Origin of the sequence: Phaeobacter sp. HS011 (assembly GCF_018101215.1) — a bacterium.
Classification (GTDB): Bacteria; Pseudomonadota; Alphaproteobacteria; order Rhodobacterales; family Rhodobacteraceae; genus Phaeobacter; species Phaeobacter inhibens.
In genome coordinates this window covers 342504-398815 of the sequence record NZ_JAGEUF010000004.1, presented here as the reverse complement: position 1 = coordinate 398815, position 56312 = coordinate 342504, and the positions used below count along the sequence as shown (strand labels likewise).

Below are 56312 nucleotides of genomic sequence, written 5' to 3'. Positions count from 1 at the left end.
ATCGCATGCACATCAACATGCGGGTTTGCAGCTGCCAGAAGATTGGCGGTGAAACCCTGCCCACACCCCAACTCACAATAGGTCAGGCCGCTGTCGTCCAACCCGTGCCGATGCCCCCGCGACAGCGCAGCAAACGCCAGGCGCGATGGCGTCATCTCATGAAAGAAATCATGCGTGTAGTTGAGCTCGGCAACATAGCCGGAGGTCCAATCGTTCATTCAGCACCTATTTATTCGTGATGGGGTCGACGGTGTCTTGCCCTTCTGGGGTGCGCAAAGTTTTCATAAAAACGCTGAGGATCCGGTTAACGCATCGGTATTTTACAAACCGCCATCGGCGCAGATGCACCCTGTGGTAGCGGGCGGAACGTCAAAGCTCTGTGAAGGGGCAGCACCAGCGCTTGCCCTTTCAATCTGTGCAAAAATCCTGTAATGGCGGCCTATCTGAGACGTGCTGCCAAGACCCCGGCAGTCGAAAGAAAGATAGAGAGGGGTCGGCGGCAATGGGGCCGCCACATCAAACGGGAGACCCGGGATACGCCCGGGAGTGCTCCCAGCTAGGATAAGCTGAATGTTTAACGTTACAAAGAAATCGATGCAGTGGGGCGAAGAGACGCTCACACTGGAGACCGGCAAGGTCGCCCGTCAGGCAGATGGCACCGTGATTGCCACCCTGGGCGAGACCTCGGTTATGGCAAACGTCACTTTTGCCCGCCAGCAAAAACCGGGTCAGGACTTCTTCCCCCTGACCGTGCACTATCAGGAAAAATACTACGCTGCGGGCAAGGTCCCCGGTGGTTTTTTCAAGCGTGAAGCACGCCCAACCGAAAAAGAAACACTGACTGCGCGCCTGATCGACCGTCCGATCCGCCCGCTGTTCGTTCCCGGTTTCAAGAACGAAGTTCTGGTGATGTGCACCGTGCTAAGCCACGATCTGGTCAACGATCCCGACATGGTTGCCATGATCGCAGCCTCCGCGGCGCTGACCCTGTCCGGCGCGCCCTTCATGGGTCCAATCGCTGCTGCGCGCGTTGGCTTTGAGGGCGGCGAGTACGTTCTGAACCCGACTGTTGATGACATGCAGGACCTGCGCCTGAACCCTGATCAGCGTCTGGATCTGGTTGTCGCCGGCACCAAAGATGCCGTGATGATGGTTGAATCCGAAGCCTATGAGCTGACCGAAGCAGAAATGCTGGGTGCGGTGAAATTCGCACACGAGCAGATCCAGCCGGTGATCGACCTGATCATCTCTTTGGCGGAAGAAGCGGCGAAAGAGCCGTTTGACTTCCAGCCCGCCGACTATTCCGAGCTGTTCGCCGCCGTGAAAGCCGCTGGTGAAGAGCAGATGCGTGCCGCATTCGCGATCACCGACAAGCAGGAGCGCACCGCCGCTGTTGCCGCTGCCCGCGAAGCGATCAAAACCTCGCTGAGTGAAGAACAGCTGGAAGATGCCAACCTCGGCTCCGCCCTGAAAAAGCTGGAAGCTGGCATTCTGCGTGGCGACGTCGTCAAGACCGGCAAGCGGATCGACGGGCGTTCGACCACTGACGTCCGCGCCATCGAGTCGGAAACCGGCATGCTGCCGCGGACCCACGGTTCGGCGCTGTTCACCCGTGGCGAAACCCAGGCGTTGGCCGTGACCACGCTGGGCACCGGTGACGACGAGCAGTTCATCGACGCGCTGCACGGCAATTTCAAATCCAACTTCCTGCTGCACTACAACTTCCCTCCCTACTCGGTTGGTGAAGTGGGTCGTGTCGGCTCCCCGGGCCGTCGTGAAATCGGTCATGGTAAGCTGGCATGGCGCGCCCTGCAGGCGGTTCTGCCTGCGCCGACCGACTTTCCCTACACCATTCGCGTGGTGTCTGAGATCACCGAATCCAATGGCTCTTCGTCGATGGCATCGGTCTGTGGTGGTTCACTGTCCATGATGGACGCAGGCGTCCCGCTGAAGGCACCGGTTGCCGGTGTTGCGATGGGTCTGATCCTGGAAGATGACGGCTCTTACGCGATCCTGTCGGACATTTTGGGCGACGAAGACCACCTCGGCGACATGGACTTCAAAGTGGCGGGTACCGACAAGGGTATCACCTCGCTGCAGATGGACATCAAGGTTGCAGGCATCACGCCTGAGATCATGGAAAAAGCACTGGATCAGGCCAAAGACGGGCGTCTGCACATCCTCGGCGAAATGGCCAAGGCTCTGTCGGAAACCAATGCGTTCTCCGTTCATGCGCCCCGCATTGAGACCATGCAGATCCCGACCGACAAGATCCGTGAAGTGATCGGCTCCGGTGGTAAGGTCATCCGCGAGATTGTGGAAACCTCCGGCGCGAAAGTCGACATCAACGATGACGGCGTGATCAAGATTGCATCGGCCGACGGCACCGCGATCCAGAAGGCCTATGACATGATCCACTCGATCGTGGCAGAGCCTGAAGAAGGCGCCGTTTACACCGGTAAGGTCGTGAAGATCGTCGACTTCGGCGCCTTCGTGAACTTCTTCGGCAAGCGCGACGGTCTGGTGCATGTGTCCCAGATCGAAAACCGCCGCCTGAATCACCCTTCGGACGTTCTGAAGGAAGGCCAGGAAGTGAAAGTGAAGCTGCTGGGCTTTGATGATCGCGGCAAGGTCCGCCTGTCCATGAAAATCGTGGATCAGGAAACCGGTGAAGAAATCAAAGCCGAGAAGAAAGAAGACGCAGAATAATCTGTTCTTCTCTCTTTGAGCATAGAAACCCCGCCAGAAATGGCGGGGTTTTTCTGTTTCATCAGCTGGAGGTTGCGCGCCCCCCTTTTCACCCTTCGCCAAGATCGCTACCTCTGGACGCATGCGATCCTATATCATTCATATGGCAGGCGATCAGAAACGCGCCCCCAACGTGGCGCGCCTATTGGCTGATTTGCCACATGCTCAGGTGGTTGAGGCGGTAGACGGCCGCGCCGTGATGGCCGCAAGCGATGTTGCAATACGTACCGGTGATCTTCATGCGCCGCATTACCCATTCCCGCTGAGCGGCGGGGAGGTCGGCTGTTTTCTGTCGCATCGCAAGTGTTGGCAGCTGATCGCCAATGGCATCGACGACTACGGCTTGATCGTTGAGGATGACATGGCAACTGATCCCGGGATCTGGCGGGATGTACTTGCCTTGATTGACAGCCATGCAGGCCCGGACAGCATGATCCGCCTGCCCGCCAAACAGCGCGAAACAGCCAGCACGGTGATTGCCGCGCATGGAGCGGCGCAGTTGTTCCTGCCTCGGCGCATAGGTCTGCAGACCGTCGCGCAGGTGGTTGGCAAGACCGCTGCCGCCCGGCTGCTAACCGCAACTAAGGTTCTGGACAGGCCGGTTGATACCTTCCTGCAAATGCACTGGGTTCACGACCAAACAATCCACACGGTATCGCCAAACGGCGTGTCGGAGGAAACAGCCGCTTTGGGGGGATCAACCATCCAATCCCGCCCTGTCGGGGGCAAGCTTGCGCGTGAGCTGAAACGTTTGCTTTATCGCGCCCAGGTCGCCTTGCGCCCGCAACGCAGCTGAACCATCAGTCCAGCCCACGAAAAAAGGGGCCGCCTGACCCCTTCCTTCACTTTGGTTCAATTCCTGGGCTGCCTGTGCAGCCGCAGATTCAGTCCGGCGCTTTGGTCTTGCGCAGGTAGGGGAAGATGGTTTCAAACTCACCAAATTTGGCCTTCGCATCCTCATTCGATACGCTCGGTGGAATGATTACATCCTCGCCCGGCACCCAATTTGCGGGCGTTGCAACGCCTTTGCCAGACATCTGCAGACCGTCCAACGCGCGCAGGATCTCGGCAAAATTGCGGCCCACAGTCATTGGGTAAGTCATCGACAGTTTCAGTTGCTTGTCCGGGCCGATTATAAAGACCGAGCGCACAGTGGCGCTGTCTGCGGGCGTCCGGCCATCGGGCAAATAGGCCTCGGCGGGCAACATGTCGAAAGCCTTGGATACCGCGAGACCTTCGTCGGCGATGATCGGGAAACCTGCCGCAGCTTTGCCGTAGCTTTCGATGTCCGTTTTCCATTTTTTGTGGTCTTCGACACCATCAACCGACACGCCGATTACTTTGGTGTTGCGGGCAGCCCATTCATCGGACAACTGCGCCACGGCCGAAAATTCCGTGGTGCAGACCGGAGTGAAATCCTTGGGGTGGGAGAACAGAATCGCCCAGCTGTCACCAATCCAATCGTGAAACGAAATGGTGCCCTGATCGGTTTCTGCGGTGAAATTCGGAACCACATCATTGATACGCAAACCCATGGGTCTCTCCTCTGCTGTCAAATGACTACTCTCTGATCGATAACCTAACCACTCGACGCGCAGGTTAAACCCTTGTTAGGCGGCAAGCAGTCGAAAAGATCAACTCACGCGTCAATCTGACCCGTTCGGGACGTGCGTGTGCGGCAATCGATGATATCGCGCAGCTGTCCCAGAACAGCGCAAAATAGTGGATTTTCGTCCACCTCAGTAATTTGATCAAATTATTCATTCACCCCTTGCCCATCCGAAACACCGGTGACAGAGTGGCGGCCAATTGCGGGGTTTTGCCCCGTCACACCCTGATATCCGGGAGATCGACAGATGATCGAGAAACGTGATTTTTACATCAACGGCCAATGGGTCGCCCCTGCTGCACCTAACGATTTTGAAGTGATCGACCCCTCGACTGAGGCGCCCTGTGCCGTCATTTCCCTCGGCGATGCAGCGGATACAAATGCCGCTGTCGCCGCAGCCAAGACCGCCCTGCCGGGTTGGATGGCTACGCCGGTTGAAGAGCGTATCGCGCTGGTCGAAAAACTGATCGAAGTATACGAGAGCCGCACCGAAGATCTGGCGCAGGCAATGAGCGTCGAGATGGGTGCGCCAATCGACATGGCCCGCACCCAGCAGGCAGGCGCAGGCAGTTGGCACCTGCGCAACTTTATCAAGGCGGCGAAGGCGTTTTCCTTCGATGCCCCTCTGGGCGACCATGCCCCCAATGATCGCATCATCCACGAGGCTGTAGGCGTGGCGGCGCTGATCACACCATGGAACTGGCCGATGAATCAGGTCACCCTGAAAGTAGGCGCCGCAGCCATCGCCGGCTGCACCATGGTTCTGAAACCGTCCGAGCAAAGCCCTCTGAACGCGATGATCTTTGCCGAGATGATGGACAAGGCCGGTTTCCCTGCCGGTGTCTTCAATCTGGTGAACGGTGACGGCACCGGCGTGGGGACCCAGCTGTCTAGCCATCCCGATGTGGACATGGTGTCCTTCACTGGCTCGACCCGCGCAGGCACTGCGATTTCCAAGGCTGCGGCGGATACGCTGAAGAAGGTTCATCTGGAACTCGGTGGCAAGGGTGCCAACGTGATCTTTGACGATGCCGATGAGAAAGCGGTCAAGCGCGGCGTGCTGCATATGATGAACAACACCGGTCAAAGCTGCAACGCGCCAAGCCGCATGCTGGTACAGAAAGGCATCTACGACAAAGCCGTCGAAGAAGCTGCCGCTGTTGCCAACAAGGTCGAGGTTGGCCCCGCCTTCAGCGAAGGTCGCCACATCGGTCCCGTGGTCAACGAACTGCAGTGGGGCAAGATCCAGGACCTGATCCAGAAGGGCATCGACGAAGGCGCCCGACTGGTTGCTGGCGGCACTGGTCGTCCGGATGGGCTAAACCAAGGTTTCTATGTCAAACCAACCGTCTTTGCCGATGTGAATAACCAGATGACCATCGCTCGTGAAGAGATTTTTGGCCCGGTGCTGTCAATCATCCCCTTCGAGAGCGAAGAGGACGCCATCGAGATTGCCAATGACACGCCCTATGGTCTGACCAACTATGTTCAGACACAAGATCCCGCTCGTGCCAACCGTATGGCCCGCAAGCTGCGTGCTGGCATGATCGAGATGAACGGCAAGTCGCGTTCCGCCGGGTCGCCGTTTGGTGGGATGAAACAATCCGGCAATGGCCGCGAGGGCGGCAGCTGGGGGATTGAGGATTTCCTGGAGGTGAAAGCCGTCGGTGGCTGGGCCGACGAATAACGCCCATACCAAACCGCAAACCTTAACGATAAGAGCCGCCCACAAGGGCGGCTCTTTGGTATTTTCGGGCTGGTTTCAGGTGAAACGGCTCCAGTCAGGCAATTCCAGCACCAGCTGGGGCACACCATCTGAGGTCCGCTCAGCCGAGCGACCGTCCCATCCGATGGTGCCGCTAATCCGCTGACGCATTGCGGAGAAACTGTCGAATTTCACGACATCCACCGGTTCTTCCAGATGCAGGGTCACACGTCGGCGTGCTCCCTCACCAAACACCTGCAGCCCGCGCAGCTCAGCAGTGAAGGCCTGACCAAGATAACTGCCCCGCAGCGTCTGCCCGACACGTAGTGTCTGTTGCGGGATATTGGGGCGCGGTCTGTCCGCCTTGGCGCTGATCGTATTCCAGTCTTTGTAGCCGTATTGCCGAGCCACCATCTCAAGCGCGGCGCTATGTGTCAGGGTGAGATTACGGGCCTGCAACTGTTGCCGCAGATTGCGGGCCTGTTGCTTCAGGCTCCCGATGGTCGGAAGATCTTCTGGGTTGGTCGTCATTCTTGCCTCTTGTCCAATCAACAAGATGCGCCGAAAACATGGAGCCCGCATTGCCATTGGCGCATCATATCGATGGGCGAAAGACAGGAAATCTACAGACGGAGGTTCACCATGGTCTTGTCAACCGCGAGCGGCAGGGCTCCGACCCTGTTTCAGCCTTAGGCGGTTCCACCCGTCGTGGTCAAGACCCTAGCAACCCGCGACTGCGATTGAATGGCTCTCTATCAGCCCCGCTGAGTAGAGAGAGGCCACGTCCAAGCGGCATCAAAAAAGCACCGACGGAGATCACATACTTCTTGATCTAAACCTGACTTGAGCTTGCAGGGTAGGGAAAATGACCATTCACAGGAGACGCAGAATGATCCATGAGACGCCTGTCCCCGTCGTCAAAACCGGTATCAGCACCACCTTGACCGGTATTTACGAAACCCACCTGCCCGTGAAAAACCTAGACGCTGCTATGGCGTTTTATGGTGAAACTATCGGGTTGGAGCTTGCGCGTTGCCTGCCCGAACGGCAGGTCGCATTTTACTGGGTCGGCGGGCAGTCACAGGGGATGCTGGGGCTGTGGTCGGGTGGCTCAGCCCCGATGGGTATGCGACTGCACATGGCGTTTCGAACCACGATACCGGCACTTGATGGCATTTGCGACCGGCTGTCTGATGCCGGGATCACACCACTTGATTTTCACGGAGCCCCGACGGAGGAACCGGTGGTGCTGGGCTGGATGCCTGCGCTGTCGATCTACTTCAAGGATCCGGACGGGCACTCGATCGAGTTTCTGGCGCCGATGACTGACGACCCGGATATGGATTTTGGCGTTGCAGCCTACAGCGACTGGCAGGCGCGATCCGGCGGATGAGACCGACCGGGTCTGGTCATGACAGCCCATGGCGCCTATCAACGCTGCATATCGCTCCGAGGGACCAACCATGATCATCACCCGCCTGCATGGCCGACTGGGCAATCAGATGTTCCAATACGCTGCCGGGCGTGCGCTGGCAGATCGGCTTGGCGTGTCACTTGCGCTTGACAGTCGCGGCGCCGAGCTGCGCGGTGAGGGTGTGCTGACGCGCGTCTTCGATCTTGACCTGGCCACACCGGACATCTGGCCACCGTTGCGCCAACGCGCTCCGCTGGGTTACGCGCTATGGCGTGGTTTGGGCCAGCACCTAGGCACCGGGCCGAAGTTACGCCGAGAGGTTGGCCTGGGCTACAATCCGGATTTCGTAGACTGGAGCGACAACAGCTACCTGCATGGCTACTGGCAAAGCGAGCGCTATTTCGCACAAAGTGCCGAGCGCATCCGGCGGGATTTCACCTTCCCTGAATATTCAAATCAGCAAAACGCGGAGATGGCGGCACGGATCGGCGAGACCAACGCGATTTCACTGCACGTGCGCCGGGGCGATTATCTGACCCTTGCGGCGCATGTGCTATGCGATCAAGCCTATTACGAGGCCGCACTGGCGCAGGTTCTGGACGGGCTGGAGGGACAGCCAACGGTTTATGTCTTCTCGGATGATCCACAGTGGGCAAAGGAAAACCTGCCCCTGCCCTGTGACAAGGTTGTGGTGGATTTCAACGGCGCTGATACCGACTATGAGGACATGCGCCTGATGAGCCTGTGCAAACACAACATCATCGGCAACAGCTCGTTTTCCTGGTGGGCAGCCTGGTTGAACCAGACACCGGACCGCCGCGTCGCCGGTCCGGCAAAATGGTTTGGCGATCCGAAACTGAACAATCCCGATATCCTGCCACCGGGCTGGCTGCGTATCAGCGTCTAAGTACGGTCGGCCTCAGAACGGGGCCTTGACGCGAAACTTCATCGATTCGCCACTGTCAGGATGTTTGATCCGTAGCTCCTCGGCATGCAGCATCATACGCGGGTGATCCAATGCGTGCCCCTCTGCATAAAGCGGATCGCCCAAAATGGCGTGGCCCAGAGACAGCATATGCACCCGCAGCTGATGCGACCGCCCGGTCTTGGGCGTCAGACGCACACGTGTTGCCGTGTCTTCGTATTTCATCACCCGCCAGTCAGTCACGGCCTCCTTGCCGGTGTCGTGGCAGACCATCTGGCGCGGGCGATTGGGCCAGTCCACGATGAGCGGCAGATCTACGGTTCCGCTGCGCGGTTCAAGCCGACCGTCAACCCGCGCCACATAGGCTTTCTTCGCACTCCGCTTTTCGAACTGCATGGACAGATGCCGCTGGGCATGTGGAGTGACGCCGAACACCATCACACCGGAGGTATCACGATCCAGCCGATGCACCAGAAGCGCCTCCGGAAAGACAGCCTGCAGCCTACTCAGAAGACAATCCGCAAGATGCTCCCCCCGGCCCGGTACGCTGAGCAGACCATGGGGCTTGTTCACCACCAGAAGCTGGGCGTCATGATGCAGGATGTCCAGGGGATCTGTCGGCGGAGTATAATCGCTAGAAACTGTCATGCTCGCGTCCCTAGCGGCCCGTTGCCCGCAGGGCAAGGTATCGCAACGTCGCGCTTGCCGGTGCTTGGGTGGATCGGCAGGGTGGTGACATCTTCACATTCGCATTCTTCGCGGGTTCCCTGGTCTGAAAGGTGACGCATGACTCATCCAACCATCAGCAGGCTGCATGAAGTCGTTGCCAAAGGTGATGACAGTCAGATTGCTAGCCTGCTGGCCGAAGATGTGCAGTTTCTGCCACCGACCTATTGGAAAATCTGGACCGGTCGCGCTCCGGTCGCAGCCATTCTGGGGCACGTCGGTCAAATTTTCGGCGATTTTCGTTACCGTCGCATCATGGGAAGTGGCGATGACTGGGCCTTGGAATTCCAGTGCAAGATCGGAGAGTTCGATGCGGTCGGCGTTGATCTGATCACCCTGAATTCAGACGGGCTGATTGCCCAGTTCGAAGTGGTGATGCGCCCTTACAAAAGCATTGGGGTCTTGCGGGAAGCAATCATGGCGCGGGTCACCTCGGATCCTCGGTTTCTGCACTATCAATCGGCGCTCAGCTGATCGGCCTGGACCATATCGCTCGGATCGTACTGCTGCCATTGCTGGTCGTGCAGGCAATCAACGTGCGGCGCAGGGCGCTACGTCTGCCTGAACCCTGGGGGCCACGGTTTGGGCAGTTGGGGCGTGGCGCACCTCTGCGTCTGCTGATTGTCGGCGATAGCTCTGCCGCAGGGGTTGGTGTCGGCCGACAGGATGACGCGCTCTGCGGCCAATTGACCAAGAAACTGACGACTGGGCGGCATCTGACCTGGCGACTGGAGGCGACAACCGGACATCGCAGCGCCGATGCACTGGCGCGGGTGCGCGCGCTTCCACCACAGACATTCGACGTCGCGATCTTGGCACTTGGCGTGAACGATGTGACGCGACTTGCACGACGGCGACGGTTTCACATGGAACAGTCAGCCCTGATCAGACTTCTGCGTGACCGTTTTGGGGTAACACTGGTGATCCTGTCCGGTGTGCCGCCCATGGCGGATTTTCCCGCCCTTCCCAACCCGCTGGCCTGGGTTCTAGGACGGCATGCAACGCGGCTGGACCGGGTGCTGGCCAAACTGGCCGCACAGGATCCAAATGTCGTACACCTGCCCTTCACAATACCGCCCGATCCAACGCTGGCCGCACCAGACGGGTATCACCCTTCAGCCATGGCATATACGCTTTGGGCTGACACTCTGGCACAGACAATCAACGCCGAACTCTCGGCGCCTTGCGATCCGTCAGGCGCGACGCATCTGGCGCAGCAGCGAAACGGAATAGATCACCAGCGCGAGCCAGATCATCGGGAAAGCGATCATCCGCGCGCGACCGAACTCCTCGCCAAAGACAAAGACCGCAGCCAGAAAGATCATGGTGGGCGCGATATATTGCAGAATGCCGATCGTAGATAGGCGCAGCAGCTTGGCACCATTGGCATAGGTAATCAGCGGCACCGCCGTCACCACACCACACCCCAACAACAACGCCGTGTCACTGAAGTCGCCGCCAAAATGGGCACCGCCAGTGACCGTCAGATATGCCAAATACGCCAGTGCCGGGGGTGTTAGGATCAGCACCTCCAGCATGAATCCCTGGTTGGGACCAACCGGTAGAGATTTCTTGAAAAACGCGTAAAAGCCCCAGCTGAGCGTCAGCCCGATTGCCGCCCAGGGCAGCCGACCCGCATCTAGCGCGAGCACCAATACCGCCAGTGCTGCCAAACCGATCGCAACCAATTGGGCAGGCGACAGGCGCTCGCCCAGCAGCACAGCACCAAGCATGACGCTGAACAGCGGATTGATATAATAACCAAGAGCCGCATCCAACGCATGGCCGGTCGCGATAGACCAGACATAGATGCCCCAATTCACGGAAATCAGTGCTGCTGTTACCGCGCCCATCATCAACACTCTCGGGGAGGTAAGTGCCGCACGTAGGTCGCGGGTCCGGCGCAGGATAATGAGCAGAGCACCCGCAACGGGCACCGACCAGATCACCCGATGGGCGACCACTTCTGCTGCGGGCATATGTGCCAGCGCCTTCATATAGAGTGGCAGAAAGCCCCACATCAGATAGGCGGAAACGGCAAAGGCGAGGCCCTGTGGCGTGTCTTTGTTCTCAGGCTGCGGCATCTTCGTAAAATCTCCCTGAGCCGCGTTTATGACAGGTCGGTTGGCAATGAACAGGGGTGATACTGCCAAAGGTGTTGATGTCGTCTTTGTCCGCCAGCTTTACTTCGGGCTGTTGGGAGGGTGCGCGAATATCGCACGCACCCTCCCCTAGTAACACGTCATATCGGTCAAAAGATCGGGCGTTTCTATTGCTTAACCCGTTCTGATTTCGGGTCATACATGGGCTTAAGGGAGGCCTCGGCCTTCACCTTCACGCCGCAAACGTCAATCTCATAGCTGGAGTTCAGTACATCTGCTGCACTTTCACCGTCGCAGGGCACGTAACCCATGCCGATGGCAGCACCAAGGGTATGACCGTAGTTGCCGGAGCTAAGGTAGCCCACATACTCACCGTCTCGAATGATCGGCTCGTTGTGGAACAGCAGCGGCTCGGCATCCGTCAGTTTGAACTGAACCATGCGGTTTCTGGGGCCGGTTTCTTTACGCTCCAGCACTGCTGCCTTGCCGATGAAGTCGTCCTTGTCGGTCTTCACCGCAAAGCCGAGGCCGGCGTCGATCACATTGTCCTCGCAGGTGATGTCGTGGCCGAAGTGGCGGAAGCCCTTCTCGATCCGGCAGCTGTCCATCATGTGCATGCCGCAGAGCCTAAGCCCCATGTCCTGACCCGCCTCGTGCAGCGTTTCGAACGCGTGGCCCGCCATGTCGGCGCCGACATAGATTTCCCAGCCGAGTTCACCCACATAGGTCACGCGGTGGACGCGGGCGAGGCCCATGCCTAGTTCGATCTCCTGCGCGGTGCCAAAGGGGTTCACCTCGTTCGAGAAATCATTGGGCGAGACTTTCTGCAGCAGCTTGCGGGCGTTCGGGCCCATCACTGCCAGCACGCCTTCGCCTGCGGTCACATCGGTGATCACCACCCGGTGGTCGCCCACGTGGCGCATCATCCAGGTCTGGTCGGCCAGACGGGTCACTGCCGGGGTCACCACCAGATAGGCAGTCTCCGACAGGCGGGTGACGGTCACATCGGCCTCAATCCCGCCGCGGGTGTTCAGGAACTGGGTGTAGACGATCTTGCCCGCCGGAACCGACAGGTTGGCGCCGCAGATGTAGTTCAGAAATTTCTCCGCATCCGGGCCTTCGACCCGGATTTTGCCAAAGGAGGACATATCGTACATGCCAACGTTTTCACGGACTGCCTTGTGTTCAGCTGCAGAGTTCTCAAACCAGTTCTGGCGTTTCCAGCTGTACTGGTATTCGCGTTCCTGGCCCTCATTGGCAAACCAGTTGGCGCGTTCCCAGCCGCCGATTTCACCCATCACCGCGCCCTGCTCCAGCAGGTGGTGGTGGAACGGGGTGCGGCGCACGCCGCGAGCGGTGGCCTTTTGACGGTAGGGGAAGTGATCAGCATACAAGAGGCCCAGCGTCTCCTTGGAGCGCTCGAACAGGTAGTGCTTGTTACCCTGAAACGGCTGCATGCGGGAGATGTCCACGTCGCCAAGGTCGAACGGTTTCTGGCCATCTTCCATCCACTGCGCCAGCGCCATGCCAGCACCGCCCGCCGACTGAATACCGATTGAGTTGAAACCTGCAGCGACCCAGAAATTGTCCATCTCGGGCGCCAAGCCAAGGTGGTAGGCGTCATCCGGAGTGAAGCTCTCGGGACCGTTAAAGAAGGTGTGGATGCCTGCCTCAGCCAGCATCGGCATCCGATTGCAGGCGGCTTCCAGGATCGGCTCGAAGTGATCGAAGTCCTCAGGCAGCTGGTCGAATTCGAACGTGTCGGGGATGCCGTTCATCGCCCAGGGTTTGGCGTTCGGCTCAAACGCACCGAGCAGGATTTTCCCCGCATCTTCCTTGTAGTAGGCGCATTCGTCCGGAACGCGCAGCACCGGCATCTGGGTCAGGCCGGTAATGGCTTCGGTCACGATATAGAAGTGTTCACAGGCATGCAGCGGCACGTTGACGCCCGCCATGCGGCCAACCTCGTGGCCCCACATGCCGGCGCAGTTCACCACCATGTCCGCCTTGATGTGGCCCTGGGACTGGCCATCATCGCTGGCCCAATCGACGCCGGTAACTCGGCGGCCGTCCTTGGAGATGCCAGTAACCTTGATCCGTTCCTTGACCAGCGCGCCGCGCTGGCGGGCGCCTTTGGCCAAGGCTAGTGCAATATTAGCCGGATCGCCTTGCCCGTCCTTGGGCAGCCACACGCCGGCAGTCACGTCGCCGACGTTCAGGTGCTCATAGCGGGTTTTAACTTCCTCAGGCGAGATTTCTTCGACCTCAACGCCGAATGCCCGCGCCATCGCGGCCTGGCGGAAGATTTCTTCCTTGCGTTCTTCGGTCAGGGCAACGGTGATCGAACCGCACCGTTTGAAGCCGGTGGCAACGCCGGTTTCTTCTTCCAGCGCACCATAAAGCTCCTGGCTGTATTTGGCGAGCTTGGTCATGTTGGCAGTGGCGCGCAGCTGGGCGATCAGGCCCGCGGCGTGCCAGGTGGTGCCGGAGGTCAGCTGTTTGCGCTCCAGCAGCACCACATCCTTCCAACCCAGCTTGGTCAGGTGATAGGCGACCGAACAGCCGATCACGCCGCCGCCGATAATGACCACGCGGGCCTTGTTGGGAAGATCGCTCATCATGTGCCTCCTGAGCTTGACTGGACGAACTGCATGGTCGAATTCTGCCACATCAAGGCGACAATAAATGCATCAAAAACGCCAGCCTGCACGCTCTATTCTCCACCGCTATCGTACGGATTTCCCACGCTGCTGCCGTGACTGGGATACGCGCCGTGATTTGCGCAGAGCGAAAGGCGTAATGCCAAAAAATGCCTTATACAGGGTCGAAAACCCATTGGAAAACCCGCAAGCCAAACCGATCTCGCGCACGCTCATCGTGGTGTTCAGCAAGAGGTTATTGGCTTTGTTCAAACGCATCTCCCGATAGAAACCATTGGGTGTCGTGCCGAGAAAGGTCTTGAACTTGCGTTCTAGCGACCGGGTAGAAATCCCGAGATGGTCAACAATCTCATTGATCGGCAGCGGATCCTCTATGTGCTCCTGCATAACGTGAATGGCCTGATCAAGGTCCGCATCGCCGGTGATCGTTGGCTTCACACCCGAAAACGGCTGCAACGACGCAAAGTCCCGCACCTTGTCGTGCAAGAGGATATTCGCAACCGTCACCTGCGCAGCTGCCGTTGTCAGCTGTCCGATCAGGGCCAGAACGATATCCACCGTCGCCCCCATTCCGGCACAGGTCACAACCTGCCCATCTTCACTCGCCAGCGCGAAATTGGTGTCGAACAACCCGATACGTTCACGCATCAAGTTGGCGTTTTCCCAATGCGTCGTGTGCTGGGCACCTTCCTTGCCACTGTCACGGATGTACCGGCTGGCGGCCTCTGCCAGCAGATAGACCTTCGCACCACGCGTGCGGTAGGTGCTGATCAGCGATCCCATCGACAGCGCCGGGCAGTCCGGGTCCGTATTGCCCAAAACAAACACGCAATCGGCATCTGCTTTCGCTGCGAAAGGCTCCGTCTCGACAAAGGCGCCGGCACGGGATCCGACCCGACCGCCCCCAGCAGAGCGCATTGTCCAGGAGAATGGTGGTTGTGCCAGCACCCGGTTGGCCAGTCGCAAAGGCTCCACCACGGCGGAGAATTCAGTGAGCACGAAGCCTTCCGTCAGGATGATATCAACCTGCCACTGACGTCCCCCCGGGGGTGTCCCCCCGGAGGTCATAACTGTCTCAGGCGCGGAGCCGGTCATTGCCTGGATCCCACAGCGGTTTGTCTTCCTGAACTACGGCGCGACATTTCTCGCCATAGATCTCAACCTCCAGCTCGGTGCCCGGCACCGCTGCATCACTGCGAACCATGCCCAGCGCGATTGAGGCGTTCACGCGATACCCCCAATCGCCGGAAGTGGTCTCTCCGACGATCTCGCCATCCTTCCAGATGCAGGACATATAAGGCGCATCCGCATCGCCAGCCTCAACAATCAGAGTGACAAAGGACTTCTTCACGCCCTGCTGCTTTTCGCTCTGGATCGCGGCCTTGCCCGGGAAGTCCTGTGGCTTGTCCAGCTTGACGAACCGCTCCAGCCCGCCTTCCAGCAGCGAGTAGTCGGTGCTGAGGTCGCCCTTCCAGGTGCGGTAGCCTTTTTCGATGCGCAGGGAGTTCAGCGCATACATGCCAAATGGCGTGCCCCCCCCTTCGATCAGAGCTGCGTAAATCTCGGCCTGATGTGCGTTGGCGCAGTGGACTTCCCAGCCCAGCTCACCCGCATAGGACACCCGCGCCACGAAAGCTGGCTTGCTCGCGACCGTGGCTTCCTGATGGGTGAGCCAACCCAGCGACAGATCGGCGTCGGAAATATCCGCCAGCAGCTCCCGCGATTGCGGGCCCGTCACGATCATGGTCGCAAATTCCGTGGTATGATCCGTCAAGCGCAGGCCTGCAGGCAGGGCCTTCTTCAAAATCTCAAAATCATGCCACTGGGCCGAGCCTGCGGTGATCATAGTGAAGTGATCCTCACCGTGACGTATACAGGACATCTCTGTCAGGATCCGGCCGCGGTCGTCCGAGACATAGACCAGGTTCATCCGACCCACTTTCGGCAGGCCGCCGGTGACCAGTCCGCGCAGGAATTCGGCGGCACCTTCGCCGCTCAGGTTGAAGCGAGAGAAGCCCGGCAGATCCAGCACGCCAACACCATCGCGGACCGCTTCGCATTCTTCCTTGATACGCTGCTGCCACGGGCCGGAGCGGCCCCAGGTATGGGTGGCTTCCTCTGACGTATCATCTCCTAGCTTGGCGAACCAATTGGCGCGTTCCCAACCGTTATAGGCGCCCATCACACCGCCTAACGCCTTGATCGTGGCGTGAACCTGGCTCACCTTCTTATCACGTGCAGCGGGCCATTCGTGGTGCGGGAAATGCATGGCATATTCGTTGCCGTAGACTTCCATACCTTTCTGGTCGCAGTAATCCTGATCGGTATAGTCGGTGTAGCGGCGCGGATCGACCGCCCACATGTCCCACTCGGTTTGACCATCAACGATCCATTCCGCCAGCACCTTGCCAGCACCACCGCCCTGGGCGATGCCGAAAGTAAAGACGCAGGCCTCAAACGCGTTGTCCACCCCCGGCATCGGGCCGATCAGAGGCAGGCCATCGGGCGCGTAGGGGATCGGACCGTTGATCACGCTGGACACACCGGAGGTGGCCATCAGCGGCACACGTTCCATGGCGTCGGTCACGATATCCTCGATCCGGTCCAGATCGTCCGACCACAGCTGGAACGAGAAGTCGTCCGGCATCTGGTCGTCTTCGGTCATCCAGTGGCCTCTGCAGTTCGGCTCATAGGGGCCAAGATTATAGCCGTTCTTCTCCTGCCGCAGGTAATAAGAAACATCCACGTCGCGGATCAGCGGCAATTTCTTTCCATGCGCCTTGGTCCAGGCTTCCACCTCCGGGATCTGTTCGGTTAGCAGGTACTGGTGGCTCATTACCATCATCGGCACAGTACGGCCGCCATAATCCTTGAACCATTCGCCGACACGCTGGGCATAATAACCTGCGGCGTTCACCACATAGTCACATTCGATATCGCCCTTCTCGGTCTGCACGATCCAGGTCTTATCTTCCTTCTGCATTACACCCGTTGCCGGGCAGAAGCGGATGATCTTGGCTCCCATGTCGCGCGCACCTTTAGCCAGCGCCTGCGTCACCTGTGCCGGGTCGATGTCTCCATCCGTGGGATCGTAAAGCACACCTTCCAGATCGTGCGTTTCCAGAAACGGGTAATGTTCCTTGGCTTGGTCAGGTGTCCACATCTCCATCTCGATGCCCTGATAACGGCCCATGGAACAGGCACGTTCGAACTCCTGCATCCGCTCCTTGGTGTGGGCCAGACGGATTGAGCCGGACTGGTGATAGTTCATCGGATAATCGACTTCTTCACCGAGCCGCGCATATAGCTCGGTCGAGTAGCGCTGCATGTTCATGATCGCCCAAGACGTCGAAAAGGTCGGGACGTTGCCCGCCGCGTGCCATGTGGAGCCTGCAGTCAGCTCATTCTTCTCGAGCAGTACGCAATCAGACCAGCCTTTCTTGGCCAGGTGATAGAGCGCTGAACAGCCGACGACACCGCCGCCGATGATGACCACACGGGCCTTTGTTGGAAAATCAGACATGATGCCTCCCTCGTCGTCAGTCCTCTTGCGGCACATTGTCCGCAATTTCGTAGTAGTCGCCCTTGGAGGCGGTGAAGATGTGCTTTTCGACGCTGAGACCAGTGTTCCCGTCGACAGCGCCGAGTGCAAAGCTGATGGTGTCTTCGGCCGTGCCTTTCCAAAACAGGAAAGAGCCGCATCGCGGGCAGACGCCGCGTTTGGCCAGCGATGTCGCTTCAAACCAGCGGACCGAACCGGTGATAACAAGGTCGACGTCACGCACCTGTGCAGAGGCCCAGATGCCACCCGATTGCTTGCGACATTGGGAGCAATGACACATCGACGCGCCGCTCGGTTCTGCGACGGTTTCAAAACAAACGTCACCGCAGAGGCAAGACCCCTTGATCATCGCATACCCTCCAGATCGGGAACGCTGGTCGACCCAAGGAGCACCCCATAAACAATGAAACAAACGGCCAGAAGGCGCCGGATCCACAGATTGAAGACCGCCTTCATCGCCGCCTGACCCATCGCAACACCAAGGAACGTGAACCCGGTATAGCTCAGTGTTGTCAGGATCAGCGCAGTGGGCATGATCACCAGCATCTGATCCCAGATGGGCACATTCGGCTCAACAAATTGCGAAAACGCTGCGAGATATCCGGCGACGCTCTTGGGGTTGATCACCGCCACAGCCAGTGCATGCAGATAGACATGGCGGGCAGGTCGCTCAACTGCCGGAGCTGGTCGTGTCGCATTGTGCCATCCGCGCAGACCCAGATAGATCAGGAATGCGGCCCCGATCAGCTTTGCCACCAGAAACACACTCGGCGATGCTGCAATCAGAGCCGTTACGCCGATGGCCGACAGCAACAGAAACAAGGTCGCCTGTGTCAGAATGGCCAGGACGCCGACTATCGCCCGCCAGAACCCCAAGCTCATTCCATTGGAAATGCAATTCACTGCATTTGGTCCGGGTGTGGTCACGAAGACCACCCAAAACAAAGCAAAGAGGGTCCAGGCCTCAAAGCTCATCAATACACCGGCGGCGCGATGACCCAGACAGCCACCGCTGGCACGTCATAGGGATTGGCCCATTGGTAGGCTTCTTCCTTGATCCGGAAGCTGTCACCCGGCCCAACGGTGAAACTGCGCCCCCCGATCACCAGATCCAACTGCCCGGCAATCATATAGCCGACCTCTTGGGTGGGACGGTCAGCCGGGACCTGCATTCGGGAATGGGGGCGAAAAGTCGAATGTACCATCTCGAAATCATCGGTCAGATCCGGTGACAGCAATTCCTCGATCAGGCCTTCCTCCCCAGACCCCATCGGACGACGCGCACCCGCACGGACGATATACCCCTGCTCTGCGGCCGGCGCCGCCGAATGAGCAAACAGCATCGACATTGGGACATTCAAAGCCTTTGCAATCTCGCGGAGGTCCGAAATCGACGGTTCCGACATATCCCGCTCGACCTGGCTCAGCCACCCGACCGATCGACCTAGACGCGCTGCGAGATCCGCGAGCGTTGCCCCTCGCGCCTTGCGCAAGGCGCGCAAATCGGCCCCTAGGCTTGCCGGTTGTGGAGATTGATCCGTCACATAGCACCTGTGAAAATTGCTGCTCTTTTTTCACGATGCATTGTATTCATGAAATTTCCAAGGATTTTTTCACGATCATCAATCTGCATACAAAAAGCCCAGCACACTATGGGCGCCAGGCTCTGTCATCTTTCCATAAATACTCTGGGGTGAGGCCCCTCATCCTGCGAATTAACTTGGAGCGAAAACCTGCTTCAGGATTGCAGCGATCTGCTCTGCATCATCCCTGGTAAATGCCTCGGGCTGGTCGCTGTCGATGTCAAAGACCCCGATCAACGCCCCGTCACCGTTCCGAATCGGCAACACCAGCTCAGATCGCGTCGAGGAGGCGCAAGCAATGTGGCCGGGGAACGCCTCCACATCAGCAACCAGCTGTACTTCGCCGGTACGGGCCGCTGCGCCGCAGACCCCGCGGGAGAACGGGATCTGCAGGCATCCATGACCGCCCTGATACGGGCCGATTTTAAGCAATTCCGGCGCGACGACCCGATAGAACCCGGTCCAGTCAAAACGCTCATCACTGTGGTGCACTTCGCAGGCCATCGTGGCCATCAGTGCAACCTCGTCGGTCTCCCCCTCTGTCAAAGCGGCGATGGTCTTGGCAAGTGTTTCGTAATCGACCTGCATGGGCAGCCCTCCTTCAACGTCGTTGAGGGGGCTGTCTGCCCCCTCTTGACCTGTCGGTCAATTCACCCCCGAGAGTATTTTTTGAAAGGTGACAATCACATGCGCTCAATAGCGATGGCCGTGCCCTCGCCGCCGCCGATGCAAATGGCTGCAATGCCGCGCTTCAGGCTGCGCTTTTCCAATGCGTTCAGCAATGTCACCATGATACGCGCGCCGGAGGCACCGATAGGATGGCCCAAAGCACAGGCGCCACCGTTGACGTTCACTTTGTCACGCGGCAGCCCCATTTCATGCATAAAGGCCATTGGCACAACGGCAAAGGCTTCGTTCACCTCCCAAAGGTCCACATCGCTGACCGTCCAGCCGAGCTGCGCCATCAGCTTTTTGGCTGCCGGAACCGGAGCCGTTGTGAATAACCCCGGCGCCTGGGCGTGACTGGCATGACCCATGATGCGGGCGCGTACAGTCAGACCCTGGGCTTCTGCGGCATCTTCAGAGGCCAGCACCAATGCGGCGGCGCCATCCGAGATCGACGAGGCATTGGCTGCGGTGACGGTACCATCCTTACGGAAGGCCGGTTTCAGTGTCGGAATCTTGTCAGGGCGTGCTGATTTGGGCTGCTCATCCGCGTCAGTGACTGTCTCGCCCTTGCGGGTTTTGACGGTGACGGGCGCGATCTCGGCATCAAAGGCACCGCTTTCCTGCGCTGCCAGCGCATTTGACAGCGATGTCAGCGCGTATTCATCCTGTGCTTCCCGCGTGAACTGATAGGTCTCCGCACAGTCCTCGGCAAAGGTGCCCATCAGGCGACCTTTGTCATAAGCATCCTCAAGCCCGTCCAAAAACATATGATCGACCACCTGCCCGTGACCGAGCCGTGCCCCATTGCGCATCTTTGGCAGCAGATATGGTGCATTTGTCATGCTCTCCATCCCGCCCGCGATCATGGTGTCCGCCTGACCCAACGCGATCTGATCATAGGCCATCATCGCCGCCTTCATGCCCGAGCCGCACATCTTGTTCAGCGTGGTTGCCGGCACCTCTTCGCCCAGGCCAGCTGCGAACCCTGCCTGCCGCGCTGGCGCCTGACCCTGACCAGCGGGTAGCACACAGCCCATCAGAACTTCATCGACAGTGGTGGCCCCTGCCCCCGCAAGCGCCGCGCGAATTGCAGAGCCGCCCAGCTCGGCGGCTGCGACGCCGTCGTACATGCCCTGAAATCCGCCCATTGGGGTGCGGGCCGCGCCTGCGATCACAACAGTTTTCATCTAATATTCCTCCTAATGTCGAAATAGTGCATACAAAATCGTAAGGATTGGCGTCTAGGCTGATCGTCAACACATATTGACGCGGGGACACTCATGAGCCTGACCAGCACAACAGCCGATGGCACCCAGATCGTGACCGTCAATGCCGAGCGCATTGATGCAGCCATGGCTATCCAATTCAAAGAAGATATGCGCGCGACCACCGAAAATGGCCCTGATCGTGTCATTCTTGACCTGTCAGAGGTGAAATTCATCGATTCCAGCGGTCTTGGCGCTATTGTAGCTGCCATGAAACAACTCGGCCAAGGACGAAAACTGGACCTCGCCGGGTTGACGCCGATGGTCGACAAAGTGTTTCGACTGACGCGAATGGATACTGTTTTTGATTTATATGCGTCGCTGGGCGATGCAACGACCGCAACCCGTATCGATTCTTGACCCCACGCGTGTTTGTAACGCGGAGCGAAAAGACCATGGTAGAAACCTTTTCCTGCACTTTCACGGCTACGGAACTGGATGCCAGATCTGGCGTACAGGACGTCGTCGCGCGGCTGCGCACCATGGGGATTCCGGATCCCCGCGTGGACGAGGTTCAGATCGCTCTTACCGAGGCGGTGAACAATGTCGTCGAACATGCCTACGCCGGTATGGATATCGGTGACGTGCGTATTCGCTGCAACCTGCACCCTGACCAACTGTGGATTTCCATTGGCGACGGTGGTGCCCCGTTTGAGAATGGCGAACTGCCTATGGGCACACCACATGATCTGACAGTTGATGCAGATCAGTTGCCCGAGGGGGGCTTCGGCTGGCTGCTCATCCGGGAGCTTACCTCCGACGTGCAATACAAGCGCGACGACACTGGCAACAATCTCTCGCTCTGCTTCGAAATCCAGATGCGCAACGCCAACAGCGCCTGAGCAGCCCATGCGGACAAAACGTGTCGGCCAAACGGGCAGACGACACGCGACTGGACATTCGCGTGATTAAATACTCGCGGCTCACAGATACGGGATTTTGCGAAGACTGCTAGCTTGCGACACGCCCTCGTGATGTCCCGACCGTCCCACCGACTTTGGCAGACGCTTTGTCGTTGCCTTTGCCTCCGCGCGATCTAATCTGCCTTACAATAACAGGAGGCACCATGCGCGATTTTCATTTCCCGGGGCGATCAGCCGTATTCGCTGAAAATGGTCTCTGCGCCACATCTCATCCGCTGGCAGCGGGCGTGGCGATTGACATCCTGAAGCGGGGCGGCAACGCCATGGATGCCGCAATTGCGGGCGCCGTCTTGCTTGGGATATGCGAACCACAGATGACCGGAATCGGCGGCGATTGCTTTGTCCTCTACTCACGCCCCGGTGCAGGGATCCAGGCGATGAACGGTTCAGGCCGCGCGGCGGCAGCCGCAGATGCGGCAGGGCTTCGGGCAAACGGGCTGGCGACGGTCCCCCTGACCAGCGCACATGCGGTTACAATCCCCGGTGCGGTTGATGCCTTCTGCACGCTATCTGATGCCGAAGGGCGGCTAGGGCTGGATACGATCCTCGCACCAGCCATCCATTATGCCGAGGTCGGTGTTCCGGTTGCCCCACGTGTTGCCTTTGACTGGCAGAGTGATGCCGAGACCCTGCAAGGCCGTGCGCGTGATCACTACCTCTTTAATGGCACGCCACCGAAAATCGGTCAGATGTTTCGCGCACCAGGGCAGGCCGAAGTGCTGCGTCGGATCGCCAAGGACGGCCGCGATGCCTTCTACACCGGTGAAATTGCTGAAGACCTAGTAACCACATTGCAAGCGCTCGGCGGCGTTCACAGCGCGGAGGACTTTGCCAAGACTCAAGCCGAGCTCACCCTTCCCGTTTCCGGAAGTTACCAAGATATCGATCTGGTCGAACATCCGCCAAACGGCCAGGGCGCCACTGCCATTTTGATGCTGAATATTCTCAAACATTTTGACATGGCGGGGATGAATCCTGTTGGTGCTGAGCGGATTCACATCGAGGCGGAAGCCGCGAAGCTGGCCTATGATGCCCGCAACCGGTTTATCGCCGATGCCGATCACACCAACCGGTTGGATCATATGCTGGCCCCGGATACGGCAGCCCGGCTAGCAGAGTTGATCAATCCGAAACGGGCAATGGCGGCCGCCGCGCAAGTGAGTGAGGCGGTGCACAAGGACACGATCTATATCACCGTGGTCGACAAGGACCGCATGGCCGTCTCACTGATCTATTCGATCTTCCACGGCTTCGGGTCGGGAATTGCCTCTGATAAATTCGGCATCCTTCTACAGAACCGGGGCGCCGGTTTCACCTTGGAGGAGGGCCATCCCAACATGTTGGCGGGAGGCAAACGCCCGATGCACACCATCATTCCCGGAATGCTGCGCAAAGAGGGCGACGTTACCATGCCCTTCGGCGTGATGGGCGGGGCGTATCAGCCCAATGGGCACGCGCGCTTTGTTTCTAACCTGACGGATTTCCGGATGGATCCACAAGCGGCAATCGATATGCCGCGTGCCTTTGCTGATGGTGGCCAGCTGAAAGTCGAACGGGGCTATAGCGATGCGGTGCGTCAAGAGCTCGCCGATATGGGCCATAACGTCACGATCCCGGAGACTGCCATTGGCGGCGCTCAGGCGGTCCAGATCCACAGTTCGGGTATTCTGGAAGGCGCCAGTGATGCACGCAAGGATGGTTGCGCCCTAGGGTATTGACCCGCCCTCGGCAGCCGATCATCAGAAATGGTAGTGGTCTTCGCAGCATGCACGTGCTGTTGCGGAGATCCAATCCGCCAACGGTGCCGACCCTAGTTCAGCTGATAGTGCAACGCGTAGCTGCCGTCGTCAAAACTGCCGAACATCTCGGGGATATCAGGGTGGCCCACCGGCTCGCCGGAATAATCCGCAATCAGGTTCTGTTCAGACACATAAGCCACGTAATATGTCTGATCGTTCTCTGCCAGCAGATGGTAATAAGGCTGATCCTTCACCGGACGGCTGTCCTCGGGGATCGCCTCATACCATTCTTCGGTATTGGCAAACTCAGGATCGACATCGAACACGACACCGCGAAAAGGGTGTTTGCGATGACGGACGACCTGCCCCAGATTATATTTCGCGCGCGTTCTAAGCATGAATGCTGTTCCTATCGCCTCATGATACTCTGCCACAAGGGAAAATGTCGAATCCGCGACAGGGTTTCGGCAGAAACACACTGTCCTTCACGATAGGATAATACCACCGTCCTCATTGCTCAGCTTTCAGCCCCCCGTGAAACGGCCATGATTGCGAAAAGGCGACAAGCTTTGCACAGATCGACCCTTGGTTTCTGGGCGGCCAGCTTTCATATAGGGGGCAAGTTCGAAATGGAGAGCAAGCGCATGATCGATATTCTTGGCGGCGCGGGAGATATGGCCCCCGCAGGTGATCTGGTCAAAGACGTGACCGAGGCGACATTCATGCAGGACGTCGTCGATGCGTCGATGCAGGCGCCGGTGATCGTGGATTTCTGGGCGCCCTGGTGCGGGCCGTGCAAGACCCTTGGCCCCGCATTGGAAGCTGCGGTGACCAAGGCCAAAGGCGCCGTCACAATGGCAAAGATCGACGTGGATCAGAACCAGCGTCTGGTGCAGGCGCTGTCGCAGCAGGGTCTGCCGCTGCAATCCATCCCCACGGTTGTCGCCTTCGTTCAGGGCCGTCCAATTGATATGTTCCAGGGCGCTGTGGCCCCATCCGAAATCGATTCATTCATCAAGCGTGCCATCGAAGCAGGCGGCGGCAGTGCAGATGGCGGTCTGGGCGATGCAATCGAAGCCGCAGAGCAGATGCTGACCGACGGCGATGTGGCAGATGCCGCACAGACCTTCGCCGCTGTTCTCGGCGAAGACGACAAAAACGCAGCTGCCTATGGCGGTCTGGCCCGTGCCCATGTTGCCATGGGCGACTTGGACCAGGCAGAGGCCGTGCTGAATGGCGCCCCGGCCGAGATTTCCGACGCTGCAGAGATAGAGGCAGCACATGCGCAAATCGCCTTGGCACGGCAGGCCGAGAATGCCGGTCCAGTAGCCGAACTGCGCGCAACCGTGGAGGCCTATCCCGAAGACCACCAGGCGCGGTTTGATCTGGCGCAGGCCTTGCATGCCGCCGGCGAGGCTGAGGCAGCTGTGGATGAGCTTCTGACGCTGTTCCGCAAGGATCAGGAATGGAATGACGGCGCCGCGAAGGCCCAGTTGTTCACGATCTTTGATGCGCTGAAGCCAAATGATCCAATTGTTCTGAATGGTCGACGCAAACTCAGCTCAATCATATTTGCCTAGGCCGATGTCAGCGCTACAGTCCCTAGAATGATACAGGCCGTTGATCTGCCCGATACCCTACCGGTGTTTCCTCTGCCCGGGGCGCTGTTGCTGCCCCGTGCCCGTTTACCGTTGCACATATTTGAGCCGCGCTACCTGCAAATGCTGGAAGATACGTTCAAGACATCGCACCGGTTGATCGGGATGGTACAGCCGTTCCCTTCGAAAACGGAAGACAGCACCCTTCACAGCATAGGCTGTGCGGGGCGCGTGACCCAGTTTTCAGAGACCGAGGATGGGCGTTACCTGATCACATTGTCCGGGGTATCTCGCTTCCGGATCAGGACCGAGGTCAACGGGTTCACCCCTTATCGCCGGTGCGAAGTCGACTGGGGCGATTTCACCCGCGATTTGGGTAAGGTGGAGGCCGACAAAAGCTTCAACCGGCCAGGATTTTTGGACTTGCTCGAGCGCTTTTTTGAATCGCGCAGCCTATCGACAGATTGGGAAGCACTGAAGGACGCTGAAGACGAGCTGTTGATCAACTCCCTGTCCATGATGCTCGACTTCGATCCCGAGGACAAACAGGCCTTGCTCGAAGCGCCCTGCCTTGCCACAAGGCGCGAAACCCTGGTCACATTGATCGAGTTTGCCCTGCGCGGCGGCTCGCATGAGGAAATTCTGCAATGAGCACTGAACCGTCTTCCACCGATAGCGTGGCGGTCTCCTTTGATCGCCGGATGCTGGAGGCATTGGTCTGCCCCCGCACCCAGACGGTTCTTGAGTATGACGCATCTGCACAGGAACTGATTTCGCGCGCAGGCAATCTGGCCTTCCCAATCCGCAACGGCATCCCGGTGATGCTGGAGGATGAAGCCCGCGTACTGGACTAACGCCAGCGCTCCTTATTGAAAAATCACGCAATGTGACGGAGGCCGGGCATGGTTTGCCCGGCCTCCGTCCGCAGGATCGTATGATATGCTGGGGGTTAGATCGCCCGCCCCTGCAGTAGGCGCGGCAAATCCCCGGTCAGCCCCGCGGCCTCTCGGATGAAGTTCTGCCGCAGACCTGGGATCGCGCCAACCACGCCCATACCGATGTCTCGCCCAAGACGAAGCAGCGGATTATCGCTGGAAAACAGCCTGTTGAACATATCAGTGGCTGCTGCGAGGCTGGCGGTATCAAAACGACGCCACTGCTGGTACCGCGCCAGCACCAAGGGTGAGGCGATATCCTCACCACGGCGTTTGGCCTCGGTCAATACCTCCGCCAGAGCGCCAACATCGCGAAGACCCGCATTGAGCCCCTGCCCTGCAATCGGATGAACCCCATGTGCCGCGTCGCCAACCAGCGCCAAACGGTCCGACACAAATGCATTCGCCAGTGTCAGGTTCAGCGGATAGGTAAACCGGTCCCCCGCCAGGCTGATCTCGCCCAGAAAATCACCAAACCGCGGACGCAGGGCGGTCAGGTAATCCGCCTCCCCAAGCGCCTGAATGGACTGGGCCGTGCTGCTGCGTTCGCTCCAGACGATTGAAGACCGGTTACCCGGCAGCGGCAGGATGGCCAGAGGGCCAGGTGGCATGAAGAATTGATGTGCGACCCCGTGGTGGGGCTTTTCATGTTGAATCGCACAGACCAAGGCGGTCTGCCCGTAGTCCCATCCTGTCCGTTTGATACCCGCCCGTGCGGCGGTCCCGCTACGCCGACCATCCGCGCCAACAATCATGCCAGCACGCAATGTGTCGCCAGACGCAAGCGTCACGGTCACGCCGCTGGTGTCGACCTGCTGTGCGACCACCGTCTGCTCATCCACCAACGTGATCGCGGCGTTATCTTCCATGGCGCTGCGCAAGGCACGGCGTAGATAGCGATCTTCTATCATGTAGCCCATCGGGCCATCTTCGATCTCAGCGTGGTCGAAATGCATGAAGAATGGCGACGGCCCCTGCCCAACCCTGCCATCGGTGACTTTGATATCCAGCATCGGCTGCGCTTTGTCAGCGACCTGCGACCAGACGCCGATCTGATCCACCAGCCGCTGCGAGGCCAGCGCCAGCGCATAGCTACGCCCATCAAAGGCGTCATCGTCGCGCAGATCTCGGGGAAGCGCATCGATCAGGGTCACGCTATGCCCAGTCTGTGCCAGCGCCAACGCAAGAGCCGGACCATTCAGGCCACCGCCCACAATCAGGATGTCAGATGTGTTTTTCATGCCCCGCAATATGCGCCTGCGATTGGGATTGTCCATGGGGCGCGGTGCCGCTACCGTCGCCCCATCCCGTGCAATTTGGAGAGGCGCATATGCAAGAGTGGCTGACGCAGACCGCGGCGAATTTGGGCCGTGGCATTGACGCGGGCGATATCTGCCCGGTTGCCCTGACCAAAACCTATCTCAACGCGATTGACGCCCATCCGCATCGTGATCGGATCTACACCGTTGTAACACATGATCGCGCCCTCGCCGAAGCTGAGGCCGCCAGACAACGCGCGGCAGATGGGCAGAGGTTGTCGCTGTTGGACGGTGTTCCCATCAGCTGGAAGGACCTGTTTGACAGCGCCAGCATAGCAACCGAATCCGGGTCTGATCTGCTGGCCAATCGCATACCTGATCGCGATGCGCTGGTGCTGCAATCAGCAACCGCGATGGGCGCTGTCTGCCTTGGCAAGACGCATATGAGCGAGCTGGCGTTCTCCGGGCTTGGCCTCAACCCGGTGAAGGCGACACCGCCTTGCATTCACGACGACGCGGCCGCTCCTGGCGGATCATCTTCCGGTGCGGCAACCTCTGTCGCCTTTGGGCTTGCGGCCTGTGGAATCGGCTCTGATACAGGGGGGTCAGTGCGTATTCCGGCGGCATGGAACGATCTTGTGGGGCTAAAGACCACCTCCGGCCGGATCAGTCTGGAAGGAGTCGTGCCGCTCTGCCTCAGATTTGATACGGTCGGCCCGCTGGCCCGCTCGGTTGAGGATGCCGCGCTCTATCTCGGCGTGTTGGAAGGCAACCATGGCCCCGACCTGAGGGGGGCATCCCTGGCAGGGAAGCGATTTGCCGATCTGTGGACTGTCGCGCAGCAGGATCTCGCGCCTGAGGTTGCAAGTGCCCACAGCAAGGCCCTCGATCGATTGCGCGCAGCCGGGGCGGAGATCATCCCGCTTGAGGTGCCCGTTCTGGAAGAAGCCATGGCCCTGAGCGCGGTCCTGTTCACATCTGAGGCTTACGGTCTGTGGAAGGATGTGATCGAGGCGGCCCCGGATCTGATGTTCCCAGAGATCCTAGAACGCTTCCGCTCCGGTGCGGGATTCAGCGGCCCGGACTATGTCGCAGCTTGGGCCAAGCTGGAACAGTTTAGAATGGACTGGGATCTGGCCACCGCAGGCTTTGACGGGATCCTCTGCCCGACCTCCCCCATTCTGCCGCCGAATGTCGCACGGCTCCAAAGCGATCACGACTATTACATCCATTCGAACCTTATGGCGTTGCGAAATACCCGGATTGGGAACCTGATGGGCCTCTGCGCCCTGACGCTGCCAACAGGGGTACCATCCTGTGGGTTGCAGATCATCGGCCAGCCCGACTGCGAAGAGGCGCTTTTGCGGATTGGTGTTGCGGTGGAGCGAGCGTTGGCGTGAAAGCCACATTTCGCCAAGCCCGGTTTTGCGCGGCTGGACGCAGCGGGATCGGCTCTGTAGTTTGTTCGCAAACGGGGCATTAACGATCCCGGACCTGAGGCCAGATATATGAATTTTCCAGAGCGGTTTTCAAACCTGCCGCCATATGCGTTTCCGCGCCTGCGGGCGTTGCTTGACCATCACACGCCGGGCGGCGACGTGGTGCATATGACCATTGGTGAACCCAAACATGATTTCCCCGCCTGGGTTACCGATGTCATCGTCGAAAATGCCGCGGGCTTTCAAAGCTACCCCCCGAATGAGGGCAGCGCAGAGCTTCGCGGCGCCATCAGCGACTGGATCAAGCGTCGCTATGACGTGAGCGTTGATCCGATGACACAAGTGATGGCGCTGAACGGCACCCGTGAGGGTCTTTACAATGCCGCAATGGCATTGTGCCCGGAGCAGAAAAACGGTGCGAAACCCGTGGTTCTGATCCCTAACCCGTTTTACCAAGTCTATATGGTGGCGTCGATCTCCGTCGCGGCTGAGCCTGTCTTTGTGCCTGCCACTGCAGATACGGCCCACCTGCCGGACTATGCCGGCCTGCCACCGGAAGTGTTGAACCGCACCGCTGTAGCCTACATCTGCTCTCCCGCGAACCCACAGGGCGCTGTTGCGAGCCGGGCATATTGGACCCAGCTGATCCAGCTGGCAGAACAGTATGATTTCCGCATCTTTGCTGACGAATGCTATTCTGAGATCTACCGCGATTCCGCACCTGTCGGCGCGTTGAGCGTAGCCCAGGAGCTGGGTGCAGATCCCGAACGCGTTGTTCTGTTCAACTCGCTCTCGAAACGCTCCAATCTTGCAGGTCTGCGTTCAGGTCTGATTGCAGGTGGCCCAGATACCATGAAGCGCGTGCATCAGCTGCGTGCCTATTCCGGCGCCCCCTTGCCCGCACCGTTACAGGCGGCCGCAGCCAGGGTCTGGGCTGATGAAGCGCATGTCACGGAGAACCGCGCGCTTTATCAGGAAAAATACCGGATTGCGGATCAGGTCTTTGACGGGCTGGACGGCTACATGGCGCCCGAGGCAGGTTTCTTCCTCTGGCTGCCGGTCGAGGACGGCGAGGCCGCGGCACTGAAACTGTGGCAGGACGCCGGTGTGCGGGTCCTACCCGGTGCCTATCTGGCCCAAGGTGACGGCACCGCAAATCCCGGCAAAGGCTATATTCGTGTGGCGCTGGTTGCGCCCGCAGAACAGACAGAGGTCGCCCTGCGCACGCTGCGCAGCTGCCTGTACTGACGACCCATTGCATGCGCCCCGTTCAGAGGGGGCGCCAAAATAAGAAAAGTCATGGGGATCAAACCCGCGCCAAAAGCGGGACACCCCGACGGACAAGATGAAACGAGGTAGGCATGGCATTTCAGACGCGCAGCCGTGATCCATTGCTGGACAGCACGATGCAGGCGGCCATTGAGAAACGCGGAAAGGAACTGATCGGCGTGTTGCTGATCGGGTTGGGCCTGATGGTTGCCCTGATGATCGGCAGCTATTCCGCAGATGATCCCAACTGGATGGTGTCAACTGATGCACCGGTCCAGAATTTGCTGGGCCGCACTGGCGCCTCTGTGGCTTTCATTCTGATCACCCTCTTTGGCAAGGCCAGTTGGGCAATTGCGCTGTTTCTGACTGTTTGGGGCGGACGCTGCGTGCTGCACCGGGGGGAGGATCGTTTTCTCTGGCCACTGCTGCTGTCGTTGCCCTGGCTCCTGCTGGTCTCACTGCACCTTGAAACACTGGTTCCATCAGAAGCGTGGAAATCGGCTCATACCTTTGGCCTTGGTGGTATGATCGGATACACCTTCCTTGGCATGCTCCTGGCCCTACTGCCGGTCGGGCTGATCTTTCTGGTCAAATTCCTGTCACTGCTGACTGCGCTTGGTATGGTCAGCCTCGGCGCGACTGTGCTCGGCTTCACCCGGCCCGAGGTGACGCGCGGCCTGCGATTTATCCTGGTTGGCCTCATCCTGATCTATGGTGCAATTGCAGGTCTGCTTGGCCGGGGTGCCGCCAGTGGTATGCAGGCGGCACTCAGCTATCGCAGTCGTCGCGCCGAACGTACCGCAGCCGCCGTGGCTATGGCTGATGTTGTCGACAGTGCGGAAACCGATCCGCAGATGTTTGAACCGATGGACTTCGACGATGCCCCCATGGCCGCGCCACCTCTGGGCGCCCCCTCACTTGGGCCAGCTGCCGCTCCCCATGCTCGGGTAGAGCCTGCCTTCGAGGCGTCGCAGGAAGAAATCCCGGAGCCGGTTAAGGAAAAGACCGGGTTGTTTGCCCGAGTGCCAAACCTCATTCGTCGCGCAGAACCGGTCATGCCAGAGCCGGAGCTGGTTGAACCCGCGCTAAGCGATATGAGTGCCGCCGCAGATCTGGACGATCTGCCCGGCGATGAACGGATCGCGGAGAAAATCGCCAGCGCGGTGCGTGTACGCCGAGCAGCTGATGTCGCCCCCGAAGTGGATTTCCCGCTGACCAAGGGCCGCGGGCGCCGACCAGAACCGCTGATTTTCAACCCCAATCAAGCGCTTGACGGCCTACCACCAGAGCCACCGTTGACCGGCGCGTCATTGGACGCCATGGGTGCGGCACTGGGGGTAACCCCGTCTTTGCCCCCCGCCCCCGAAACGGGCTTCTCTGCCGACATTGATCCTCATCGGGGCTACGATGACGCCGCCTATGATCATCCTGCTGTCGCATCATCTGAGTTACAGCATGATACCTCTCCGGAGTTCGTTGATCATGTGGCATCGGAAGATCTGCCCAATGCGCCCGCCGTCACCTCAGGTGCTGCGCAGGTGCTGCGCCGTGCACCGCAGTCAGCGCAAGCCGTCGCGGACACTCCGGCGACTGCTGCACCTGTGACGCCGCCTGTAACGCTCCCCGTGGCGGAACCCCGTCGGGCCGTTGTGGAGCAACCTGTGCGCAAACAGCCGCAGCCATCGACCCGAGCCAAGGCGGAAGCGCAACCTCCCCTCGCGTTTGAGGATACCAGCAGTGACTTTGAACTGCCGCCCCTCTCTCTGCTGACCAGTCCCGCACAAATCGAACGTCATCATCTGAGCGATGAGGCGCTTGAGGAAAACGCCCGGATGCTGGAATCGGTGCTGGATGACTACGGCGTCAAAGGAGACATCGTTTCAGTGCGCCCCGGTCCCGTTGTCACCATGTATGAACTGGAACCGGCACCCGGCCTGAAGGCAAGCCGGGTTATCGGTCTGGCTGATGATATCGCCCGGTCGATGTCGGCGCTCTCTGCGCGGGTTTCTACCGTGCCCGGCCGCACAGTGATCGGTATCGAGCTGCCAAACGACAAACGCGAAAAAGTTGTCCTGCGTGAAATTCTCGCCTCGCGCGATTTCGGCGACGGCACGCATGCGCTGCCGCTGGCGCTTGGTAAGGATATTGGCGGCGACAGCATGGTCGCCAACCTCGCCAAAATGCCCCATCTGCTGATCGCAGGAACCACCGGTTCGGGCAAATCCGTGGCGATCAACACCATGATCCTGTCTCTGCTTTACAAGCTGACACCGGATGAGTGCCGCCTGATCATGATCGACCCCAAGATGCTGGAACTTTCCGTATATGATGGAATCCCGCATCTGCTGTCACCGGTGGTGACCGATCCCAAGAAGGCCGTCGTTGCCCTCAAATGGGTCGTTGGCGAAATGGAAGACCGCTATCGCAAGATGTCCAAAATGGGCGTGAGAAATATTGCGGGCTTTAACGGGCGTGTGAAAGAAGCGCTCTCCAAGGGCGAAATGTTCAGTCGAACCGTACAGACTGGATTTGACGACGATACCGGCGAACCCGTTTTCGAGACCGAAGAATTCGCCCCCGAAGCATTGCCCTATATTGTCGTTATCGTGGACGAGATGGCCGACCTGATGATGGTCGCTGGCAAGGAAATCGAAGCCTGTATCCAGCGCCTGGCGCAGATGGCGCGGGCCTCGGGTATTCACCTGATCATGGCCACGCAGCGGCCGTCGGTCGATGTGATCACCGGCACGATCAAAGCCAACTTCCCGACCCGGATTTCCTTCCAGGTGACCTCAAAAGTGGACAGCCGGACCATCCTTGGTGAGATGGGCGCCGAACAGCTTCTCGGGATGGGCGACATGCTCTATATGGCCGGCGGCGCGAAGATCACCCGCTGTCATGGCCCCTTTGTGTCAGATGAAGAGGTGGAGGAGGTCGTCAATCACCTCAAGCAATTTGGCCCGCCTGAATACATCGGCAATGTACTGGACGGTCCGGACGACGAAAAGGCGGACAACATCGACGCGGTTCTGGGCCTCTCAACCGGAGGGAACACCGATACCGAGGATGCCCTCTATGACACCGCTGTGCAGATTGTGATCAAGGATCGCAAATGCTCGACCTCCTACATCCAGCGTAAACTTGCCATTGGCTACAACAAGGCCGCACGTCTTGTTGAACAAATGGAGGAAGAGGGCCTCGTTTCCCCCGCAAACCACGTCGGCAAAAGGGAAATTCTGGTGCCTGAGCAATAAATCCGGGGCGGGGCCAATTGGTCCCGCCTCTTCACATTTGTCGCAGCGTCCTTATTTAGAAGCCATGAAACAAATCGCCTACGCCATAGCGCTGACGCTCTGTTCCCCGGCTGCATGGGCAGCCGAGAAGCTGAGCCTGAATGAAGTTTCGCAATACCTGAACGGGATTTCCACCGCCACGGCCCCTTTCAGTCAGATCAACGACGACGGCAGCCTATCGACCGGGAAGCTGTATATGCACCGGCCCGGCCGGATGCGGTTCGAATATGCCCCCCCGAACAAGGGCGTTGTTGTTGCAGGTGCGGGCGCTGTGCTGATTCAGGATCCGAAATCCAATCAGCCACCGGAAACCTATCCGCTGAAGCGCACCCCGCTCTCGCTGATCCTTGCCCGGAACGTCGATCTTGGGCGTGCCAATATGGTCGTTGGTCACAGTTTTGACGGCACCTCGACCATCATCCGGGCGCAGGACCCCAAGAACCCAGAGTATGGCAGCATCGAAATGATGTTCACCGGCGACCCGGTCGAACTGCGTAAATGGGTGATCCACGATGGTTCAGGGGGGCAGACCACGGTGATCCTGGGCGGGTTGAAGACCGGCGTGAAGCTGCCATCGAAACTCTTCAACACCAGCTCGGCTCCCTCACGCTGATAAGCCACAGACAAAAAGCCCCCGCCCAATAATCTGAGCGGGGGCTTTTCTTTCAGAGATGCGCCGATCAGCGTGCGCGGCGGCAAGTGGAGAGCTGCGTCTGATACATCTCAGCCCGCGCCTGGACCTTGCCCGCGACGCGCAACAGCCAGGGTTTGGACCGATAGGTGCCCCGCGCAAAACCGGTGTGGCCATCGTGGTAGGCGAGATACTGGTTGCGCGCATCATAGAGAGACACGCCGTTGCGCTCCCGCGTCTGGTTCATGTACCAGCCCATGAAATCGGTGGCGTCCTTGATGCGGTTGCGTTTCGCACCGCGCCGTCCAGCCGATCTGCGGTAGTCATCCCAAGTGCCATCCAACGCCTGGCTGTAGCCGTATGCGCTGGATTGCCGCCCCATCGGGATCACCCCCAGCGCAAACCGATGCGGTGTGCGCGCATCGGAACGGAATCGGCTCTCCTGGTGGATAACAGCCATCTGCACATGCATCGGCACGCCCCAACGTTTCTCTGTGGCACGGAACGCCTTCAGATACTCAGGCCGTTGCTTGATAATGCTACACGCATTATCGAGATTGCGGGGCGGAGATCCACTGCCACCGCCGCAGGATGCCACGATCAACAATAGGATCATGGCGCCTATGATTCTGCTCATTGCCTCTGCCTCTTGTAAATCACTGGGCGTATTTTGGCGGGAGTGTAGCCAATCAGGCGCGGCGTGAAAATCACTATTCCGTGGTGCCGCCGGTGAAGGCGGTCAGCGGCACCGTCAGAAACGTGTCAGAGATCAAATGTTGCAAAAACGGGCGCATGATCGCTGGGTTTCTCCCAACCACGCGCATCACGCATCACCCGGCTGGAATGGGCTGCGTTCTTGATATCCGGCGTCGCCCAGATGTGATCCAGTCGGCGTCCTTTGTCCGCCGCATCCCAGTCCTTGGCGCGGTAGCTCCACCAGCTGTAGAGCTGTCCGTCAGGAATATCGTTGCGCGTGACATCCAACCAGCCACCTGCGTCCATGACATCGGCGAAATGTTCGACCTCAATCGGGGTGTGGCTCACCACCTTAAGTAGCTTCTTGTGGTCCCAGACATCATCCTCGCGCGGCGCAATATTGAGGTCACCAACCAGAATGGATTTCTCGGGCCGTTCGGCGTTGAACCAATCGCGCATATCCGTGAGGTAATCGAGCTTCTGACCGAATTTCTCATTCACCGCGCGATCCGGTACATCGCCGCCAGCAGGCACATAGAAATTATGGATCGTGACCCCGTTTTCCAACCGCCCCGCGATGTGGCGCGCATGGCCAAGGTCCGCAAAATCCTTATCGCCGACATCTTCGATCGGCAGCCGGGACAGGATTGCCACGCCGTTGTACCCCTTTTGCCCACGCGCAACCATGTGGCCGTAGCCAAGCTCGGCGAACTGCTCCATCGGGATCTTGTCCACCGGGCTTTTGCATTCCTGCAAGCACAGCACATCCGGACCTTCCTCTGCCAGAAGTTTGCATACGATCGGCTCCCTCAGGCGGACCGAATTGATGTTCCAAGTGGCTAGGGTGAACGACATTGCGCGCCTCTTTCTGTCAGGTCTGTGCTGTGGGCGGGATACTGCCCGCTCTGACGCACTGATACCAGTGGCCAAATGACTGTAGGAGGCCGCCCAAACTGCGCACACGCCCTGCCAGTGCCAAACGGATAAAAAAGGCCGGGCACAGAGGCCCGGCAGTCCAACAGGGAGGAACATGTCATTACCCGGACATGCACGGGAACTTTCATCAGGGCCTAAGAGGCCTGTCTCAACACTGTTCGTATCGCTGAGACAGGGCGATTCTATGGCGCAAGGGTGTCAGATTGCCAGTTTGTAGCCGCCCGACTCTGTGACCAGTATACGTGCATTTGACGGATCTGGTTCAATTTTTTGGCGAAGGCGATAAATATGGGTCTCAAGCGTGTGGGTTGTCACTCCGGCATTGTAGCCCCAGACCTCGTGCAACAGCACATCGCGCTGTACCACTCCCTCGTTCGAGCGGTAGAGGAATTTGAGGATATTGGTTTCCTTTTCCGTCAAACGGATCTTGCGCTCATCTTCGGTCAAAAGCAGCTTCATCGCAGGCTTGAACGTATAGGGGCCAAGCGCGAACACGGCATCTTCGGATTGCTCATGCTGGCGCAGCTGGGCACGGATTCGCGCAAGCAGCACCGGAAATTTGAACGGTTTGGTCACATAGTCGTTGGCGCCCGCATCCAGACCCAGAATAGTGTCCGCATCGCTATCGTGGCCCGTCAGCATCAGGATCGGGGCCTTCACGCCCTGCTTGCGCATCAGACGGCAGAGTTCGCGGCCATCGGTATCCGGCAAGCCCACATCCAGAATGATCAGATCATAAAGCGCTTCCTTTGCCCGCTCCATCGCGTTCTGACCGTTCTCAGCCTCAAAGACATCAAAGTCCTCGGTCATGACCAACTGTTCGCTCAAGGCTTCGCGCAGATCCTCGTCATCATCAACGAGCAGTATTTTCTTCAGTTGGGCCATTACCTTGTCCTCCTGTGCTACTCCCAACACATGCGCAGTCCATTCCCCGATCACAAGTTATGCTGCAAAGCTTTCACGCCGACGTGTCCATCAGACGGGAATTGTTTCACTTTCGCATCGTTTGTGACTACTTAAGGTCGGGTCACCGCCATGATGCAGCGCCCCAAGACGTCAACGACCTCACAGGATTCCCGCATGAGTCTGATGCCTACGATGATCGACCTTCTGGCCCGCGCGCGGGTGGACTTGCGCATGGGGCTACCGGTCGTTCTGACAACCCCAGACCAAGCCATTCTGGCCCTCGCGGTGGAGCCTTTGGACACGAAACGTCTTGCCAGCTTGTGGGCGCTTGGTCCTATTGCGCTGACGGTGACAGCTCGGCGCGCTGAAACACTGAAGGCACGGGTCTATGATGGGGATATCGCCCGCATTGCCGTTCCATCATCTGCCGATCTTACGTGGATCCAAGCAGTTGCAGATCCGGCTGATGACCTGCGCACACCAATGAAGGGGCCACTGCGAAGCGACAGGGACGGTGACGTGGAACTGCATCGGCTGGCCATCGCATTGACGAAATCAGCCCGACTGCTACCTGCGGCAGTTATCTGCCCATTGCAACACCCCGCACAGTTTGCCCAAAGTCACGGACTAACAACCCTGCCACTCGCCGCTGTTGCACCACTGATGGTCGAAAGCTCTCCGCTCCACCCCGTGGCCGCCGCCCGCCTGCCAATTGCCGCTGCCGAAGCTGGTCGACTGCATATCTTTCGCCCTGAAGATGGCGCCGAGGAACACTACGCCATCGAGATCGGCAAACCTGACCGCAGCCAGCCAGTTCTGGCCCGGCTGCACTCGGCCTGTTTTACCGGCGACGTTCTGGGGTCGCTGAAGTGCGACTGCGGTCCACAGCTTCATGGGGCACTGGCGCAAATGGGTGCCGAGGGCCAGGGTGTTCTGCTCTACCTCAACCAAGAAGGGCGCGGGATTGGTCTGGCCAACAAGATGCGTGCATATTCACTGCAAGATCAGGGATTTGACACGGTTGAGGCCAATCATCGCCTTGGGTTCGAAGATGATGAGAGAGATTTTCGCCTGGGCTCGGCGATCCTGAAGGAGCTGGGCTTTTCTTCGGTGCGCCTGCTGACCAACAACCCCAACAAGATTTCTATGATGGAAAAAACCGGTATCGCAGTCACCGAACGGGTGCCGCTGAAGGTCGGGGAGACCGCATTCAACCGCGAATATCTCGCAACCAAAGCCGCCAAATCCGGTCATATGCTGTGAGATCAGCCGTCCCACGCGACTTGCGGTCAACCGACATGCTGCTTACCCCAAGGGGCCTGCGCTTTGCTGGGCGCACCCTGCCCTGTTCAATTGGGCGCGGCGGGCTGAGCCCGAACAAGGTCGAGGGCGATGGCGCAACGCCAATCGGCTGTCATCTTGTCGTCGGTATGCTCTATCGACCGGACCGAATGGCACCACCCACCGATTGGGCTGAGCCGATCGGCCCCCGCGACCTGTGGTCCGATGCTGCCGACGCGGAGGATTACAACCAACACGTCCGCGCGCCGTACGCCGGCAGCCATGAAGCGCTCTGGCGAGCCGACCCTCTGTATGATCTGATCCTGGTCACGGATTGGAACTGGCCTGACGCGCAATCCGGACGAGGTTCTGCTATTTTCCTGCACCAATGGCGACGCCCCGGCCACCCGACCGAGGGCTGCATCGCATTTTCGCGTCAGGATTTACACTGGCTGGCCAGACTGATTGTGCCCGGAACGCGCCTTGTGGTGCCACCGCTGGCGCACTGAGAGCTTGCTGCGCAAACTATTCAGAGCTCGTAAGCGCGCGCACCGAAAATGGCCGATCCAACCCGAACATGTGTCGCGCCCAGGGCCACGGCAGTCTCGAAATCACCGCTCATACCCATCGACAAGCCGCTCAGACCGTTCCGGGCCGCAATCTTACCCAGTAGAGAAAAATGCAGGCTCGGCTCTTCATCAGCGGGTGGAATACACATCAGACCTTCAATGATGAGATCCATGTCCTGACACTCGCGGATAAAGGCATCCGCCTCACGCGGCGGGATACCCGCCTTTTGCGGCTCTTCGCCGGTGTTCACCTGAACAAATAACTTGGGACAGTGGCCGAGCTCCTGCGCCAATCGGGCGAGAGCCTTTGCCAGTTTCGGCCGATCCAGAGTGTGAATACTCTGAAACAGCTCCATCGCTTGGCGCGCTTTGTTGGATTGCAACGGGCCAATCAGGTGCAAATCCAGATCAGAATAACGCATCGCAAAGTCCGGCCACTTTCCAACGGCTTCCTGTACGCGGTTCTCGCCAAAACAACGATGACCCTCTTCAAGGACAGCCTCAACCCTTTCGTTGGGCTGAACTTTGGATACCGCGATCAGCTTGGCCGAACCCTTAGGGCGGCCAGCGTTTTCCTCAGCGATATGGATGCGGGCTTGGATGTCTTGAAGCGACATGGGCGGTCTCACTCTGGTCAGATGTTGACGCAGACAAACACGGTTTCTGCCCAAAAGAAAAGGGCGAGCTCGCAAGAGCCCGCCCCAAGAACCGTAGTGGTTCAGGTCAGCTTAGAAGCTGAACTGAGCACCGAAGTCGGCACGCATCTGGCCGTCGGCGTTGCCGGTTTTGCTTTCGCCGATACCGCCACGCAGGGAGACGCCGCCGCCCAGGTCGTGGATCACGCCCAGACCGATGTTGCGGGTGTCGCCGTCGCCGGAGCCGTCGCCGTAAGCGAAGGTCAGGGTGGTTGCGGAGCTTACGTCGTAAGCTGCGGAGATACCGTAGAAGGTGTCGGATTCGTTGACTGCTGCAACGGATTCGTCACCAACGATCAGAGTACCGGAGAATGCACCCCAGGAACCGCCGAGGGTCAGGACGGTCATGTCGAAGTCTGCAGCTGCACCGTTGTCGGTTTCACCATATGCCAGAGCGGCAGTGATGTTACCGAAGGTGTAAGCAGCGTGGATGTCGAAACGGTCGCCGTCTGCGCCGTTTGCTGCCTGGTCGTAAGCAGCTGCAACAGCGAAGTCACCAACAGCGTAACGTGCATATACACCGTTTACGCCTGCGCCACCGGAAGAGTAACCGATGAAGTCATAGTCAGCACCGGAGTACTGGCCCATGAATGTTTCCAGGCCCGGCTCGTTGCCGTAGTAGTTGGGCAGGTTGTCGATTGCGCCAGCAACGTTGCCTACGTCAACACGCAGACCGCCGTACTCAACCGAGAAACGCGCGCCGTTCAGGCCAGCTGCGTTTGCTTCGCCGGAAGCAGCATCTTCGTCAGCCTGCATACGAACGCGAGCGGAGAATTTCACGCCTGCGTCGGTTTCAGCGGATGCGTCGATGTTCATACGGAAGCGGCTGACGATCACGGTGTCGGAAGTACCACCAACGGTGCGGTCTTCAACGTAACCAACACCAAAGCGGCCGTAGCCACCGAACGAAACGTCTGCTGCTGCAACACCAGCGGTGGCGACCAGCGCAGTCGAAGCGAAGAGAATCTTTTTCATGTTTTTCCCTCGGGTTTAAATGTCCAAGCTCAAACAGGCGCTGAGTGGCACAAGTCTGAGTACGCAATCCGTTTCGCTCTTTTTGGGGTGGTTGCGCAAGCTTGGGCGCAGACCGCAAAACCTTTCGGCCCGAAGTTGATGCAACCATGTCACAGTATCTTAACCCCAGCGCCATCAACGGCTTCGCACAGAGAGAGTCTATTAAAGAATAGGCTTGTTGCCGCCCTATCGCTTGGCTAGGACTAGTCCGCAACCGGAATAGCAACGGATCTTGCCCATCATGCGCTGGCTCACGAAACTTGGACTCATCTCGCTTCTGGCTGTCACAGCCAGCTGTGGCGCATTCGGCGGCAAGAACCGCGGCGGCCCGTCGACCTACAACGACAATGTCATTGGCGGCAACCCGCGAGACCCCGAGAATATAGAAGGCACAACAATCTGGGATGCCTTCAAACCGACGAAGGCGGAGCAGATTGTTCAGGTGAACCGTTACCTCTGGACCGCAACGCTGGATGTGCTCGACTTCCTGCCGCTGCAAACGGTCGAGCCATACACCGGGGTGATAGTCACAGGCTACGGTACTCCCCCGGGTGGCGGGCGCGCCTATCGCGCTACGGTTCATATCAAGGATCCCGCACTGGATGCCCGCTCGCTGAATGTCTCGCTGCAGACCCGTAATGGTCCCGTCAGCGCCAGCACCGCACGCGCGATTGAGGATGCGATTCTCTCACGGGCGCGGCAGCTTCGGATTGCTGATCGCAAACTCTGACGCGACGCATCCCCTCTTCTGCCCTCTGGAACAGGCGGGCAAACATCACTATCACAAGCGCCAGGCCCCAAACCTGGCGTTTTTATCTACGAAGGACTGTTTTGATGCCCCGTTATGTTGCCCCGGAAATCGAAGCGCGCTGGCAGGATGCCTGGGAGAAGGCCGGGATTTTTCAGGCGAAACGCTCCGCCGACAAACCCAAGTACTATGTGCTGGAGATGTTCCCCTACCCGTCGGGCAAGCTGCACATGGGGCATGTGCGCAACTACACGATGGGCGATGTGATCGCGCGCTATAAGCTTTCAACCGGGCATAGTGTTCTGCACCCTATGGGGTTTGATGCCTTTGGTATGCCCGCTGAAAACGCCGCGATGGCGAGCGGCGGCCACCCTAAGGACTGGACCTACGCCAATATCGACACGATGGTCGAACAGATGAAACCGCTGGGGCTGTCGCTGGACTGGTCGCGGATGTTCGCCACCTGTGACGAATCCTACTACGGCCAGCAACAGGCGCTGTTCCTCGACTTCCTTGAAAAGGGTTTGGTCTACCGCAAGAACGCTGTGGTGAACTGGGATCCGGTCGATATGACCGTGCTGGCAAATGAGCAGGTCGAAGGCGGTCGTGGCTGGCGGTCCGGTGCACTTGTTGAGCGCCGCGAGCTGACGCAGTGGTTCTTTAAGATCTCCGACTATTCGGATGAGCTGCTGACCGCGCTAGATACATTGGAGAACTGGCCCGCCAAGGTGCGCCTGATGCAGGAAAACTGGATCGGCAAATCCCGTGGCCTTCAGTTCAGCTTTGTCCGCACTGATGGTGGTGACCCGATTGAGGTCTATACAACCCGTCCCGACACTCTGAACGGTGCGTCCTTTGTCGGCATTTCTCCCGACCACCCGATTGCAAAGGCGCTGGAAGCCGAATCGGCAGAGGTTGCAGCATTTGTTGCCGAGTGCCGCAAAGGCGGCACGACCGAAGAAGCCATCGAAACCGCTGAGAAGCTGGGTTACGACACCGGCATCCGCGTCAAACATCCGCTGAACCCAGATTGGGAGCTGCCGGTCTGGATCGCCAACTTCATTCTGATGGATTATGGAACCGGCGCGATCTTTGCCTGCCCGGCCCATGATCAGCGCGATTATGAGTTCGCTACCAAATACGATTTGCCGATCATCCCGGTGTTTGAGAACCCTGAAGACGACAGCCCGCTGACAGAGGCTTATGTCCCGACCAAGGCAGAGAAAGTTCGCTACATCAGGGGATTCGCCGGCGACGACGACCAAACCGGCGAAGACGCCGTGAATGCCGCCGTCGACAAGGCCGAAGCGGAGGGCTGGGGCGAAGGCGTCACCAAATTCCGCCTGCGCGACTGGGGTCTGTCCCGCCAGCGCTATTGGGGCTGTCCAATCCCCGTGGTGCATTGCCCGGACTGCGGCGTGGTGCCTGAGAAGAAAGAAAACCTGCCAATCGCACTGCCATATGACGAAGACGGCAAGGCGATTGATTTCTCGGTGCCGGGTAATCCGCTGGACCGTCACCCCAGCTGGCGCAACTGTGCCTGCCCCGCCTGCGGCAAGCCGGCGCAACGCGAAACCGACACGATGGACACATTTGTCGATTCGTCTTGGTATTTCGCCCGCTTCACCGCGCCGGACGCGGATACGCCGACCCGGATGGAAGACGCCGAGTACTGGATGAACGTCGATCAGTATATCGGCGGCGTCGAACACGCGATTCTCCACCTGCTCTATTCGCGCTTCTTTGCCCGCGCGATGCAGATCTGTGGCCACCTGCCGGAGAAGGCCATCGAGCCATTTGATGCGCTGTTCACACAAGGCATGGTGACCCACGCCATCTATGAGAACGCAGAGCGACGCACTGAAAACGACCGCTCGATCTATCACTACCCTGAGGAAGTCGAGGAACGGGATGGCGCGACCGTGGTCAAAGAGACTGGTGAAGCGGTCAAAGTCATCCCCTCGGCCAAAATGTCGAAGTCGAAAAACAACGTCGTCGATCCACTGCACATCATCTCATCCTACGGCGCAGATACGGCACGCTGGTTTGTGCTCTCCGATTCGCCTCCGGAACGCGATGTGGAATGGACGGCTTCCGGGGCGGAGGCCGCACATAAGCACCTGAACCGCGTCTGGAACCTCTGTGATCGCATTGGTGAAATGGACCCCGGCGCCAGCGGCAATGGTGATGAGGATCTGCTGCGCGAAATGCACAAGGCGATCCGTGATGTCACCCTCAGCATCGAAACCTTTGGTTTCAATGCGGCAATTGCCAAGCTCTACAGTTTCACCAACACACTGGCGAAATCGAAGGCCGGCACCGCAGCCCAGAAACAGGCGATCATGACGCTGGCCCAGCTGATGTCGCCCATGACGCCGCATCTGGCGGAGGATATCTGGAACCATCAGGGCGGCGAAGGCCTTTGCGCGACCGCCCCCTGGCCGGTGGCGGACGAATCGATGCTGGTTGAAGACAGCGTCACTCTGCCGATCCAAATCAACGGCAAACGCCGGGGCGAGATCACCGTGGCCAAAGATCTGGCCAAGGATGAGGTTGAAAAAATCGCCCTCGCGCATGAAGCTGTACAAAAGGCGCTGAATGGCAGCGCCCCGAAAAAGGTAATCGTTGTGCCAGGTCGGATTGTGAATGTCGTGGCTTAACCTGAAATATCCGGTTGCCGTGGCTGCAGCCTTGCTGGCGGCAGCCTGCGGCTTCACTCCCGTCTATGCCCCGGGGGGCACCGGGTCGGCGCTTTATGGTGTGGTGACGGTTCAGGCCCCGGAAACGATCGGGGCGACCGATGATACCGATGCCTATTTTCTGATTCAGAATCTCGAAACCCGATTGGGGCGCGGGAGTGGTGCAGACTATGCCCTCGATCTGAAACTGCGCACCCAAAGCGAAGGGCAGGCCATTACCGCCGACAATGAAATCACCCGCTATTCGATCGTTGGGCAGGCAGCCTATGTGCTGACCCGGCAATCCGATGGCGTCATTGTTGCCAGTGGCAATGTTGAGAATTTCACCGGCTATTCTGCCACAGGCACTACGGTTGAAACGCTTGCCGGGGAACGTGATGCCCATCGACGCCTGATGGTTATCCTCGCAGATCAAATCACCACTGAGCTGCTGAGCACCGCGGATCTTGCCACCTCCAGCGGTGAACAGCTCTCGGCTCCCCCAAAATGAAACTGAGCCCGCGCGAGGCGGATGGATACTTCGCCAAACCGGATCCGGGCAAGACAGGCCTTTTGATCTACGGTCCCGATACCATGCGCGTCTCATTGAAACGTCAGCAAATGCTGGCGGCGCTGCTTGGCCCCACCGCCGAAGAAGAAATGCGCCTGACCCGGATGCCCGCAGCTGACCTGCGCAAGGATCCTGCGTTGCTGATGGATGCGGTCAAGGCCGTGGGTTTTTTCCCCGGCATCCGTGCCGTGTTTGTCGAAGATGCCAATGAAACTGCCGCCCCTGCCGTGATTGCCGCGCTTGAAGCCTGGCAACAAGGTGATGCCCAGATCATCGTGACCGCAGGGCAATTGAAAGCCACCTCAAAGCTGCGCAAGGCCTTTGAGGGGCACCGCAACGCCTATGCGACCGGTATCTATGACGATCCTCCTTCACGCGGTGAAATCGAGCGCATTCTGGGCGATGCCCGTATCCGCGATGTGCCGGGGGACAGCATGTCTGCGCTGGTTGATATCGCCAATGAGATCGGCCCCGGCGATTTCTCCCGTATGGTGGAGAAACTCGCACTGTATAAATATGAGGACAGCGCCCCGCTGACGCTCGACGACATTCAGGCGATCGCCCCGCAATCAACCGAGGCCGCAGTCGATGATGTCTTGAATATCGTGGCCGAGGGGCGCGGCGCAGAAATCGGCCCGTTGATGGGGCGTTTGCAGGCGCAGGGCACCAATGCGGTGACACTCTGTATTGGGGCAACCCGCCATTTTCGGACACTTTACACCATTGCCTCTGATCCCGGCGGACCGGCGCAGGGTATTGGACGGCTGCGTCCCCCCGCCTATGGCAAGCGCCGTGACAGGCTGCTGCGACAGGCCCAGAGCTGGGGGGCGTTCAAGCTGGAAACCGCTCTGACATTGCTGACCGACACCGATCTGCAATTGCGCTCTGCCGGGCAGACAGCCCCCGCACTGGCATTGATGGAGCGGGCATTGATCCAGCTGGCCCGCCTCAGCCGGGTCGGCTGAGACAATCATCACCTCAGCCAATGAACGCCGCGTTCCTATCACGGCTGCTTGAGCATGGCTTGACCTCACGGCCTTAACTCGGTTCCGTTCCAGGCATAAACCGCAGGGAGATTTCACAATGTACACCGTTATCGGCAAGCAGCTGACGCGCAGCTACCGCGTTCTTTGGGCGCTTGAGGAGCTGGGCCAACCCTATGAGCTGAACCCCGCCCTGCCACAGAGCGAAGATGTCGTCGCCCTCAACGCTTCAGGGAAGGTGCCAGTGTTCAAGGATGGTGAGGACGTGATCACCGATTCGACCGCCATCATCACCTATCTTGCTGATAAACACGGCAAGCTGACCGCCCCCGCAGGCACACTCGCCCGGGCCAAACAGGACGCGATGACGAATCGTCTGCTGGATGAGCTGGACGCGGTGTTGTGGACCGGCGCGCGCCACAGTTTCATCCTGCCCGAGGATAAGCGTGTGCCTGAGGTGAAAGACAGCCTGAAGTGGGAGTTTTCCCGCAATCTGGCGCAGCTGGAACCCTGCATGACCGGCCCGTTTCTGATGGGGGAAGAGCTCACCATTCCCGACATCATCTGCACCCATTGCCTGAACTGGGCCTATAGCGCCAAGTTCCCAATCGAGAGCGACGTCCTTCTGGCCTATAGCAAGCGCATGCGCGCACGTCCCGCGTTTCAGGCGGTAGCAGCGTCGATCACGTAGTCACCCGCCAGATATCGAACTGCTGACCGCCCCGCCCAGCGCCCGGTCGCAAGGCATGCGGTCAGCAGATACCCACCGGTCGGTGCTTCCCAGTCCAACATTTCTCCGGCGCAGAACACGCCCTGGCGCCTGTGAAGCATCAACCCGCCATCGACAGCTTCTGCCAGAACACCGCCCGCTGTGGAGATCGCTTCATCCAGCGGCCGCAGCCCATGATGTCGGATCGGCACTGCCTTCAGCAGCCGCGCCAGTGCTGCTGGCTCAACCGGGAGCGGGCGGGCAAATTCCTGCAAGATCGCCAGTCGCGATGGTGCCAGTTTTGTCGCCTTTCGCAGATAGGTCGAGAGGCTGGATTTTCCCCGTGGGCGCGCCAAGCGCGCGACGACCTGCTCATGTGACAGATCCGGCAACAGATCCATATATAGCTCCGCCCCCTCCCGGACGGCGGCGCAAACCATGTAGATACCGCCCCCTTCCAGGCCTTGTCTGGAGATGACTGCCTCGCCCCGCGACCGGATTGATCCCGCCTGCAGCGCGATCCCCTTCAGCGGCGCCCCGAAATGTGGTGCCATGTGGTCGGACCAGTCGACCAGTAACCCTGCATTGGCCGGTTGAAAGGGCGCCAGTGGCACGTCCTCCCCCGCCAGAGTTGCGGCCCATGCCCCGTCAGAGCCGAGCCGCGCCCAGCTGGCGCCGCCCATTGCCAACACTGTAACCCCCGCTGTGATCACATGAGGACCATCCGGTGTCTCAAACTGCAAGGCCTCGCCGTTCCAGCCCTGCCAACGCCAGCGGGTGCGCCGTTCAACGCCGTAGCCATCCAGACGGGCCAACCAAGCCCGCAGCAGCGGTGAGGCCTTCATTTCGCGGGGGAAAACCCGTCCAGTAGTGCCGGTGAACAGGGTGCTGCCCAGCCCTGTCGCCCAGGCCATTATCTCTGCCGCATCGCAGTCTGCAATCATCGGTGCCAACCAGTCCGCGGCTTCGCCGTAGTGGCTGAGCAGGGTTGCGCGGGCCTCATCCTTCGTCAGGTTCAGGCCGGATTTCCCAGCCATCAGGAATTTTCGTGCAACGGAAGGCTTCGCATCAACAACCAACACGCGGCGACCCGCGGCTCCCAGTTCTTCCGCCGCCCGCAGACCCGCAGGTCCGGCGCCCACGACCACTGCGTCCCAGCTTTCTTGTTGATGTGTCAAATTGACAGTTCCTTAGATACTTATCCTTGCCGATTGCGATGACCGGCGCATGTCCTACGGTTGAAACAGCCATACTGAGAGACTGCGCCAATGTCACCGTCTGCCGATGTCGATCCGACGTGCCCACTGTGCCAGCGGCCAATCCCTACGGAGGTCGCCCAAAGCCTGCATCATCTGATCCCCAAGCTGAAGGGCGGCAAAGGCGGGCCGACAGTGCTACTGCACAATATCTGTCACAAAGAAATCCATGCAGCCCTCAGCGAGGCGGAACTGGCGCGGTCCTTCAATACGATGGAAGCCCTGCGCCAGCATCCAAGATTGGCGAAATTCATCGCTTGGGTACAAAAGCGCCCGCCCTCCTTCCAGTCACGCGTGCCGGGCGGGCGGCGCAAACGCTGATGCCTAGATGCTATACTCGGGCGCAATCTGCCAAAATTGCCTGCGCCATCTCCGCCTCCGCTGCGAGGCTATCCGCCATTAGATCATGCGCCGTTCTCATCAAATCGTCAGAAGCGACAATGCGATCAATCAACCCGAAGATATGCGCCTCATCAGCGCTGATTTTCTGTCCGGCAGCCAGGATCATCTTGGTACGTGCAGGACCGATCAGAGCTGCCATCCGGCGCGCATCGGAGGGTTGCGGACGGTAACCAAGCTTCATCACCGGATAAAAAAACTTCGCCGTCGGCACGGCGATACGCAAATCGCAGGCAAGTGCCATGCCGTTTGCTCCACCGGCCAAAGTACCATTTAGTGCAGCCACCGTCAGACAGGGCAGATCAGCGATAGCGCCCGATAGGTGCTCCCATAGGGGGGACGTCGCCAACCCGGCTCGCGCCGCATCTAGATCAGCTCCGGCGCTGAAGACACGGCCAACCCCGGTAATGATTAACCCACGAGCCTCTTGTGCGCGCTCTGCAATATCACAGAGCTGCTCGAGCATCGCCGCAGTCAGCGCATTCGCCTTGTCCGGTCGATTCAGGGTCACCGTCCACAACCCATTTTCGGCGATATCAAGGTCGATCATATCAGGCCGACCTGCTTGCGGATGCGCTCGTCGCGTAGCGAAATTTCGGTGCCGACCAGATCGTCTGCTGCCTCGGTACACATCCACAACAAGGCGCGCGCAGGCCACTCTGCCGGGATATGATCAGACCACTCCAGTTGGCTGACCGGATTGACGCCGCTGGCCTTGATCACACGCTGCATTTCGGTCGCGACGGTGCCCGGCGACAGCCCCATGGCACGGATGCCGTTGGCGCCCTCTTCATGGTGCAGGCTACGGGTCAGCATCGCGGCTGCGGCCTTGGAGGAGCAATAGGCGCTCCAACCCTCGACAGGGCTATGCGCAGCACCAGAACTGACTGTCAGCACCGTGCCACCACCGGCGGCCTTCATCCCCGACAATACCGCCCGCATTCCGTTGAAAACCCCATTCACATTGATGTCGATCAGCCGTGCCCAGTCGGCAGGATCAGCCGCCTCAAGCCGGGCAATGGGATCAACCACGCCAGCGTTATTGATCAGCACATCAATCCGTCCGAACTGCGCCTCGGTTGCGGCAATAGCCGCAGCGACAGCCGGATAGTCCGCCACATCGCAGGCAAAGGTCAGCACGTTTCCGCCGATCTCCCGAGCAAGGTCTGTCAAGCTGTCCTTGCTCCTTGCCAGCAAGGCCAGATTGGCCCCGGCGGCACCAAACACGCGGGCCGCGTCGGCCCCGATCCCCCGGCTTGCACCGGTTATCACAACTGTCTTGCCCTTGATCTCCATAGTATTAATCTCCAAGTCCCTGTTTTGAAGTGTGGTAGACTGGTTAGGGGGAACGGTCCAGAGTGATGCCCCCTTGACCCGGTACCGCCTCCGGCCAACCATGGCGCAAAATAGACCACGAAAGGTATACTTATGTCCGTTTTCCTCGCCCGCAGCAGCGGTGTTGCGATTGTTATGGCGTTTTCCGCCCAGGCTGCCCTGGCTGATGTAACGGCAAAAGACGTCTGGTCAGACTGGAAGTCCTACATGACCGCCACGGGCTACGCCGTGAGCGGCACCGAAACCATGTCCGGCGATACCCTGACCATATCGGATATCTCTATGGCCATGCCGGTCATGGAAGAAGACACCAACGGCACATTTACCCTGCCTGACATCAAATTCGTCGAGAATGGCGATGGCACTGTCAATATCATGCTGCCTGCTGAAATGCCGATGATGTTCAAAATTGATGGTCCCGAAGGTCTCGTCAGTGGCACCGTTCTGTATTCCCACGATGGCAGCCCGATGCTTGTCTCCGGTGATGCGGATGAAATGACCTACGATTACGCCAGCGGCCTGATGAAAATCGCGCTGAAGGATATGACGGTGCCAGACGCCGACTTTCCGAAAGACGCGATCAAAGTCAACATGACGCTGACGGATGTGGTCACCAAGACCATCATGTCAAATGCGGATACCCGCACCTATACCCAGACCATGACCAGTGAAGCGCTGAATTTTGACGCCTCTGTCGACATCCCTGAAGACGACGGCAGCGGTGCCTTCAAGGGCGCGATGCAGGGGGTAAATTTCACCGGTATCACGACTGTACCTAATGGGTTGGAAAGCACCGATATGGCGGCATTGCTGCGCGGCGGTTTCAGCGCAAAAGGCACGTTTGACTTTGCCAGTGGCAACAGCGCAATCAATGGCCAGGATGGCGCGGATACATTTGCGTTGGACAGCACCTCTGAAGGCGGAACAATCGCCTTTGACATGGGCCTTGATGGGCTGACCTATGACGTGAAACAGAATCGGACCGAAACCAACATCACCAGCTCGGACCTGCCGTTCCCGCTGGCACTGTCGATGGCTGAGGCCGGTTTCAAGCTGACCATGCCTGTTGCCAAATCTGACGAGGAACAGGACTTTGCCCTCGGCCTGGTTCTGCGCGACTTCGATGTGCCGGAAATGCTCTGGGGGATGGTGGATCCAACCGGTGCCCTGCCACATGATCCCGCCACAATTGCACTGGATCTGGCAGGCAAGGCAAAGCTGGCCTTCGACTTCTTTGATCCCGAAGCGATGGCAGAGGTGGAGAATGGCGAACAGGCACCAGGCGAGCTGCACGCGCTGACCGTGAATTCGCTCGAAATCTCCGCCGCTGGGGCCAAGTTGACCGGTACCGGTGATTTTGCCTTCAACAACGACGATCTGAGCACCTTCGACGGCATGCCGGCCCCCTCCGGCGAGGCCAATCTGACCCTAGCGGGCGCCAATACCCTGCTGGACAAGCTGATCGGCATGGGTCTGGTATCGGACAGCGATGCCATGGGCGCACGCATGATGATGGGCATGCTGGCAGTTCCGGGCGATGGCGAAGATACGCTGACCTCCAAGATCGAAGTGACCGAAGACGGTCAGATCAAGGCAAACGGCCAGCGCATCAAGTAATCGCGACACAAGGCTGATCCCTGATTGGGGCCGCGATTTGCGGCCCCTTTTTTCGTCTGCGCTCTTGCAGCATCTGGCCGCGCTGGCTAGCTCTAGGTGACGTTCAACCCATGTAGGTGCCCATGACCCAGACCCCCGAAAGCCTAAGCCACGCACTCCTTGATGCCGCCCGCAAGGCCGGAGCTGATGCTGCCGATGCGATGGTGGCCGAAGGCAGCTCTCTCTCCATCGAGGTTCGTCAGGGCACGCTGGAGCATGCTGAGCGATCAGAAGGCGTTGATCTGGGATTGCGGGTCTTTGTCGGACAACGTCAGGCCTGCGTTTCGGCCTCGGACATGCGGGCCGAAACGTTGACCGCCATGGCCGAGCGCGCCGTCGCCATGGCCCGCGAAGCACCAGAAGATCCCTATGCGGGCCTCGCCGAACCTGGCCAGCTCGCTCAGGACTGGGATTTGGCGGCACTGGAGCTGTTTGATCCAAGTGAGGAACCGGCACCAGCGGCCTTGCAGGAGGATGCGCTTGCCGCTGAGACCGCCGGCTTTGCTGTGCCCGGCGTCACACAGGTGCAATCTGCGGCGGCCGGCTACGGCACCCACAAGGTCCATATGGCGGCGACCAACGGGTTCTCGGGCGGCTATCAGCGCAGCAGCCGGTCGATCTCCTGCACGGCGATTGCGGGCAGCGGCACAGGAATGGAACGCGACTACGATGGCGACTCCCGTACGTTTCAGGGCGACCTGCGCAGCGCCAAAGATATCGGAACACAAGCCGGAGAGCGGGCAATCGAGCGGCTCGGCGCGCGCAAGCCAGAAACCGGCAGTTATCCGGTCCTGTTTGATGAACGGGTCTCCTCCTCGCTGATCGGCCATCTGCTGGCGGCCGTGAACGGTGCCAGTATCGCCCGTGGCTCCTCGTGGCTGAAGGATGCGCTTGGAGAGCAGATCCTGCCTGCGCAGCTCAGCGTAACGGAAGACCCCTTTCGTCCGCGCATCGCGGGATCCCGCCCGTTTGATGGCGAAGGGCTGGCGACGCAACGCCGCGCCATTATCGACAATGGAGTTCTCACAGGCTGGACACTGGACCTCGCCTCTGCGCGCAAACTGGACATGCAAAGCACTGGCAACGCAGCGCGTGGTGTTGGATCGGTGCCCTCGCCGTCCCAGTGGAATATCGCCCTGACGCAGGGAAATAACAGCCGCACCAATCTGATATCCGGCATGGGGACCGGCCTGCTGGTGACCTCCATGATCGGATCAACCATCAACCCCAATACCGGCGACTATTCCCGTGGTGCCGCAGGCTTCTGGGTGGAAAATGGCGAAATTGCCTATCCGGTCAACGAATGCACCATCGCTGGCAATCTGCGCGACATGCTGCGCAGCATCGTGCCCGCCAATGACGCCCGTAGCCACCTGTCTCGTGTTGTGCCTTCGCTGCTGGTCGAGGGGATGACCCTTGCCGGAAACTGACCTCTCCCTGCTGATCCGCGCGGCCGAGCAGGCAGGCGACATCGCCTGCCGCTACAGTGGTCCAGAGGCGCAGAAATGGGAGAAACCCGGCGGTGCTGGACCGGTGACCGAGGCGGACCTTGCCGTCAACGAAATGCTGTCCGAGGTGCTGCAGAAGGCGCGGCCCGACTATGGCTGGCTATCCGAGGAAAGCGAGGACACAGAAACCCGCCTTGACCATGACAGACTGTTCATCATCGATCCGATCGACGGCACCCGCAGCTTTGCCGAGGGGTCGCGCACCTGGGCCCATTCGCTCGCAATTGCCGAAGATGGTGAAATCACCGCAGCGGTCATCTATCTTCCCCAGCGTGACCTGATGTATTGTGCCGCGCGTGGACAGGGCGCGACCCGCAATGGTGCGAAGATCCGGGTTTCCACGCAAGCTGACCTCAACATGGCGAACGTGCTTGCGGCACGACCTGTGCAGGACCCCAAACACTGGCAGAATGGTCAGGTACCAGGCTTCAATCGCAGCCATCGACCGTCTTTGGCCTACCGTATGGCACGGGTTGCAGATGCAGGTTACGACGCGATGCTCACCCTCCGCCCCAGCTGGGAATGGGATATCGCTGCCGGGGATCTGATCCTGCGTGAGGCAGGCGGGTGTTGCAGTGATCGCTTCGGCGGAGAATTGCGATACAACAACCCACACCCGACCCTCAACGGTGTCATCGCCGCGCCGCCGCGCTTGCATGACCAGCTGATCATCGCGCTCGACCCGCAGAGCCCAGGCCTTCGCCCGCTCTGACATGTGCCCCGCAGCAGGACCCCTCTAGCCATGTCGAGACTTTCCGCCGCAACCGAACGTAGTCTCCGCTGGCCGGCCCGGCCGGTGGGCGAAGTGCTGTGGGTCCATGCCTCCTCAGCAGAGCGGTATCTGGCGCTTGGCGATCTGGGCAACCGGATGAAATCCCTGCGCCCGGATCTGTCCGTGCTGGTGACATGGAGCCGGAGCATTACCAACCGCCCCCCCGTCGATGGCTACGATCTCGCTGCGGGTCCGCCGCCCGACGACAGCCCGGCAGAGGTGCGGATGTTTCTGGATCACTGGCGGCCCGACCTGCTGATCTGGTCGGGCGGGGATCTACGCCGCGGCCTTATGCGCCAGATGAGCGAACGCAACCTGGACAGTCTGCTGGTCGATATTGATGCCAGCGAGCTGCCCGACCGCACCAGCCGCTGGTTGCCGGATCAGCGACGCAGGCTGTTTGAACGCTTCACCGAAATCATGACCCCTTCGGATGAGGCACGGACGCAGCTGCTGCGCCTTGGCCTTGCCGCAGACAGGATCCAACGCACGGATCCTTTGCGATTGTCGACCACGCCCCCCGGCTGCAACAGTGATGAACTCACCCATATGCAAGCCACATTGGGCAGCCGCCCGGTCTGGTTTTCATCGCAGACTGAGCTGGACGATCTACCCACGATCCTGAACGCCCACCGCAGCGTATTGCGCCTGTTGCACCGGCTGTTGCTGGTCGTCGCCATGCGTGACGAGCAGGACTTGGCCGCAGCGCGCGATGCCATCATCACAAGCGGCCTGCAGTTAGCCGATTGGGACAGCGGCGAAGAACCTGATGAATACACGCAGGTGTTGCTCAGCTCTGCAGAGGACAGCGGCCTTTGGTACCGGCTATCCCCGCTTTGCCTGCTCGCAGGCAGCCTGCCGTCGCGCGCGAACGGGCAAAACCCATTGGATGCGGCAGCACTTGGTTCCGCTGTCCTACACGGACCGGGTTTAGGAACCTACAGCGCCCTCTACAAACGCCTGACCGAGGTCGGCGCTGCACAGAAGGTCGATGACGTCGAAGATCTGGCACAAGGCGTGCTGAGCCTGTCAGCACCAGATCGCGCCGCCGAGATGGCACTGGCAGGCTGGCAGGTCGTCACCGAAGGCGCCAGCATGACCGACCACCTGATGGATCGCGTCCAGGAGCTTCTGGACAAGCGAGAGGACAGACATGAAAGCCCCTGATTTCTGGCACAAACCAGCCGGACAATTCGATATTCGCAAAACCCTACTGTCCCCGCTGGGCCATATCTACGCCCATGCTACTGCAAAACGGCTGGCTGGCGGCACCCCGCTGAGAGTGGGCGTGCCGGTGATCTGCGTCGGCAATATCAATGCCGGCGGTACTGGTAAGACACCAACAGTCATCTGGTTTCTGGAACGCCTGCGAGACATGGGGCATGAGCCGCATGTGGTCACGCGCGGCTATGGCGGCACGCTTAAGGGGCCGATGCAGGTGGATCCCGGACGCCATCGCGCCAGTCAGGTTGGCGACGAACCGCTGTTGCTCGCCGCCTTTGGTGAGGTGTGGAAAGCAGAAGATCGCGCCGCCGGTGCAGAGGCGGCCGCTGCTGCGGGGGCTACGGTCATTCTCTTGGACGATGGTTTCCAGAACCCGGCCGTGCACAAGGATCTTTCGGTTGTTGTGGTCGATGCCGATCGTGGGTTCGGCAATGGTCATTGCCTGCCCGCTGGTCCCCTGCGCGAACCGGTCACAACAGGTCTGGCCCGTGCCGATCTGGTCTTGTCATTGGGGCACCCCGATGCGCAGGCCCGGTTCCGGGCAGCATGGCAGGACCTGCTGACGGTTTGTCCGCATTACACAGGCGCGCTTGAGCCGCTGAAAACCGGCATGCCTTGGGGCGGAACGCCCGTTTTGGCCTTCGCGGGCATTGGTAATCCACAGAAATTTTTCGACACGCTGCGAGAGCTTGGCGCCGATCTGCGCCGCAGCGAAGCCCTGGACGACCACCAGCCGCTCTCCACCGCGCTGATGACCCGACTGGAAACAGAGGCCAAGCTGATCGGTGCGCAGATGGTCACCACCGAAAAAGACGCCGTCCGCCTGCCGGAGAATTTCCGCAATAAGGTGATAACCCTGCCGGTACGTCTGCAGATCAGCGACGATGAGGCTCTCGTGGCGCGAATTCGCGAAATTGCACCACCTCCACCATAACCACATCTGCAGGCTATATGACGCAAAAAAACCCGCCACGGAGACCGGGCGGGTTTCTGATTCTCATGCCTCCAGAGAGACTGCGGATTAACCGTCCAGCTCGGCGTCGATCAGCGTTTTGAACGCGTCATACGACTGATTTTCGATCTTTTTGCCGTTCAGAATGAAAGAGGGCGTGGATTCGATTCCATGCTCAGTCGCATTCTCCTGATACCAGCTCACAAGGGTCTGTGCCTTGGTGCCGTCCTGCAGGCAGGCTTCAAGCTGCTCTTCTTCCAACCCGGCAAGCCGCCCAATCTTGCGCAGCGCATCGACAATCTCGGTCGCGCCACCGGCACGGGCCCAGTCGGACTGCCCCTTATAGATCAGATCGCTAATTCCAAAGAATTTCTCTGGTCCACCGCAGCGCGCAATCATTGATGCCCACAGGCCATAACGGTCGAAATAAACCTCGCGGTAGATGAATTTCACCTTGCCGGTGTCGATATAGTCCTGCTTCAGCTTCTTATAGGTGCCCTGATGAAAATTCGCACAATGCGGGCAGGTGTAAGATGCGTATTCGATCAGCGTCACCGGCGCATCTTCGGCACCCTGTACCATTTCCACGATGGTGGAGGTATCCACCTCAGTCTCTTGTGCGTAAGCAGCTCCGATCAGCGGATTGCTGGGCATGGACGTGCCGCCCTGCAATGCGGCATAGCCATAGACACCCGCCGCAACTGCGACGGAGGCAAAGATGCCGGACATCAAACGGGTCATTCGTACCCCTTTCTGAGAGTTTTCTGTTTTGTCAGCACATTACGCCCAAGCCGTTCTAAGGCTGCGCGTAAATCATCGCTTTCGACCCCGGTCGCAGCCTCGGCAGCTGCCGCCACATCCTGCGGATCAGGCGCCTGCGGTTTGCGAACCTTCGGGGCATATTTGAAGGAGACCTGCCCCTCGGCAAAACCGGTGGGCGCAGTCTGGGTAATGCGGACCTTGGAAATGGCGTTATAGCCATAGACCGCATTGACCTTGCTGCGCAAAGGTTCCTTCTGCATCTCCAGCATCGGCGCATAGGCGCCGGTGGTCAGCAACGTCAATGTCGCACCAAAACCGCCACGCCCATAGTGAACGTTGACTGGCCGCGCGATAGACGAGATGTCAGGCCCGGCAATCTCTTCCCAGTGGGTCAGCAGACGCGACACAGCAAAACCCCGGCTTTCACCGGCCTTGCGAATCTGATCATTCAGAAGCTGCGATGTTCGCTTGAACCCGCGAGATTTTGTCCGTTGCACTGCCATGCCCGTGGTTTTGCTAGACTGCTCGCCCTATTGTAAAGGGCTGCCATGCGAGAACCAGCGAAACCGGGCCACAAAGGATAAAGAATGCGTGACCTCAACAGCCAG

At 59.3% G+C, this 56312-nt stretch carries 55 protein-coding genes and 1 pseudogene (2 of these 56 cut by a window edge); 31 read left to right on the top strand and 25 right to left on the bottom strand.

Translation table 11 applies throughout. The features are described from left to right. Positions 1–218, bottom strand: partial view of a class I SAM-dependent methyltransferase gene (locus J4721_RS10225; protein WP_211002515.1) — the 5' portion only. 1402 nt of this gene lie to the left of the window's left edge; 218 of the gene's 1620 nt are visible here — the first part of the coding sequence; it begins with the start codon at positions 216–218; its stop codon lies beyond the left edge, outside the window. A gap of 352 nt (positions 219–570) precedes the next feature. On the opposite strand from J4721_RS10225, the gene pnp reads away from it, so the two are divergent. Beyond that, positions 571–2709, top strand: a complete 2139-nt coding sequence (gene pnp / locus J4721_RS10220) for a polyribonucleotide nucleotidyltransferase (protein WP_014876191.1) — start codon at positions 571–573, stop codon at positions 2707–2709. A 121-nt stretch (positions 2710–2830) separates the two neighbouring features. After that, complete coding sequence (locus J4721_RS10215) at positions 2831–3544, top strand: glycosyltransferase family 25 protein (protein ID WP_211002516.1); 714 nt, start codon at positions 2831–2833, stop codon at positions 3542–3544. An 88-nt stretch (positions 3545–3632) separates the two neighbouring features. On the opposite strand, the gene J4721_RS10210 is transcribed toward J4721_RS10215, so the two are convergent. After that, complete coding sequence (locus J4721_RS10210; RefSeq protein WP_014876193.1) at positions 3633–4283, bottom strand: peroxiredoxin; 651 nt, start codon at positions 4281–4283, stop codon at positions 3633–3635. Positions 4284–4604: 321 nt separating this feature from the next. On the opposite strand from J4721_RS10210, the gene J4721_RS10205 reads away from it, so the two are divergent. Next, the gene (locus J4721_RS10205) at positions 4605–6044 is read left to right on the top strand and encodes an aldehyde dehydrogenase family protein (RefSeq protein WP_211002517.1); all 1440 of its coding nucleotides are present in this window, start codon (positions 4605–4607) and stop codon (positions 6042–6044) included. Between the two features lie 75 nt (positions 6045–6119). Here the strand turns inward: J4721_RS10205 and J4721_RS10200 are convergent, their stop codons facing one another. After that, positions 6120–6593, bottom strand: coding sequence for a glyoxalase superfamily protein (locus tag J4721_RS10200; RefSeq protein ID WP_211002518.1), 474 nt, complete (start codon positions 6591–6593; stop codon positions 6120–6122). Positions 6594–6951: 358 nt separating this feature from the next. Here J4721_RS10200 and J4721_RS10195 point away from each other — a divergent pair, with 358 nt between their 5' ends. Further along, positions 6952–7455 (top strand): VOC family protein, encoded by a 504-nt coding sequence (locus J4721_RS10195; protein WP_211002519.1) that lies wholly within the window; start codon positions 6952–6954, stop codon positions 7453–7455. Positions 7456–7525: 70 nt separating this feature from the next. Beyond that, on the top strand, positions 7526–8383 hold the full coding sequence (locus tag J4721_RS10190; protein ID WP_076619972.1) for an alpha-1,2-fucosyltransferase: 858 nt from the start codon (positions 7526–7528) through the stop codon (positions 8381–8383). Positions 8384–8395: 12 nt separating this feature from the next. Here J4721_RS10190 and J4721_RS10185 read toward each other — a convergent pair whose 3' ends face one another. Beyond that, complete coding sequence (locus J4721_RS10185) at positions 8396–9049, bottom strand: RluA family pseudouridine synthase (protein WP_014876200.1); 654 nt, start codon at positions 9047–9049, stop codon at positions 8396–8398. A 138-nt stretch (positions 9050–9187) separates the two neighbouring features. Between J4721_RS10185 and J4721_RS10180 the strand changes: the two genes are divergently transcribed. Both J4721_RS10180 and J4721_RS10175 read left to right on the top strand, forming a co-directional pair. Continuing rightward, on the top strand, positions 9188–9601 hold the full coding sequence (locus tag J4721_RS10180) for a nuclear transport factor 2 family protein (protein WP_014876201.1): 414 nt from the start codon (positions 9188–9190) through the stop codon (positions 9599–9601). 47 nt (positions 9602–9648) lie between these two features. Next, positions 9649–10260, top strand: a pseudogene (locus tag J4721_RS10175) (SGNH/GDSL hydrolase family protein); the annotation flags it as partial. A 60-nt stretch (positions 10261–10320) separates the two neighbouring features. Here J4721_RS10175 and rarD read toward each other — a convergent pair. The 9 genes from rarD to J4721_RS10130 all read right to left on the bottom strand — a co-directional run bounded on the left by rarD (position 10321) and on the right by J4721_RS10130 (position 20890). Continuing rightward, positions 10321–11211 carry an EamA family transporter RarD gene (gene rarD, locus J4721_RS10170; protein WP_014876203.1) on the bottom strand — a complete coding sequence of 297 codons (891 nt, stop codon included), beginning with the start codon at positions 11209–11211 and terminating at the stop codon, positions 10321–10323. A 185-nt stretch (positions 11212–11396) separates the two neighbouring features. Further along, the gene (locus J4721_RS10165) at positions 11397–13847 is read right to left on the bottom strand and encodes an FAD-dependent oxidoreductase (protein ID WP_211002520.1); all 2451 of its coding nucleotides are present in this window, start codon (positions 13845–13847) and stop codon (positions 11397–11399) included. 108 nt (positions 13848–13955) lie between these two features. Further along, complete coding sequence (locus J4721_RS10160) at positions 13956–14984, bottom strand: GlxA family transcriptional regulator (RefSeq protein WP_014881384.1); 1029 nt, start codon at positions 14982–14984, stop codon at positions 13956–13958. Continuing rightward, entirely contained in the window at positions 14965–17412 is a 2448-nt protein-coding gene (locus tag J4721_RS10155) for an FAD-dependent oxidoreductase (protein ID WP_102875102.1), read from the bottom strand. Before J4721_RS10155 ends, J4721_RS10160 begins: the two co-directional genes overlap by 20 nt. Before the next feature lie 16 nt (positions 17413–17428). Continuing rightward, the gene (locus J4721_RS10150) at positions 17429–17800 is read right to left on the bottom strand and encodes a GFA family protein (protein ID WP_027248448.1); all 372 of its coding nucleotides are present in this window, start codon (positions 17798–17800) and stop codon (positions 17429–17431) included. Then, positions 17797–18426 carry a LysE family translocator gene (locus tag J4721_RS10145; RefSeq protein WP_211002521.1) on the bottom strand — a complete coding sequence of 210 codons (630 nt, stop codon included), beginning with the start codon at positions 18424–18426 and terminating at the stop codon, positions 17797–17799. The genes J4721_RS10150 and J4721_RS10145 overlap by 4 nt, the downstream gene beginning before the upstream one ends. Continuing rightward, positions 18426–18995 carry a helix-turn-helix domain-containing protein gene (locus J4721_RS10140; RefSeq protein ID WP_014876209.1) on the bottom strand — a complete coding sequence of 190 codons (570 nt, stop codon included), beginning with the start codon at positions 18993–18995 and terminating at the stop codon, positions 18426–18428. Before J4721_RS10140 ends, J4721_RS10145 begins: the two co-directional genes overlap by 1 nt. Positions 18996–19166: 171 nt before the next feature. Continuing rightward, complete coding sequence (locus J4721_RS10135) at positions 19167–19622, bottom strand: GAF domain-containing protein (RefSeq protein WP_102855599.1); 456 nt, start codon at positions 19620–19622, stop codon at positions 19167–19169. Positions 19623–19717: 95 nt separating this feature from the next. After that, positions 19718–20890 carry an acetyl-CoA C-acyltransferase gene (locus J4721_RS10130; protein WP_102870660.1) on the bottom strand — a complete coding sequence of 391 codons (1173 nt, stop codon included), beginning with the start codon at positions 20888–20890 and terminating at the stop codon, positions 19718–19720. A gap of 93 nt (positions 20891–20983) precedes the next feature. Between J4721_RS10130 and J4721_RS10125 the strand changes: the two genes are divergently transcribed. The 3 genes from J4721_RS10125 (at position 20984) to J4721_RS10115 (ending at position 23609) form a co-directional block, all read left to right on the top strand. Next, complete coding sequence (locus J4721_RS10125) at positions 20984–21328, top strand: STAS domain-containing protein (protein ID WP_014876212.1); 345 nt, start codon at positions 20984–20986, stop codon at positions 21326–21328. 35 nt (positions 21329–21363) lie between these two features. Continuing rightward, entirely contained in the window at positions 21364–21810 is a 447-nt protein-coding gene (locus tag J4721_RS10120) for an ATP-binding protein (RefSeq protein WP_014876213.1), read from the top strand. Positions 21811–22034: 224 nt separating this feature from the next. Beyond that, complete coding sequence (locus J4721_RS10115; protein ID WP_211002522.1) at positions 22035–23609, top strand: gamma-glutamyltransferase family protein; 1575 nt, start codon at positions 22035–22037, stop codon at positions 23607–23609. A gap of 92 nt (positions 23610–23701) precedes the next feature. On the opposite strand, the gene hspQ is transcribed toward J4721_RS10115, so the two are convergent. Next, positions 23702–24028: a heat shock protein HspQ gene (gene hspQ / locus J4721_RS10110; protein WP_014876215.1), complete on the bottom strand. Its 327-nt coding sequence runs from the start codon at positions 24026–24028 to the stop codon at positions 23702–23704. Between the two features lie 246 nt (positions 24029–24274). Between hspQ and J4721_RS10105 the strand changes: the two genes are divergently transcribed. Genes J4721_RS10105 through J4721_RS10095 form a run of 3 tightly spaced genes read left to right on the top strand, consistent with a single transcriptional unit; the run spans position 24275 to position 26082 of the window. Continuing rightward, entirely contained in the window at positions 24275–25210 is a 936-nt protein-coding gene (locus J4721_RS10105) for a tetratricopeptide repeat protein (protein WP_102875105.1), read from the top strand. A gap of 27 nt (positions 25211–25237) precedes the next feature. Then, positions 25238–25879 (top strand): LON peptidase substrate-binding domain-containing protein, encoded by a 642-nt coding sequence (locus J4721_RS10100; protein WP_211002523.1) that lies wholly within the window; start codon positions 25238–25240, stop codon positions 25877–25879. Beyond that, positions 25876–26082 carry a Trm112 family protein gene (locus J4721_RS10095; RefSeq protein WP_014876218.1) on the top strand — a complete coding sequence of 69 codons (207 nt, stop codon included), beginning with the start codon at positions 25876–25878 and terminating at the stop codon, positions 26080–26082. Before J4721_RS10100 ends, J4721_RS10095 begins: the two co-directional genes overlap by 4 nt. Before the next feature lie 95 nt (positions 26083–26177). On the opposite strand, the gene J4721_RS10090 is transcribed toward J4721_RS10095, so the two are convergent. Then, the gene (locus tag J4721_RS10090) at positions 26178–27404 is read right to left on the bottom strand and encodes an FAD-dependent monooxygenase (RefSeq protein WP_211002524.1); all 1227 of its coding nucleotides are present in this window, start codon (positions 27402–27404) and stop codon (positions 26178–26180) included. Positions 27405–27493: 89 nt separating this feature from the next. Here J4721_RS10090 and J4721_RS10085 point away from each other — a divergent pair, with 89 nt between their 5' ends. The 4 genes from J4721_RS10085 (at position 27494) to J4721_RS10070 (ending at position 34036) form a co-directional block, all read left to right on the top strand. Next, on the top strand, positions 27494–28822 hold the full coding sequence (locus J4721_RS10085; RefSeq protein ID WP_211002525.1) for an amidase: 1329 nt from the start codon (positions 27494–27496) through the stop codon (positions 28820–28822). A 108-nt stretch (positions 28823–28930) separates the two neighbouring features. Next, positions 28931–30109, top strand: a complete 1179-nt coding sequence (locus J4721_RS10080; protein ID WP_102855605.1) for an aminotransferase class I/II-fold pyridoxal phosphate-dependent enzyme — start codon at positions 28931–28933, stop codon at positions 30107–30109. Positions 30110–30222: 113 nt separating this feature from the next. After that, a complete protein-coding gene (locus J4721_RS10075; RefSeq protein ID WP_014876222.1) occupies positions 30223–33384 on the top strand; it encodes a DNA translocase FtsK 4TM domain-containing protein in 3162 nt (1053 codons plus the stop codon). 64 nt (positions 33385–33448) lie between these two features. Next, on the top strand, positions 33449–34036 hold the full coding sequence (locus tag J4721_RS10070; RefSeq protein ID WP_211002526.1) for an outer membrane lipoprotein carrier protein LolA: 588 nt from the start codon (positions 33449–33451) through the stop codon (positions 34034–34036). 67 nt (positions 34037–34103) lie between these two features. On the opposite strand, the gene J4721_RS10065 is transcribed toward J4721_RS10070, so the two are convergent. The 3 genes from J4721_RS10065 to J4721_RS10055 all read right to left on the bottom strand — a co-directional run bounded on the left by J4721_RS10065 (position 34104) and on the right by J4721_RS10055 (position 36571). Beyond that, a complete protein-coding gene (locus tag J4721_RS10065; protein WP_014876224.1) occupies positions 34104–34691 on the bottom strand; it encodes a hypothetical protein in 588 nt (195 codons plus the stop codon). A gap of 125 nt (positions 34692–34816) precedes the next feature. Next, complete coding sequence (xth, locus tag J4721_RS10060; protein ID WP_211002527.1) at positions 34817–35605, bottom strand: exodeoxyribonuclease III; 789 nt, start codon at positions 35603–35605, stop codon at positions 34817–34819. Between the two features lie 279 nt (positions 35606–35884). After that, positions 35885–36571: a response regulator transcription factor gene (locus J4721_RS10055; protein ID WP_014876226.1), complete on the bottom strand. Its 687-nt coding sequence runs from the start codon at positions 36569–36571 to the stop codon at positions 35885–35887. Positions 36572–36766: 195 nt separating this feature from the next. On the opposite strand from J4721_RS10055, the gene ribA reads away from it, so the two are divergent. Both ribA and J4721_RS10045 read left to right on the top strand, forming a co-directional pair. Then, positions 36767–37855, top strand: a complete 1089-nt coding sequence (gene ribA / locus J4721_RS10050) for a GTP cyclohydrolase II (protein WP_044040853.1) — start codon at positions 36767–36769, stop codon at positions 37853–37855. A 35-nt stretch (positions 37856–37890) separates the two neighbouring features. Continuing rightward, a complete protein-coding gene (locus J4721_RS10045; RefSeq protein WP_076617919.1) occupies positions 37891–38382 on the top strand; it encodes a L,D-transpeptidase in 492 nt (163 codons plus the stop codon). A 20-nt stretch (positions 38383–38402) separates the two neighbouring features. Here the strand turns inward: J4721_RS10045 and J4721_RS10040 are convergent, their stop codons facing one another. Both J4721_RS10040 and J4721_RS10035 read right to left on the bottom strand, forming a co-directional pair. Further along, entirely contained in the window at positions 38403–39059 is a 657-nt protein-coding gene (locus J4721_RS10040; protein WP_102915699.1) for a YggS family pyridoxal phosphate-dependent enzyme, read from the bottom strand. A gap of 111 nt (positions 39060–39170) precedes the next feature. Further along, positions 39171–40112 carry a porin gene (locus tag J4721_RS10035; RefSeq protein ID WP_014876230.1) on the bottom strand — a complete coding sequence of 314 codons (942 nt, stop codon included), beginning with the start codon at positions 40110–40112 and terminating at the stop codon, positions 39171–39173. A gap of 280 nt (positions 40113–40392) precedes the next feature. On the opposite strand from J4721_RS10035, the gene J4721_RS10030 reads away from it, so the two are divergent. From J4721_RS10030 to J4721_RS10010, 5 genes are all read left to right on the top strand, one after another. Further along, a complete protein-coding gene (locus J4721_RS10030; RefSeq protein ID WP_014876231.1) occupies positions 40393–40881 on the top strand; it encodes a DUF3576 domain-containing protein in 489 nt (162 codons plus the stop codon). A 104-nt stretch (positions 40882–40985) separates the two neighbouring features. Next, positions 40986–43559: a leucine--tRNA ligase gene (leuS, locus tag J4721_RS10025; RefSeq protein ID WP_211002528.1), complete on the top strand. Its 2574-nt coding sequence runs from the start codon at positions 40986–40988 to the stop codon at positions 43557–43559. Beyond that, positions 43546–44088: an LPS assembly lipoprotein LptE gene (gene lptE, locus J4721_RS10020; RefSeq protein WP_211002529.1), complete on the top strand. Its 543-nt coding sequence runs from the start codon at positions 43546–43548 to the stop codon at positions 44086–44088. Before leuS ends, lptE begins: the two co-directional genes overlap by 14 nt. Further along, positions 44085–45113, top strand: coding sequence for a DNA polymerase III subunit delta (gene holA, locus J4721_RS10015; protein WP_014876234.1), 1029 nt, complete (start codon positions 44085–44087; stop codon positions 45111–45113). Before lptE ends, holA begins: the two co-directional genes overlap by 4 nt. Before the next feature lie 118 nt (positions 45114–45231). Then, positions 45232–45822, top strand: a complete 591-nt coding sequence (locus J4721_RS10010; RefSeq protein WP_014876235.1) for a glutathione S-transferase family protein — start codon at positions 45232–45234, stop codon at positions 45820–45822. Here the strand turns inward: J4721_RS10010 and J4721_RS10005 are convergent. Beyond that, positions 45795–47018: a TIGR03862 family flavoprotein gene (locus J4721_RS10005; RefSeq protein ID WP_211002530.1), complete on the bottom strand. Its 1224-nt coding sequence runs from the start codon at positions 47016–47018 to the stop codon at positions 45795–45797. The two genes, J4721_RS10010 and J4721_RS10005, sit on opposite strands and share 28 nt — an antisense overlap. A gap of 90 nt (positions 47019–47108) precedes the next feature. Here J4721_RS10005 and J4721_RS10000 point away from each other — a divergent pair, with 90 nt between their 5' ends. After that, positions 47109–47417 (top strand): HNH endonuclease, encoded by a 309-nt coding sequence (locus tag J4721_RS10000; protein WP_027248429.1) that lies wholly within the window; start codon positions 47109–47111, stop codon positions 47415–47417. Positions 47418–47427: 10 nt separating this feature from the next. Here the strand turns inward: J4721_RS10000 and J4721_RS09995 are convergent, their stop codons facing one another. Together J4721_RS09995 and J4721_RS09990 are read right to left on the bottom strand one after the other, a co-directional pair. After that, complete coding sequence (locus J4721_RS09995; protein ID WP_102849845.1) at positions 47428–48045, bottom strand: enoyl-CoA hydratase/isomerase family protein; 618 nt, start codon at positions 48043–48045, stop codon at positions 47428–47430. Next, a complete protein-coding gene (locus tag J4721_RS09990) occupies positions 48042–48791 on the bottom strand; it encodes an SDR family oxidoreductase (protein WP_211002531.1) in 750 nt (249 codons plus the stop codon). The genes J4721_RS09995 and J4721_RS09990 overlap by 4 nt, the downstream gene beginning before the upstream one ends. A 132-nt stretch (positions 48792–48923) precedes the next feature. Here J4721_RS09990 and J4721_RS09985 point away from each other — a divergent pair, with 132 nt between their 5' ends. The 5 genes from J4721_RS09985 (at position 48924) to lpxK (ending at position 54924) form a co-directional block, all read left to right on the top strand. Continuing rightward, on the top strand, positions 48924–50447 hold the full coding sequence (locus tag J4721_RS09985; RefSeq protein ID WP_211002532.1) for a DUF2125 domain-containing protein: 1524 nt from the start codon (positions 48924–48926) through the stop codon (positions 50445–50447). Between the two features lie 122 nt (positions 50448–50569). Continuing rightward, positions 50570–51916: a TldD/PmbA family protein gene (locus tag J4721_RS09980; protein ID WP_061050211.1), complete on the top strand. Its 1347-nt coding sequence runs from the start codon at positions 50570–50572 to the stop codon at positions 51914–51916. Beyond that, positions 51903–52706, top strand: a complete 804-nt coding sequence (locus tag J4721_RS09975; protein WP_102859453.1) for a 3'(2'),5'-bisphosphate nucleotidase CysQ — start codon at positions 51903–51905, stop codon at positions 52704–52706. The genes J4721_RS09980 and J4721_RS09975 overlap by 14 nt, the downstream gene beginning before the upstream one ends. A 30-nt stretch (positions 52707–52736) precedes the next feature. Next, positions 52737–53933 (top strand): 3-deoxy-D-manno-octulosonic acid transferase, encoded by a 1197-nt coding sequence (locus tag J4721_RS09970; protein WP_014876242.1) that lies wholly within the window; start codon positions 52737–52739, stop codon positions 53931–53933. After that, positions 53920–54924: a tetraacyldisaccharide 4'-kinase gene (lpxK, locus tag J4721_RS09965; RefSeq protein WP_102875117.1), complete on the top strand. Its 1005-nt coding sequence runs from the start codon at positions 53920–53922 to the stop codon at positions 54922–54924. Before J4721_RS09970 ends, lpxK begins: the two co-directional genes overlap by 14 nt. Before the next feature lie 87 nt (positions 54925–55011). Here the strand turns inward: lpxK and J4721_RS09960 are convergent, their stop codons facing one another. Next, positions 55012–55683, bottom strand: a complete 672-nt coding sequence (locus J4721_RS09960) for a DsbA family protein (protein WP_102875118.1) — start codon at positions 55681–55683, stop codon at positions 55012–55014. Continuing rightward, a complete protein-coding gene (locus tag J4721_RS09955; RefSeq protein WP_014876245.1) occupies positions 55680–56207 on the bottom strand; it encodes a DUF721 domain-containing protein in 528 nt (175 codons plus the stop codon). Before J4721_RS09955 ends, J4721_RS09960 begins: the two co-directional genes overlap by 4 nt. 84 nt (positions 56208–56291) lie before the next feature. On the opposite strand from J4721_RS09955, the gene mutY reads away from it, so the two are divergent. Further along, positions 56292–56312: the beginning of an A/G-specific adenine glycosylase gene (mutY, locus tag J4721_RS09950; protein ID WP_211002533.1), read on the top strand. Its footprint extends 1053 nt past the window's final position; 21 of the gene's 1074 nt are visible here — the first part of the coding sequence; its start codon is at positions 56292–56294; the stop codon falls past the right edge of the window.

What these genes read in the sequence shown, in the direction of transcription:
- J4721_RS10125 (WP_014876212.1), top strand. Translation starts at nt 20,984, where the DNA reads ATGAGCCTGACCAGCACAACAGCCGATGGCACCCAGATCGTGACCGTC.
- J4721_RS10135 (WP_102855599.1), bottom strand. Translation starts at nt 19,622, where the DNA reads ATGCAGGTCGATTACGAAACACTTGCCAAGACCATCGCCGCTTTGACA.
- J4721_RS10130 (WP_102870660.1), bottom strand. Translation starts at nt 20,890, where the DNA reads ATGAAAACTGTTGTGATCGCAGGCGCGGCCCGCACCCCAATGGGCGGA.
- hspQ (WP_014876215.1), bottom strand. Translation starts at nt 24,028, where the DNA reads ATGCTTAGAACGCGCGCGAAATATAATCTGGGGCAGGTCGTCCGTCAT.
- J4721_RS10180 (WP_014876201.1), top strand. Translation starts at nt 9,188, where the DNA reads ATGACTCATCCAACCATCAGCAGGCTGCATGAAGTCGTTGCCAAAGGT.
- J4721_RS10155 (WP_102875102.1), bottom strand. Translation starts at nt 17,412, where the DNA reads ATGTCTGATTTTCCAACAAAGGCCCGTGTGGTCATCATCGGCGGCGGT.
- J4721_RS09970 (WP_014876242.1), top strand. Translation starts at nt 52,737, where the DNA reads ATGTCGAGACTTTCCGCCGCAACCGAACGTAGTCTCCGCTGGCCGGCC.
- J4721_RS10010 (WP_014876235.1), top strand. Translation starts at nt 45,232, where the DNA reads ATGTACACCGTTATCGGCAAGCAGCTGACGCGCAGCTACCGCGTTCTT.
- J4721_RS10045 (WP_076617919.1), top strand. Translation starts at nt 37,891, where the DNA reads ATGCTGCTTACCCCAAGGGGCCTGCGCTTTGCTGGGCGCACCCTGCCC.
- J4721_RS10000 (WP_027248429.1), top strand. Translation starts at nt 47,109, where the DNA reads ATGTCACCGTCTGCCGATGTCGATCCGACGTGCCCACTGTGCCAGCGG.
- leuS (WP_211002528.1), top strand. Translation starts at nt 40,986, where the DNA reads ATGCCCCGTTATGTTGCCCCGGAAATCGAAGCGCGCTGGCAGGATGCC.
- J4721_RS10040 (WP_102915699.1), bottom strand. Translation starts at nt 39,059, where the DNA reads ATGTCGCTTCAAGACATCCAAGCCCGCATCCATATCGCTGAGGAAAAC.
- J4721_RS10215 (WP_211002516.1), top strand. Translation starts at nt 2,831, where the DNA reads ATGCGATCCTATATCATTCATATGGCAGGCGATCAGAAACGCGCCCCC.
- J4721_RS10105 (WP_102875105.1), top strand. Translation starts at nt 24,275, where the DNA reads ATGATCGATATTCTTGGCGGCGCGGGAGATATGGCCCCCGCAGGTGAT.
- J4721_RS10195 (WP_211002519.1), top strand. Translation starts at nt 6,952, where the DNA reads ATGATCCATGAGACGCCTGTCCCCGTCGTCAAAACCGGTATCAGCACC.
- J4721_RS10030 (WP_014876231.1), top strand. Translation starts at nt 40,393, where the DNA reads ATGCGCTGGCTCACGAAACTTGGACTCATCTCGCTTCTGGCTGTCACA.
- rarD (WP_014876203.1), bottom strand. Translation starts at nt 11,211, where the DNA reads ATGCCGCAGCCTGAGAACAAAGACACGCCACAGGGCCTCGCCTTTGCC.
- lptE (WP_211002529.1), top strand. Translation starts at nt 43,546, where the DNA reads ATGTCGTGGCTTAACCTGAAATATCCGGTTGCCGTGGCTGCAGCCTTG.
- J4721_RS10210 (WP_014876193.1), bottom strand. Translation starts at nt 4,283, where the DNA reads ATGGGTTTGCGTATCAATGATGTGGTTCCGAATTTCACCGCAGAAACC.
- J4721_RS10070 (WP_211002526.1), top strand. Translation starts at nt 33,449, where the DNA reads ATGAAACAAATCGCCTACGCCATAGCGCTGACGCTCTGTTCCCCGGCT.
- xth (WP_211002527.1), bottom strand. Translation starts at nt 35,605, where the DNA reads ATGTCGTTCACCCTAGCCACTTGGAACATCAATTCGGTCCGCCTGAGG.
- J4721_RS09980 (WP_061050211.1), top strand. Translation starts at nt 50,570, where the DNA reads ATGACCCAGACCCCCGAAAGCCTAAGCCACGCACTCCTTGATGCCGCC.
- J4721_RS10075 (WP_014876222.1), top strand. Translation starts at nt 30,223, where the DNA reads ATGGCATTTCAGACGCGCAGCCGTGATCCATTGCTGGACAGCACGATG.
- J4721_RS09995 (WP_102849845.1), bottom strand. Translation starts at nt 48,045, where the DNA reads ATGATCGACCTTGATATCGCCGAAAATGGGTTGTGGACGGTGACCCTG.
- J4721_RS10150 (WP_027248448.1), bottom strand. Translation starts at nt 17,800, where the DNA reads ATGATCAAGGGGTCTTGCCTCTGCGGTGACGTTTGTTTTGAAACCGTC.
- lpxK (WP_102875117.1), top strand. Translation starts at nt 53,920, where the DNA reads ATGAAAGCCCCTGATTTCTGGCACAAACCAGCCGGACAATTCGATATT.
- holA (WP_014876234.1), top strand. Translation starts at nt 44,085, where the DNA reads ATGAAACTGAGCCCGCGCGAGGCGGATGGATACTTCGCCAAACCGGAT.
- J4721_RS10065 (WP_014876224.1), bottom strand. Translation starts at nt 34,691, where the DNA reads ATGAGCAGAATCATAGGCGCCATGATCCTATTGTTGATCGTGGCATCC.
- J4721_RS10035 (WP_014876230.1), bottom strand. Translation starts at nt 40,112, where the DNA reads ATGAAAAAGATTCTCTTCGCTTCGACTGCGCTGGTCGCCACCGCTGGT.
- ribA (WP_044040853.1), top strand. Translation starts at nt 36,767, where the DNA reads ATGAGTCTGATGCCTACGATGATCGACCTTCTGGCCCGCGCGCGGGTG.
- J4721_RS10085 (WP_211002525.1), top strand. Translation starts at nt 27,494, where the DNA reads ATGCAAGAGTGGCTGACGCAGACCGCGGCGAATTTGGGCCGTGGCATT.
- J4721_RS09960 (WP_102875118.1), bottom strand. Translation starts at nt 55,683, where the DNA reads ATGACCCGTTTGATGTCCGGCATCTTTGCCTCCGTCGCAGTTGCGGCG.
- J4721_RS10115 (WP_211002522.1), top strand. Translation starts at nt 22,035, where the DNA reads ATGCGCGATTTTCATTTCCCGGGGCGATCAGCCGTATTCGCTGAAAAT.
- J4721_RS10165 (WP_211002520.1), bottom strand. Translation starts at nt 13,847, where the DNA reads ATGAGCGATCTTCCCAACAAGGCCCGCGTGGTCATTATCGGCGGCGGC.
- J4721_RS10100 (WP_211002523.1), top strand. Translation starts at nt 25,238, where the DNA reads ATGATACAGGCCGTTGATCTGCCCGATACCCTACCGGTGTTTCCTCTG.
- J4721_RS10120 (WP_014876213.1), top strand. Translation starts at nt 21,364, where the DNA reads ATGGTAGAAACCTTTTCCTGCACTTTCACGGCTACGGAACTGGATGCC.
- J4721_RS10055 (WP_014876226.1), bottom strand. Translation starts at nt 36,571, where the DNA reads ATGGCCCAACTGAAGAAAATACTGCTCGTTGATGATGACGAGGATCTG.
- J4721_RS10185 (WP_014876200.1), bottom strand. Translation starts at nt 9,049, where the DNA reads ATGACAGTTTCTAGCGATTATACTCCGCCGACAGATCCCCTGGACATC.
- J4721_RS10190 (WP_076619972.1), top strand. Translation starts at nt 7,526, where the DNA reads ATGATCATCACCCGCCTGCATGGCCGACTGGGCAATCAGATGTTCCAA.
- J4721_RS09955 (WP_014876245.1), bottom strand. Translation starts at nt 56,207, where the DNA reads ATGGCAGTGCAACGGACAAAATCTCGCGGGTTCAAGCGAACATCGCAG.
- J4721_RS10205 (WP_211002517.1), top strand. Translation starts at nt 4,605, where the DNA reads ATGATCGAGAAACGTGATTTTTACATCAACGGCCAATGGGTCGCCCCT.
- J4721_RS10160 (WP_014881384.1), bottom strand. Translation starts at nt 14,984, where the DNA reads ATGACCGGCTCCGCGCCTGAGACAGTTATGACCTCCGGGGGGACACCC.
- J4721_RS10080 (WP_102855605.1), top strand. Translation starts at nt 28,931, where the DNA reads ATGAATTTTCCAGAGCGGTTTTCAAACCTGCCGCCATATGCGTTTCCG.
- J4721_RS10090 (WP_211002524.1), bottom strand. Translation starts at nt 27,404, where the DNA reads ATGAAAAACACATCTGACATCCTGATTGTGGGCGGTGGCCTGAATGGT.
- J4721_RS10145 (WP_211002521.1), bottom strand. Translation starts at nt 18,426, where the DNA reads ATGAGCTTTGAGGCCTGGACCCTCTTTGCTTTGTTTTGGGTGGTCTTC.
- J4721_RS09990 (WP_211002531.1), bottom strand. Translation starts at nt 48,791, where the DNA reads ATGGAGATCAAGGGCAAGACAGTTGTGATAACCGGTGCAAGCCGGGGG.
- J4721_RS10095 (WP_014876218.1), top strand. Translation starts at nt 25,876, where the DNA reads ATGAGCACTGAACCGTCTTCCACCGATAGCGTGGCGGTCTCCTTTGAT.
- J4721_RS10200 (WP_211002518.1), bottom strand. Translation starts at nt 6,593, where the DNA reads ATGACGACCAACCCAGAAGATCTTCCGACCATCGGGAGCCTGAAGCAA.
- J4721_RS09985 (WP_211002532.1), top strand. Translation starts at nt 48,924, where the DNA reads ATGTCCGTTTTCCTCGCCCGCAGCAGCGGTGTTGCGATTGTTATGGCG.
- pnp (WP_014876191.1), top strand. Translation starts at nt 571, where the DNA reads ATGTTTAACGTTACAAAGAAATCGATGCAGTGGGGCGAAGAGACGCTC.